The following is a 57,671-nucleotide window of genomic DNA, read 5'->3' as shown; positions in this document are numbered from 1 at the left end:
TCATGGTGGCGTGGCCCTGGCTCCAGCATTCGCCTACATTCGGGCACCCGGCCTCTTCGCAGACGGTGACCAGATTGTTTTCACGCATTATCTTATGGGTGTCGGCATAGCCTTTCCCACCGGGGGCCTTGACCCGGATCCATTTCGGTTTCTTGGGCTGTGCATTGTCCGGGCGATGCGCCTTTTCGGGGTGACGTTGCTCGGGGATTTTCAGATCTCGCACGGGCTGTTTTCCTGACTTTGGGTCAACTTTCTGTTCTCATAACATAAAGCAGTCATAGGTGTTACGCCAGCGACGCATAGCCGCCATGCAAGCCATCCCAATAGTGCAATTTAGTTTAACCTTAAACTACATCTTTGCCATACATTTCAATAGACAAACCCAAACGCGACGCTTTGCGCCCGCAGCATTTCTTGGATTGAAGGCAGTTTAGACCTGTTTTAAATCACGCCCGGATCACATGTGAATCACAGGAGCTTGAACGTGAAAACCGGAACCAAACTGCCGCAGGTTACCTTCCACACCCGCGTCCGCGACGAGGCTGTCGAAGGCCCCAACCCCTATCGCTGGCAGGACATGACAACCGCAGATTACTTTGCGGGCAAGCGGGTCATCCTGTTCTCGCTTCCTGGCGCGTTCACGCCGACCTGCTCGACCTATCAACTGCCCGGTTTCGAAAAAGGTCACGCAGATTTCGTCGCCAAGGGCGTGGACGAGATTTACTGCATGTCGGTCAATGACAGCTTTGTCATGAACAAATGGGCGCAGGATCAGGGCCTGAAAAACGTCAAGGTCATCCCGGACGGATCCGGCGAGTTCACCCGCAAGATGGGCATGCTGGTCGACAAGGACAATCTGGGCTTTGGAATGCGCTCGTGGCGCTATGCTGCGATCATCAATGACGGCGTGGTCGAGGCATGGTTCGAAGAGCCCGGCCTGATGGATAACTGCCCTGAAGATCCCTATGGCGTGTCCTCGCCGGAAAACCTGATGCAGCACCTGCAACAGGTGGCTGAGCCTGAACTGGCCTGAGGCACGATCCGTCTTTATCGGATTGGCCCGCCCCTTCGGCGGGCCTTTTCAGTTTCGGGTGGCGGACACGATGGATTCTCCGACCTCGCGGATAACCTCGGCCAGCCGGTCAGACCAGTCTTCATCCCCGCTGGACGCACGGCGGACCAGACCCACAGTGCGGGCCGGTTGTGGCGCGCCAAAGCGGAGCAGTTTCAGGCCGGGAACCGCCTCACCCTCGGCCCGTGCGGCAAGTTCCGGGATCAGGGTCAGGCCAAACCCTTCGGCCACCAAGCGCGACAGGGTCGCCAGCGAGGATGCGCCCATGTTGATCTGGCCGCTGCCCCGATCCTGACCACATACCTCAAGCGCCTGATCCGTCAGGCAATGACCGTCTTCCAACAGCATCAATTGCGCAGATTGCAGGTCCAGCGGGCGCAGCATGTCCGGGGTTGCGGATACTTTTTCCAACCGCGCGGCGCTGCCTGCCAACAGGAACTGATCCTGAAACAGGGGCGTCTCCCTGAACTCCGACCCCGCGACAGGCAGGGCCAGAACAGCGGCGTCAATCTCTCCGGTACGCAGCAGTGTCAGCAGGTGTTCGGTTCTGGCCTCGCGGATCTGCACCCGCAGCGAGACATCGCCGGCCCTTAACCCGGCCAGAACGCCGGGCAGCAGATACGGCGCAATGGTCGGGATGATCCCGATCGACAGCGACCGATGCCCGCCTGAATGATCGCGCGCAAATTGATCCAAACGGTCTGCGGCACCAAGGATCAGCCGCGCGCGGTCCAGAACATCCCGGCCAAGCGGTGTCAGAAGTATATCGCGCGCCTGCCGTTCGAACAGCACACCGCCCATGGTTTCCTCAAGCGCTTTGATCTGAACGGACAAAGCAGGCTGCGATACGTTACAGACCTGCGCCGCGCGCCCAAAGTTGCGCTGCTCGGCCACGGCCTGAAAATATTGCAGCTGTCTGAGTGTGAAATTCATAACCCCTGCTTATCACCACCCAAGTGATCTGCAAGGGTTATGTATGACTTCTAACCGATCATCCGATCCCGTTCAGCCTGATCTTCATAGTGTCGTTTCAGGCGCTGCAAAGCGATGCGCAGGACGATTTTACCGGACCGCGCCGACCATCCCATACGCTTTTCCGCCAATTCCAGCCCTTCCAGATAGCAGCAACACCGCAAGGCAACATCGCTGAGACCCGGACCCAGATCAGACAAGGCCCGCGCCACCCGGTCGCGCGCATCAGAGGACCCGCGTCCGCCATGCGACTCGCTGCCGAAACTGCCCCGGCCACCGCTTGTAAGAAACCGGTCCCAATTCTGCGCCACCTGAGGGCCGATCTGCGCCAGTTCAAAATCTTCGCGCAGGCGCTCTCCTGCACTGACAAGGGTCTCGTCCAGAAAGGGTTTACCGTCCCGATCCCGACGCCGCGCCAGCGCGATCAGCGGGCTTTCTGCAGCGCTATAGCGGATGCGCCGCGCCCGGTCGCCTTGGTCCGAGGCGGCTTTGGCCTGAAACGGTGTTTGCGCCTCGGCCATACCAAATTCATTGCGCGCGCGGGCTTTGTTTTCGGCCTTGGCCACAAGACGGCTTAGCGCGGTGCGACCTGATGCCGATATCCTATACCGTGAAATCCGCCCGGGATTGTCGCAGGTGATCCAGTCCTGCAAGGCCAGCGCCTGTGCAATCCTGCATTCGACCACGGCGGTTCGGGTCGCACCGGCCTCGCCCGTATCCCGAACGACAACTGCCTTGTCCATATCTTCGGCCACGGCAAGCACCGACCCGGTTTCGCACAAACGGCGCAGAACGCGCATGGCTTCCTGATCGAAAACGTCCTCTTCCCCCTCGTCCGGCAAGGCACGGTGGTTTTCGGAAATCGAAAAATGGGTTTGGGCCAGCGATTGCAGGGCTGCATCCACAAGCGGATCGTCACGGCGCATTTCAATGCGTCTGATCTGCCGAAGAATGGTCGACGCATGGCACCCTGCCGATCGCGCGATATCCCGTATCGATCGGCCGGTCTCGGTATGAGCAAGGTATCTTTGCGCCCCTTCAGGCACCCATGCCGGGATGGTGAAAGCCACGTTGTTTTCCATATTCATTTGCCCTCGTCGACAAAACAGACTGCCACTTTTCGCCCTCGGAATTTGAGTTAACCAAATCTAACTAGAGGTGCTTTCGTTACTCGTTCGTTAACCCCAACGGCCTGGAACCAGATTTGATTCAAAAAGATAAACAGTCGTGAAACCATCGTTCGGGGGGAGCCGAACTAAGGCAACACCCGCTTAGGTTGTGTGACAAACAGGCCGTCAAAGCTCGTACAAGGGAACACGAACATGCAGGACCTGATGACCATGATCACAACGCTTCGCCGCCCCCGACTGCTGGCACGGGCGGCCAAACACGGGGCGCAGGATTACAATCGGGACCGGCACCTGCAACGCATTCTGGGATATGGTTCGCTGCCCGGCACAGGCGCAGCCCTGATGCGGTTGTTAGAGCTTGAGAGAGAGGTAAATGAACAACGAAAAGAAGAAGATGCCGCCTATTCACTGGTCCGGCATCTGGATCTTCTGATTGCCCTGTTGGGCGAGGCGCAGCTGTATCAGGCAAGCCGCGCCTCGTACCCTACTTGATCAGATGAAAGCGTCCGGCATGGAGGCTTTCTTTTCCGCTACATAAGCCTCAAGCGCGGCGGCTTTGTCCGGGTCCATCTGCGGCTGCTGATAGTTTGCCAGCAGATGCTCGACCCGCGCAGTTGCCAGGGCGCGTGTGTCGCGGGCGCCTTCTTCCTGCCAGGTCTCGAACGGCTTGTAGTCCAGCATTTCGGTTTTCCAGAACGCGTCCTTGAAATTGGCCTGCGTATGCGCGCAACCCAGATAGTGACCGCCCGGCCCGACTTCGCGGATCGCGTCCATGGCCAGCGCGTTTTCGTCATAGGTCACGCCTTTGGCCAAGCCGTGCAGAATGCCCAGTTGATCGGCATCCATGACGAATTTCTCGAAATCAGCGACCAGACCGCCTTCAAGCCAGCCGCAGGCATGCAGCATGAAGTTCACACCCGACAGCAGACCCATGTTCAACGAGTTGGCTGTTTCATACGCCGCCTGCGCGTCCGGCAGTTTCGACCCGCAGAACGAGCCGGCCGAACGGTAAGGCAGGTTCAGACGCCGCGCCAATTGGCCCGCGCCATAGGTGATGTGCGAAGCCTCGGGCGTTCCGAATGTCGGCGCGCCCGAGTTCATGTCGATCGAGGTCACCATCGCGCCAAAGATCGCAGGCGCGCCGGGGCGAATGATCTGGCTATAGGCGACACCGGCCAGAACCTCGGCCAGAACCTGCGTCAGCGTCCCGGCAACCGACACCGGGGCCATCGCGCCTCCCACAATGAACGGAGAGATGATGCAGGCCTGATTGTTGCGCGCATAGACCTCGAGCGACCCCATCATCACATCGTCGAAGGTCATCGGCGAGTTGATGTTGGTCAACGAGGTCATCACCGTATTTTCCTGCACGAACTCTTTGCCGAACAGAATCTCGCACATCTCGACCGAATCCTGCGCGCGGCTGGGGTCGGTCACGGATCCCATAAAGGGTTTGTCCGACAGCGTCATATGCGCCAAGAGCATATCCAGGTGACGCTTGTTCACCGGAATATCGGTCGGTTCGCACACTGTCCCGCCCGAGTGGTGCAGCCACTTGGACATATAGGCCAGTTTCACGAATTTGTTGAAGTCATCCATGGTCGCATAGCGGCGACCGCCCTGCGCGTCACGCACGAATGGCGGGCCATAGACCGGGGCAAGCACCAGATTGCGGCCGCCAATTTCGACCGATTTCTCGGGGTCGCGGGCGTGTTGCGTGAATTGGCTGGGGGCGGTCTTGATCAACTCACGCGCCAGACCGCGCGGGATGCGCACACGCTCACCATCGATATCCGCGCCCGCATCGCGCCAGCGTTCCAGCGCCGCCGGGTTGTCGACGAAGTTGACGCCGATCTCTTCCAGCACGGTTTCCGCGTTGTATTCGATGATCTCCAACGCTTCTTCGTTGAGAACTTCGAAATTCGGAATGTTGCGTTCGATATACTTTGCAGTTTCGATGCGAACCGCGGTGCGCTCGGCCCGGCGGGCAGCGCCACCGCCGCCTCTCGCCCTGCGCCGGGTGTTTGCCTCTGCCATGAGAAAATCCCGTCTGAATGGTTAGATTGACCGTTTAGTTACAGGATTGAGCATCATCGAGCATATGGTTTACGGCGCTCTGGGGGGAAAAGCGACATCGGGCCTTATGTTGGCGTAGATCTGCACCGTCGCGTTACGCTTCGGAAACCGTATCCCATTCAATGCTGTCGATGCTCGGCTCAAGCATCAGAGGGGCGACAACCTTGTGCTGCAGCTCCTCGGGGTGATCTTCCATCGAGACCAGAACAGCGATTGTTCGTTTGCCTTCCACCGCATCGCCCTTTTCAAAGCCAACGATTCGAACATCGTTTTGCGCCAATGCCTTGAGAACAGCGACACGCGCATCTGCCTGCGTCTCTTCCGAGCATTGAAGAAGGATTTTGAACTCTTGCGTCAGCGGCACCCCGGCACGCGTGGTGCGCTTGAGCCATTTCACCAACGGCCTAAGCCCGAGATTCACAAAAATCACGAAACCCGTCATCATGACGGCAAACACCCAGGCCCCTGCCCCCGCCATCATTCCGACGGCAGCCGAGCACCACAGGGTAGCGGCCGTATTCAGGCCATGAATGGTGAAGCCATGACGGAAAATGATACCGGCCCCCAGAAAGCCGATGCCCGAAACGACCTGCGCCGCAACGCGCGTCGGGCTCACCTCATCCGGAAACAGCGCCGAGAATACAACAAAAGCAGCAGCACTCAGCGCGACCAGCGCATTTGTCCGCAGCCCGGCCATTCTTTGGCGGACCTGACGCTCGGACCCGATTAGCGCGCCGCAAAACAGCGCCAATGCCAGATTCAGTGCGGCAATCTCGATGGAAATCGGCAATTTCGGTCCCTTGTTCTATTTGTATATACATCGACCCAGCCGAGTTGTCATAATTTCGTTACAAAACTTTTACAATTCCTTTTTTTGAATCGCTGAACCCCTTTGAGAATCAGAGGTTGCTCTTGCGAAACAGGTGCGCTTGGCCTAAGGCGCGGATATGACCCAAGACACCCATGACCGCCTTCTGATCATCGACTTCGGCAGCCAGGTGACGCAGCTGATTGCCCGTCGCCTGCGTGAACTGAACGTCTATTGCGAAATCCACCCCTACCAAAATGTCACGATGGATGTGGTGCGCCGGATGGCGCCGCGCGCCGTGATCTTTTCAGGCGGCCCGGACAGCGTCACGCGCGAGGGATCGCCCCGCGCCCCGCAAGAGATTTTCGACTACGGCGTGCCGATCCTTGGCATTTGCTACGGTCAGCAGGTGATGATGCACCAGCTTGGCGGCAAGGTCGAAAGCGGCCATGGCACTGCCGAATTCGGTCGTGCCTTTGTTACACCGGAAAGCAAGCTAGACATTCTGGACGGCTGGTTCGCTGACGGCGACGAACAGGTCTGGATGAGCCACGGCGACCATGTCAGCGAAATTGCACCGGGTTTTGAGGTCTACGGCACCTCGCCCAACGCGCCCTACGCGATCACAGCAGACCCCGCGCGCCACTTCTATGCGGTGCAATTCCACCCCGAGGTGCACCACACGCCCAAAGGCGCAAAGCTGTACGAAAACTTCGTCAAGCTGGCCGGGTTCAAGGGCGATTGGACCATGGGTGCCTATCGCGAAGAGATGATCCGCAATATCCGTGAACAGGTTGGCGACAAAAAGGTCATCTGCGGTCTGTCCGGCGGCGTCGACAGCTCGGTCGCGGCGATCCTGATTCACGAGGCTATCGGCGACCAGCTGACCTGTGTCTTTGTCGATCACGGCCTGCTGCGCAAGAACGAAGCCGCCGAGGTCGTGGGCATGTTCCGCGACAACTACAACATTCAGCTGATCCACGCGGATGAAAGCGAGCTGTTCCTTGGCGAGTTGGACGGTCAGAGCGACCCGGAAACCAAACGCAAGATCATCGGCAAACTGTTCATCGACGTGTTCCAGAAACACGCCGACACCATCGATGGGGCCGAGTTCCTGGCGCAAGGAACGCTGTACCCCGACGTGATCGAATCCGTCTCGTTCTCGGGCGGGCCCTCGGTGACAATCAAGTCGCACCACAATGTCGGCGGCCTGCCGGAAAAGATGGGCCTGAAACTGGTCGAACCCCTGCGCGAATTGTTCAAGGACGAAGTCCGGGCACTGGGCCGCGAACTGGGCCTGCCAAACAGCTTCATCGGCCGCCACCCCTTCCCCGGACCGGGGCTGGCCATCCGCTGCCCGGGCGAGATCACCCGCGAAAAGCTGGAGATCCTGCGCGATGCCGATGCCATCTACATCGACCAGATCCGCAAACACGGCCTTTACGACGACATCTGGCAGGCCTTCGTTGCCATTCTGCCCGTGCGCACCGTTGGCGTTATGGGTGACGGCCGCACCTATGACTATGCCTGTGCCTTGCGCGCTGTGACCTCGGTCGATGGTATGACCGCCGATTACTATCCGTTCAGCCACGAGTTCCTGGGCGAAACCGCCACGCGAATCATCAACGAGGTCAAGGGCATCAACCGCTGCACCTATGACATCACATCAAAACCCCCCGGAACGATCGAGTGGGAATGACAGAGCATCGCAAAAGCCGGGATTGGTGATCACCATCCCGGCTTTTTTGTTTACTGGCGCTGCTTCTGCGCCGACCTTAGGTTCTTAGGACCCTGCTGAACTCAGGCGTGACCCATTGCGCGATTCAGCGCAGATCCGTCAAAACCGGATTCAGGGTGCCCGATCCGCCCGAATCCGTTTAAGCCCTGTAAGACACAGGAACAAAGCGCGGAGGATGCGGGGTGGAGAAAGGATCGGTCCAGGTCTTCAAGGCCGGTTTCTGGATGATCGGCGCGATCCTGTCGTTTTCCTCGATGGCTGTCGCCGGGCGCGAACTGAGCCTGCATCACGACACGTTCGAAATCATGATGTATCGCAGCATCGTGGGCATCATTGTCGTCGCGACTATGCTAAGCGCAATTCGCGGGTGGCATCAGGTCACCACCGAACGCCTGAGCCTTCATGCGATCCGGAACGCGCTGCATTTCACCGGACAGAATCTGTGGTTCTACGCGGTCGGGGTGATTCCTTTGGCACAGGTCTTCGCGCTGGAGTTCACGCAGCCGCTGTGGGTCATCCTGCTATCGCCGTTGTTTTTGAATGAGCGTCTGACAACACTCAAGGTCACTGCGGCCCTGATCGGTTTTGCAGGTATCCTCATCGTAACGCGTCCCGGCACCGCCCCGCTAAGCCCCGGCTTGATGATGGCTGCCGCCTCGGCGATTTTCTTCGCGTTTACAACGATAACCACCAAAAATCTGACGCGGTTTGCAAGCATCGGATGCATCATGTTCTGGCTTGCCGTTATGCAGGCCGTTCTGGGGGCTGCGGCCGCAGGTCTGGACGGTCAGATCGCCCTTCCCACCCTGCAAACAGCGCCCTACTTGCTGTTGGTCGGGCTGGCCGGATTGCTGGCACATTTCTGTATTACCAACGCGTTAGCCATCGCTCCGGCCACTGTGGTCATCCCCTTTGACTTCGCGCGTCTCCCCACAATCGCCGTGGTCGGAATGCTTCTTTACAACGAGCCCATCGATCATTGGACAATGCTGGGGGCTGCCGTGATCTTCTCGGGGATTTTCCTGAACGTGTGGTCCGAGAATCGTAACAGTTTGGCAACAGTCCGCGACTCTAGTCGTAACTAGTAACGCACGGTCACGACTTGACCTTAAACTAACCGGAAAGAAAGTATCGGGCACATTTTTGCAGGTTGGTACGCAACTCACACTCAACGCGTAGCCGAAAGCACCTGCGAGGGACTGTAAAGGGAGGTTCAAAATGAAAAAAGCGCTACTGACGACATGTGCGCTTTGCTTTGGGGCGACAGTTGGTCATGCAGGTGGCCTGGATCGAAGCGGGCAAGGCATCAACCTGATCTTTGAGGAGGGATCGGTTGTTCAGTTTCGCCTTGGGTACACCAACCCAAGCGTATCGGGAACAATGCCTGCGTTAATCGGGCCAAATGCTGGTCAACCTGTCGATTCGGGCAACGTTGCAAATGACTTTTTTACACCGCATCTGGGGTACAAGACTGCTCTGACTGAGCAGTTGGACTTTGCGATCATGTATGATCAACCTTTCGGCGCGGACATTGAATATGCCGATGATTACCCGCTGTCGATCAACCCAAACCCTGCTGGACGCCAGGATACTCTGAATGCAACCGCAGACACAGATGCTGTGACCGCGCTTTTGCGTTACAAATTTGACAACGGGTTCAGCGCACTGGGTGGCGTACGCGCGCAGCGCGTAAAGGCATCGGTCAGCGTACCACTTGTAGCCGGGTATGAAGTCAATACGGACGCGGACATTTCGTTCGGATATGTTGTCGGAATCGCTTGGGAAAAACCGGAAATTGCTGCTCGTGTCGCACTGACTTACAATTCAAAGATCAGCCATAACCTCTCGCAAACCGAGGCACTTGATTCCACCGGTACACTCAACTCAGGAACCGAGATCGAAACACCGCAATCGGTCAATCTGGATTTTCAGACTGGCGTCGCCCCGAAGACCCTGCTTTTCGGATCTATTCGTTGGGTTGACTGGCCTCAGCTCAACTTTTCGCCGCCGAATTATCCATTTAACCCACTTGTCGACTACGACAACGCCACCTATACCTATTCGCTCGGTCTTGGTTATCAGTTTTCCGACGAATTCTCTGGTGCGGTAACACTTGGCTATGAAACCGACGAGGGTGAACCAGTATCGAACCTTGGTCCGACCGACGGTTTCTGGAGCATCGGTGTCGGTGGAACATATTCGTTGGAAAAAGCCAAAATCTCGGGAGGCATCCGCTATACCGACATCGGCGATGCGACCGTGGACGGCGCAGGCCCCAACGCGCGCGCCGACTTCTCAGGCAACAGCGCCTGGAGTGTTGGTTTCCAGATCACCTACGCTTTGGACTGATCTGACCGATCACGCAAACACAAGGCCCCGCCCATTCGGCGGGGTCTTTTTTGTCGCATGTTTCGGGTCGCTTCGGCGTTCGCGTGGTGACAGGTTGGCCCTATGGAACCTCAGAAACATCTCTCATCCCGCGCCTGGGCCGAACTGTTGCTGCTTGGCCTGATCTGGGGCGCGTCCTTTGTGTCGATTCGCATAGCTCTGGATACGATACCGGTGATGACCTCGGTCCTGCACCGCACGTTCTGGGCCATGGCCGCGCTGTGGCTGGTCGTTTGGATCAAGCGCCTTGAGCTGCCCACGGACCCACGAACCTGGCTGGCCTTCTTGATCATGGGTCTTTTGAACAATGCCGTTCCCTTCTCGCTGATGGCGTGGGGACAGTTGCACATCGACACCGGGCTTGTGGCTATTTTGAATGCGGCAACGGCGATCTTTGGCGTGCTGGTTGCGGCCTTATTCTTCGTGGATGAACGGCTGACAAAATCGCGCCTGACTGGAGTCGTTCTTGGGTTTGCGGGCGTCTCGGTCGCCATCGGCCTTGGCAACTTTGCAGGTTTCAACCTGCAAAGCCTGGCTCAGCTCGCCGTATTGGCGGGCACGGTGTCTTATGCCTTCGCCAGCGTGTGGGGCCGAAAACACCTGTCCGGCATGTCCCCTGTCGTCGCAGCGGCGGGTATGCTGACCGGCGCGACACTCTTGATCCTGCCGATCACGCTGATGGTTGATGGCGTGCCAACCCTGCGCCTTCCGGCGGCAACATGGGCGGCCATTGGATACTATGCCATCGTCGCAACGGCAGGGGCCTATCTTCTGTACTACCGGGTGCTGGCAATGGCCGGTAGCGGCAACCTGATGCTGGTCACCTTGGTCATCCCGCCCGTCGCCATTGTCCTTGGCGCGGGGCTAAGGGACGAAGCGCTGCCGCCCAATGCCTATGTCGGTTTTGCAATCCTTGCCTTTGGGCTGGTAATCCTGAACCGCTCGGGCAAGCGCGATTGACGCGGTCCCCTGCCCGTTCTAGCAAAGGCAAAACTAAGGGACAGCGGAACATGATCTACGGCTCGGCAAAGGATTGGCGCAGCGCTGCGCGGAAGAAAGTGCTGTTTTTCGGCATGTCGGGCCTGGGCAAAACCTATGTGTCGAACATCCTGCGGGATTCGGGCGACTGGTTTCATTACTCGATCGATTACCGGATCGGCACGCGCTACATGGGTGAATACATCACCGACAATGCCAAGGCCGAGGCGATGAAGGTGCCGTTTCTGCGCGATCTGCTTTTGTCGGATTCGATATATATCGGCTCAAACATTTCATTCGAGAACCTGACACCCGTTGCCGCCTATCTGGGCAAGCCCGGCGATCCGGTCAAAGGCGGGCTTGAGATGCCCGAATACCGCCGCCGTCAGGAACAGTTCCGACTGGCCGAGATTCATGCCTTGCTGGATACCGAGTATTTCATCGACCGGGCGCAACGTCTGTATCACTACCCGCATTTCATCTGCGACACCGGCGGGTCGATCTGCGAATGGGTCGATCCCAATGATCCGTCTGATCAAGTAATGACCGAACTGTCCAAGCACACGCTTATGATCTGGCTGAAGGGGGACGAGGATCACACGGCAGAGCTTGTCCGCCGCTTCGACAAAGCTCCGAAACCGATGTCCTATCAGGCCGAATTCCTGACCCGCGTGTGGACCGACTATCTGGACCAGCACGGCTGCGCCGAGGCCGAGGTCGATCCGAATGCCTTCATCCGCTGGACCTATGCGCAGGCGCTGGCCCATCGTCAGCCCAGATATGCGGCCATGGCCAAAAACTGGGGCATCACCATCACCGCCGATGAGATAGGCAAGGTGCGCGACGCGGCCGATTTCGATGAGTTGATCGAACGCGCCCTTGAGACCCAACCCAAGAACGCCTAACTACAAGCTTCTGTAAAAACCCAAAAAAGCCTGAACCGATGCCGATCAAGATCCCCTCAGACCTGCCCGCCTTTGACGTCCTGACCAAGGAAGGCGTCATGGTCATGGCCGAGGATCAGGCAATGCGTCAGGATATCCGCCCCCTGAAGATCGGGTTGCTGAATCTGATGCCCAAGAAGATTCAGACGGAAAATCAGTTCGCACGTCTGATCGGTGCAACGCCGCTGCAAATCGATCTGTCCCTGATCCGCATGACCGAGCATCGGACTAAGAACACCGCAGCCGAACATATGGCCGAGTTCTATCGCCCCTTTCAGGAGGTCAAGGACCAGAAGTTCGATGGCCTGATCATCACCGGCGCTCCGATTGAACATCTGGAATTTCCGGACGTTACCTATTGGGACGAGATCAGCGAAGTTTTCGAGTGGACCCAGACCAACGTGCATTCCACCTTCGGCGTCTGTTGGGGCGGGATGGCGATGATCAACCATTTCCACGGCGTCAAAAAGCACATGCTGGATGCCAAAGCGTTTGGCTGTTTCCGACACCGGAACCTGAACGCGGCGTCTCCGTTCCTGCGCGGCTTCTCGGATGATTGCGTCATTCCGGTCAGCCGCTGGACCGAAATGAAACAGGCCGAGATTGACGGCGCACCGGGGCTGAACACCCTGCTGGGCAGCGACGATGTGGGCCCCTGTCTGGTCGAGGATCCGGGGCATCGTGCGCTCTATATCTTCAACCATTTTGAGTATGACAGCGATACGTTGAAGCAGGAATATGATCGGGACATGGCCAATGGCACGCCGATAAACGTGCCGATGAACTACTACCCCGATGACGACCCGACCCGGACGCCGCAAAACCGCTGGCGCAGCCACGCGCATCTTTTGTACGGCAACTGGATCAACGAGATTTACCAGACCACACCTTTCGACATGGACGAAATTGGCCGTTAAGCTTCTGATATCATTCGCCGTACTCGTTCTTGGCTTTGCCGCATTCACCGCGTGGCGCAGCGCCCAGATCGAAACACGGGCCGAGGCTGCCTTTCCACCGGAAGGTCAGATTTTAGATGTCGATGGGATCGCAGTCCACGCTGTCGTGATGGGCGAAGGCCCCGATGTGGTACTGATCCACGGGTCCAGCGGAAACACGCGCGACATGACCTTTGCGTTGGCGCCAATCCTTGCCCAGACCTACCGTGTCATCGTGTTTGATCGTCCGGGGCTGGGCTATTCCGCCAGTTTCAATCCTGACGGAGAAACCATCACCGAACAGGCTGACATCCTGCAGAAGGCTGCCGCTCAGCTAGGGGCTGATAAACCCATCGTCGCTGGCCAAAGCTATGGCGGATCCGTCTCGCTTGCCTGGGCCGTAACGCGGCCCGACAATATCTCGGCCCTTGTTCTGATCGCCCCCGCCGCCATCCCGTGGGAGACGCCGCTTGATGGGTTCAACCGCCTCGCCTCGACCCCGGTCGGGAACACGCTCGCACTGCCCCTGATCACCTCTTACGTGCCGGGTTGGTATGTCGAACAGGCGATGGACAAGGTCTTCGCCCCGCAGACGGCCCCCGAAGGATATGCCGCGCATTTCGGGCCGGAACTGACGATGCGCCGGGCCTCGATGCACGCCAATGCCAAACAACGCGCCAACCTGCTGGACGAAGTCGCCACGTTGCAACCCCGCTATGCCGAGATTTCGGTGCCGACGGAAATCCTGCACGGCACCGCCGACGACACCGTGGGGCTTGAGTGGCACTCGCACCGCCTGATCGAACAGATACCGGGGGCAGAGCTGATCGAACTGCCCGGCATCGGCCACATGCCGCAGGTCGTGGCTGCCGAGGAAGTGGCCGCCGCAATAGATCGGGCCGCGCAGCGTGCGGGTTTGCGTTAGGCAGGCACCTAATCCATAGTAAGAAATGGATTTTATTGCGAGGTGATGCATGGCCCGGTCCGAAAAAGGCTCCATCGATAACTACTTCCGCAAAGGCGCGCCGAAGGATGTGCGCGACCTGATCAAAAAGGCAAAGAAGGGCGACATCCTGAACCCGACCTACCCCTATGCGGAAAAGATGAAGTCCAAGGAGTATGAGGCGCAGATCGGGGCGTTGCAGATCGAACTGGTCAAGATGCAATCCTGGGTCAAAGAGACCGGTCAGCGGGTTGCAATCATCTTCGAAGGCCGCGACGCGGCGGGCAAAGGCGGCACGATCAAACGCTTTCGCGAAAACCTGAACCCGCGCGGCGCACGCAATGTGGCGCTGGCCAAACCGTCCGACGCCGAACGCAGCCAGTGGTATTTCCAGCGTTATATCCAGCATCTGCCTACGGCTGGGGAAATCGTGTTCTTCGACCGCAGTTGGTACAATCGCGGCGTGGTTGAAAACGTTTTTGGCTTTTGCGAGCCTGAACAACGCGAACGTTTCTTTCGTCAGGTTCTGCCGCTAGAAACCGGGCTGGTGAATGACGGCATCCACCTGTTCAAGTTCTGGCTGAATGTCGGGCGCGCCGAACAGCTGAACCGGTTCCTCGCGCGAGAAACCGACCCGCTGAAGCAATGGAAACTCAGCCCCATTGATGTGGCGGGATTGAACAAATGGGACGAATACACTCAGTCGATCTCGGAGACTTTGACCCGATCCCATACCGAGCATTGCCCCTGGACCATCGTCCGATCAGACGACAAGAAACGCGCCCGCATCGCAGCGATTCAGACGGTTCTTGGCGCGCTGGACTATGATGAAAAAGACAAGGGCGCGGTGGGTAAAATTGACCCAAAAATCTGCGGCGGGCCAGAGATTTGGGACGCGTAGGCACGCAGCACCAAGTGATGGACGCTCAGACACAGGTGGACTATGTCTTTGCTTCCCAAGGAATGAAAACTGACCTGAGGCCAGGATGACGAAACGCGGTTACCACCATGGAAACCTGAAACAAGCCCTGATTGAGGCTGCGTTGTCCCTGATCGAGGAAAAAGGCCCAACGGGGTTCACTCTGTCCGAGGCGGCGAAGACGGCCGGGGTCACGCCAGCGGCTGTTTATCGGCACTACCACGGGCGTGAAGATCTGATTGCAGAAGCTGCCAAGCAAGGCTTCGAGATGTTTGCCGACCTGATGCAGTACGCCTATGACAAAGGCCAGCCCTCGGCCCTTGCCGCGTTCGAGGCGACGGGCCGCGCCTATCTGGCTTTTGCCCGCAAACATCCCGGCCACTATATCGCGATGTTCGAAAGCGGCGTGTCTCTGAACCGCACGCCCGAGCTGTCTCTGGCGGCCAATCGTGCCAAGAACGTGTTGGAAAAGGCCGCAGCCGATCTGTCGCAACATATTCCACCGGAAAAGCGCCCGCCTGCCTCGATGTTCAGCGCACATATCTGGGCGATGAGCCATGGGGTTGTCGAACTCTACGCCCGCAACACGGGCGCAACGTCGCCCTTCCCGCCCGAGGACCTGCTGGAAAGTGGTATCGGTATCTATCTGCGTGGATTGGGGTTGGTGCCGCAGGACGACTGATGTGGTTCAGACCCGCTGACTGTTTTGCGGCACGCTCAGGCCCGAGGTGACATTGATCAGGTTCATCTGTCCCATGCCTTTGATGTCGACAAGACCGATATCCGAGACCTGAAATTCGTCGATCAGGGCGTATTTCATTTCCTCCGGCGCGACGATATTCATCGGGTTTGCAAAGACTTGCAGACGCGCGGCGGTGTTCACCGCGGGGCCAAAGACGTCGTAGACGTATTTCTGAATACCCACGACCGACCCGACCGCAGCCCCCATGCCCAACCCGACACGCGCCTGCCATTTATGGGGGTGGCTTTCGTTTCGGCGTTCCAGATAGCGCAGAAACCGCACGGCACAATGGGCCACGGCGGTTGCATGATCCGGCGTCGCATCGGGCATGCCCGAAACGGCCAGATAGGCGTCACCGATCGTCTTGATCCTCTCGCATCCAAACTGTTCTACGATCCGGTCAAAGGCTGTGAAGATGTCGTTCAACTCGCTCAGCGTCACTGTCGGATCGGTTTTCGCGGCAAAGTCGGTGAAGCCGACAAAATCCAGCATCACGACCGAGACCTGATCGTACAATTGCGGGGTCACAACGCCAAAGGTCTTGAACTCTTCGTACACCGCGCGCGGCATCACGTTCAGCAGCAGACGTTCGACCCGTTCCTTTTCGCGCTCCAACTCTCGGGTGTTGCGCTCCACCATGGTCGAGTAGCTGTCGATCATGCTTTCAAGTTCGCGAATGCGCGTGATGTTCTGGCATTCGATGATCAGAACCTGCTCGGACAGGCCATTGGCCAATGACACTGTGACCGCAAAGATCAAGGTCCGGCGTCTGGGCTTGATCTGCAACTCGACCGAGTAGCGCAGGCCAGATTGTTTGACGTCATCCAACTCTCTCAGATCAAGATCGGGCACCAGATCCAGCAGCGTTTGACCCTCCTCTGGCTTGCCGAACCATTCGGCGAAAGAGCCATTGTGAAAGACAAACTCCAGATCCTCGGCCCGCACCACGGCCACGCCGACGCCAATAGCGCGTAACAATTGCTCGTTGATGGCATGGATGCTCATGCAGCGTCCCGGGCGACGATGATCGACCGTTTTCCTTCAATCGCGCCAAGGGCTGTCTTGATGTCGGGCTCTGACATACCGTGCATTTCCAGCGCCTCGCCGAACAACACGGCCATGGCGTCGAAATCCTCATGGCTGATGTTGAGATGGCGATGAACCGCCTCGATCCTGTCGTCACTGAATGCAGCAGGCCCCCCGATCAGAGAGGAAACGAATTTGGTTTGATGGTCGATCAGGCGCGGCATATCGATATCTTCGAAATAGTCGCCGATCTCGTCGGAATCCAATGCCATTTCGTAGAAGGACATCACCACCCGGCTGATCGTTTTGAAACCACCGTATTTCTCATAAAGCGTCTGTGTCACACCAATACCCGGGCGTTACCAATTGAATAACGCCACAAGACTATAACAAATTCCGATTTTTGTTAACGTTTATCAGACTTAAGGGTCTATTCGCCTGTTGTGGGGCTGTTTTTTGAACCCGGAAAGCGCCGCGAAATATCCAAACTCAATCCGTTCCATGTGTGCGGCTATAGGCCGAAACGGCCGGTGGTTCATGCGCAGCACGGGCTGTTTCACCGGGGTCGTAGACCTCGATCAACAACGGGTAGCAAGCGGCGGTGTCCGAGGAATGCTCGGACGAACAATCCCCGCCCGGGCAGGCCGACAGACCAACGATCAGATCAATCTCGGCGTAAAACTCAAGGTAATCTCCCGGACGCACCGGGCTGGCCTTCATGAAATACTGACCGGTGTCCCGCGTGAATCCGGTGCACATGAAAACGTTCAACACGTCATGCACGTGCATCTCGGCCTCGTGCAGCGGCAGACTGCAATGCCGGGACAAGGCGCGTGTCAAATTGGAATGGCAGCAATAGTGGTAGTCATCACCAGACAACAGACGACCGGTATACGGGTCACAGCGCGTCCCGATAACATCGTGGACCGAGCCGCCGAACTCATCGAATCCATACCAGTCCAGAGTGTCGTCAATGATGGTCGCCATCGGGCGCATGGCAGGGAAACTCGACCACATCCGGTCTCCGGTCGACAGATGCGTGCCATGCAACGCGCGGGTTTTTCCGGAATAGAACCGCTCGGTCAGATCGTGCTTGTTCCACAGGTTCAGATCGCCGACCTGAGACCCCTGCACCGACACAATTCGAAAAAACGCGCCTGCGAGGACGTCGATACACGCCGCATCCCGCGGGGCCGCAGTGACGTCGGCGGATTTGACGGCTGCGTTGCGCAGGGCACGCAGCCCGGTCAGGTCCGGCGGGTCCAGCGTGTCTGGCGGATAGCAGATGACGGGTTCAATGGCCTTGCGCTGAGACGCATCTGCAGGTGGCGTGGAGTTCGGGATTTCAAGTTTCACGGCGCACCTCTTGGCGAAAGACAATCAAATTGACGAACTCTGTAAGGGATAGAGCAAATCAGGCCGAACCGCCAAGGCCCGGAATCACAAATGCGCACCCCTTTCCGACACGCGTCAGCGCGCCATACGCGCGCGCCGCCGGGCGATTGATTGCCGAAAGGCCCAATCGCTGAACACGGTCAACGGGAAAAGAACCCGCTCACCCAGCCCATCGATCACAACAAGCCGACCGCCGCGTTCCTGCGCGCGGACGATGTTTGCGGCCCACAGGTCGCCCACGATGATACGACCGCGCTCCAGATCGTCCAAAAGCTCCAGTAGTTCGGCCTTCAGCTTTTGCTGAACCTCGGGTTTATCCTTTGCCGCCACCATTTCAGCGTGCAGCGAGGGCGCGAGATCTCCGTCCGGCCCGGTCATTTTTTCAACCACAATGGCCGGTCCCCGAGAGGTCGGCGCATAGCCCATGAACCGCGCCAGACGCTCAATCTCGGGACACCCACGATTCAGGGCCGCCAGGTATTCATTCGCCTCACGCGCCCACTGACGCAGATTTCCGTACCGCCATTCGGCATAGCGCGGAATGAGATGGTTGCGCTTTGGCTCATCAACCCGAACCTTCAACAAGGCGTTTTCCAGTTCAGGATGTTGGAATATCTCGTAATTCTGGCTTTTGCGCAGCGGCGCATTACCGTCCAGCTCAATCATTTTGTTTTTTGTCCTGTCTGCCGATATGCAGAATTGTCCGCTTGAGGCGAATATAATCCCGTCATCAATTCGTTACAATGCAAGCAGTTGGCGCACCGGCGCTCACAGCTTGGAAATTGGACGGTGAGTTGGGTGAAAGTGGCGGAAACGAAGGAACTTTGTACGAACCTCACAAGCTCTCATCGTTCCTTGGGAACGACTGCCGCTCAGCGCTTTGATCAGAAGATGGTTGGCCTTTCTCGCGAAAGTCCTGTGGCGGAGAGACAGGGATTCGAACCCTGGAGACGGTTTCCCGCCTACACACTTTCCAGGCGTGCGCCTTCGACCACTCGGCCACCTCTCCGTGACGGCGATATTTGGACCAATGCCGGTGGATTTGCAAGGGCCGAATTCAGGGAAAGTGAACGGTTTCAAACAAATCCGTAACGTCGATATCCGATGCCTTCTATGGACGGATCAAAGCTCATCCCCGGCGTCAGGGTCCAGATCCGCCTCGGTCATTTGGATTGGGGCAGACGTCGCCTTTTTCGGGGCCTCGGGTTCGTTCTCAGGCGGCTCGGACGGGCCTTGGGGCGCCGGGTGCAGAACTTCGGGGTTGCGCAGCCACAGATCACGCTGCGCAAACGGGATCTCGATCCCGGCCTCGGCGAAGCGGCGGTTGATTTCGTGGTTCATGTCGGATTTCACCGACAGCACCCAGTTCACGTCGCGCAGGATGGCCCGGATTTCGAAATCCAGCGAATCCGCGCCAAAGCCCTGGAACACCACGCTGGGCGCAGGGTTCGCCAGAACCATCGGATGGGCGTTTGCGATCTCACCCAGAATCGTTTCGACTTGCTGCGTGTCAGTGCCATAGGCCACGCCTACGGGTACGATCACCCGCCCGATGGTATTGCCCCGCGTATAGTTCGTAACCACGCCGCTAATCAGGTCCGAGTTCGGAACGATCACATCTGTTCGGTCGAAGGTCTCAATCGTCGTGGACCGGACCGAGATATCGCGCACGTAGCCCATCATCCCGTTCACATCGATCCAATCCCCCTTCGAGATCGGACGCTCGACCAGTAGGATAATGCCCGAGACGAAATTCGACACAATGGTCTGCAGGCCAAAACCAATCCCGACAGACAGCGCCCCGGCCACAATCGCAAGCGAGGACAGATCGAACCCGGCCACCATAATCGCGATCAGCGCAGCGATGGTGATCCCGACATAGCCGGACCCGGCCACAATCGCGTTCTGGCCGCCGGGATCAATTTTTGTTTTGGGCAACAAAGAGTTGCGCAACCCGCTTTGAACCAGCCGCGTCACCGTATAGCCGATGGCAAATACGGCCACGAAGGTCAGGAAATTGCTGGGTGAAATCGTGACTCCACCGATGTCGAAGCCCAGAAGAATGCGCGTCCAGACCTCGATCAGATCAGTCTCGCGCGCGCCCCAGTAGATGGCCAGAACGGGCACCGACAGGATCGCAAGCGCAAACCCCAGCAGAACCGAAAATAATGAGTCGCGCGCGGCGTCGCCCTGCCCCGTTATCCAACCATAAACCGTTGTCAGGAAGCGCTGCGCGATCACCAGCGCCGCAATCAGGATCAGCGTCTTGACCGCCGGAAAAACAATGGCCTCGGCTGCATTCGTATAGCCGAACATCGCCAGAACTGGCGTCGCGATGCCAAGCAGGAACAGAACACGGCGCAGCAGCTCGATCAGTTGGCTCAGGCTTGCGCCCCGGGTTGACGCGTTTGGGTCGACCTCGTCCTGTTGAACGTCATTGGTCCGGATATGGCGCACCCGCAGCAGAAGCAACGCGGTCATGACGACAACCGGGAAGCTGACAACAGCCCGCGTCGCGTCCGAGATATTCTCGATCTGATCGAACAGAATGGCCAGTTCGTGCAAAATCAGCATGATGGCCAGCAGATCCAGATAGACCCGCAATTCCTTGATTTTATTTGCCGACAGGCGGCGGAAATTCTGCGCCTCTCCGATCAGATAGATCTGCCGACCGATCCAATCGTAGAAGAAAATGATCGCCGCCCAATACGGAACGCTTTGCAACAGAAACGTGCCGCGCAAGCCCAGCACCCCGGTCAGCGTGATCGCCTGAACGGCGGCCCAGACACCCAACCAGGGCAGAGCAATGCGGAACAGCGAGACGACAAAGGTCCAGACCCCGGTGCCCCCACCACCCAATTTACGCAGGTAGTCCCCGCCTCTTTCCGACCAGTAGCGCCCAAAGATCAGCAAAACCGCCGAGGCAACCATCAACAGAAAAATGCCCAGGCCGCGCTCGCGGATTTGTTCGCGGACGGAATCTGTACGCAGGTTCTTGGCGGTCTCGTTGAACAGGCTGCGGGTGGCTTCGGTCACATCCGCCCAGGCCGGCCGCAAATAGATCGGGTTGATCGGAGACGGGCCACGTTGCAACAGCTCTTTTTTCTGGCGGTCCCGGATGATCCGGTCAATCTCGCTGATCAACCCGTTGGCCCTGCTATAGGCCTCTTCCGAGATGATCCGGGGGACGCGCAGGCTGTTGAGTTGTTCGTCCAGATGCGCGCGCAACATCGCCAGTTGTTCTGGTTCTTCGGCATCACCTTCCGGCTTTGGACCCAGCGCCTTGATCTGGCCTTCCAATGTCTGAATGCGGTCAGTGTTTGCCCCGCGCGCCTGATTAAAGTCCTCGCGGTAATTGTTTATTTCAGAACGTAAATTCTCTAACGCAGCGTTCGAGGCCCTGTTGGCCTCGATCACCGTTTCGGCCCGGTCCGCCGTCTTGATCCAGCCCTGATAGTATTCGCTCTGCCGGTCGGTCAGTTGCGCGGTGGCAGCGCCAACAAACCCGAACAGACATAGGGCAACCAGAACAAGGCACAGGCGGACCTGCTGCAGCATCATACGTCCTCGAACACGCCCGGAATGCTGCGGGGTGCTTCGGTCATCCAATCCGGTACCGGCAGTTCTTTTTCACGCAGGAATTCCGGGTTGAACAGCTTGGACTGATAGCGCGTGCCATAGTCGCACAGGATGGTCACGATAGTATGGCCGGGGCCCAGATCCTTGGCCAGACGCACCGCGCCCGCCATGTTGATCGCGGTTGAACCGCCCATAACCAGACCTTCCTCGCGCAGCAGATCGAAGATCAGGGGCAGCGCCTCATTGTCGGTCATCTGGTACGAAAAGTCCGGCGTGAAGCCTTCCAGGTTCTTGGTGATGCGCACCTGTCCGATGCCTTCGGCGATCGAGCTGCCCTCCATCGCGATCTCACCGGTGGTGTAGTAGGAGTAAAGCCCTGCCCCCATCGGATCGACCAGGCCGATCTTCACACCTTTGGGCTGCAAAGCGTCGGCCACACCGGCCAGCGTTCCGCCTGAACCTACGGCACAGACAAAACCGTCCACCTTTCCATCGGTCTGTTCCCAAATCTCGGGGCCGGTGGTTTCCACATGGGCCTGACGGTTGGCGATATTGTCGAACTGGTTGGCCCAGATCGCGCCATTGGGTTCGGTTTGCGCCAGTTCCTCGGCCAGACGGCGCGAGTAATGCACAAAGTTGTTTGGGTTGCGATACGGCGCCGCCGGAACCTGAACCAGTTGCGCGCCGGCAAGGCGCAGCATGTCTTTCTTTTCTTCCGACTGGGTTTCCGGAATCACGATCACCGTCTTGAAGCCCATTGAGGCACCAACCAGCGCCAAGCCGATCCCGGTATTGCCCGCCGTGCCTTCGACAATGGTGCCACCGGGTTTCAACTGACCCCGCGCGACCGCATCGCGGATGATATAAAGCGCCGCGCGGTCCTTGACCGACTGTCCCGGGTTCATGAACTCGGCCTTGCCGAGGATTTCGCATCCGGTCTCTTCACTGATGCGCTTCAGCCGGATCAGCGGTGTTTTCCCGACTGCGTCGGCAAGGTCTCGTGCAATGCGCATGGCGCCCTCTTGTCGTTTGGTATCAGGGAAGATTTACAGCCGAGCCGCCGCAACCACAAGCGCGATAGTCACTGGCGCAAACGGTCCCGGTGACGGGCCAGCCAATGGGCCAGCGACAGCAAGGGCAAATCCTTGAAGGCATGGCTGTCCACAAGACTGATGAATTCCGAATACGGCAGAATTCGGGTGCGAATATCCTCGCCTTCGCTGTCCAATCCGCCTGCGTCGGTCGTTTCGGTCAAAGCTCCAAGACCGACATACAGATAGACATACTCGGTCGAAGACCCGCTTGAGGAATAGGCCCCACCCGCAAACTCTAGCGCATCGAGCGTGACCTGAGCCTCCTCCAACGCCTCGCGATGGGCCGCCTGTTCCCGTGTTTCGCCAGCGTCGATCATGCCCGCCACCGGCTCCCACATCCAGGGCTCGGGGTCTTCGATCAGGAAGATCGGGGGGCGGAACTGCTCGACCAGCATCACGGTGTCCTGCACCGGGTCATAGGGCAGAACCACAACCGCGCTGCCCTGCATCAGGCTGTTGCGGTTCAGAACAGGACCCATCGAACCGTCGTGCTGGCGGTGCTGTAGCTGGATTTCCTCTATGCCGAAGTAATCGACATAGGCGCGTGTATGACTGTGGACGACAACATCCGTTGCCGTATCGCGCGGATCACCCGAGCGGCGCTGCCGGGCAAACAACTTGGCCTGGGCGCGAGTCTGTATTGCCGGGATGCTGCGGGTCATCTTTTTGGCATCAACCTTGCCGAAATAGGCCATCTCCTCTTCGGCGGCCAGCGCGGTGACCTCGCCCAGTTTCTCGGCCCACCGCTCCAGCGACCAAAGACCCGCAGGCACCCAGGCACCGGGGGCCGGGAAAAACACCTGAGCGGTCGTCGTGCTGCCATCGGGTAAGGCTACGGCCAAGGGCTGCAAATCATAGTCAAACCCGCCTTCGTAATAGGCCAGTCGTGCCAGATCCTGCTTGGTCAGGTCGCGGGCCAAAAGGCCGTCGGCCTCAGCCCCCGGCATTGGCTGGATCATCGGAAAGTCCTCTCCTACCACCGCATGAACTGCATGATCCGGCAGACTGGCAGGGGTCAGCGACACATCCCCAGCGGACCGACCCAGCACGCGTTCCAGCAGTGGAACGTAGCGCAGGGTGCCGTAAAAGAACAAATCAGACACGGGTGAACAGCTTTCCTGTCGGGTTGAGGGTATCAGCGCCAGCGTCGGCTGGCGATTTCCGTGGCCAGACCGGCCAGAACCGACCCGACGGCCAGAGTGATCAGGATTTCCGGAACCAGCAGCAACCGCCCATAGTCGACACCGATCACGAAGATCGCCTTGAGCGCCTCGAACGGGCCGTCATAGCGGTTGCGCATGGCAAGGCGAAACATCTCGTAACAGCCCTGCACAAACAGCGCCCAGAACACCAGCGAGGCCACGCCGGTCAGCCCGTTGTTGATCCCGGCAGTCCAGCCGCGCCCTGCCCGTTTGCCCATGATTTTCCAGCCACATGCGACAGCGATTACAAGGTTCACCACGGTAAAATAGCCGTAATCCTTACCCTCTTCCCCGTTGTTGATAACCATGCTGGAGACCAGAAAGGCCACCACCGCAAGACAAAGGGCGGCAACTAATCGCGCGGCTGTGGGCATTTACGAATTCCGTTCCTTAACTGGGCTTTGCTATGGTGATCTGTGTCACATCGCAATTGCCCGTGTCAAAGGCTGCGCCACATGCGGTCAAATAATAATTCCACATGCGGCGGAAACGCTCATCAAACCCCATGTCAGCGATCTGATCCCACTTGGCGTTGAACGTGTCATACCAGCGGCGCAGCGTCAGGTCGTAGCTTTTGCCAAACTCTTTCGAACGCACCAGATCAAGCCCCGCCAGATCGATCTGTTGGCGCAGGATCGTGGGCGATGGCAACATGCCGCCCGGAAAGATGTATTTCTGAATGAAATCAACGCCGTTCTTGTAAAAATCCCAGCGGTGATCGCCCACGGTTATGATCTGCAACGTGGCCTGAGCGCCGGGCTTCAGACGTTCGCGCACCGTCTCGAAATAGACAGGCCAGTACTTTTGTCCTACAGCCTCGAACATCTCGATCGAGGCGATGCCGTCGTACAATCCGCGCTCGTCCCGATAATCCTGAAGCTTCAGCTCGACCATATCGGAAAGTCCAGCTTTTTCCATACGTTGTCGCGCAAAGTTCAACTGTTCCTGACTAATGGTCAGGCCGGTGACGCGCAAACCACGCTCTTTCGCGGCATATTCGGCAAAGCCGCCCCAGCCGCATCCGATCTCAAGCACATGATCGCCGGGTTTGACGCCCATTTCGTCAATGAGGCTGGCGTATTTGGCCGTCTGCGCCTTTTCCAGGCTCTCCTGTCCGGTCTCGAACAGTGCGCTGGAATAGGTCATCGTGTCGTCAAGCCACAGGCCATAGAAGTCATTGCCCAGATCGTAGTGGTACGAGATGTTCTTCTTGGCCTGTTTCCGATTGTTGCGATGCAGCCAGAACCGCAGCCGTTCATAGGCCTGCACCAGGAACTTGCCGGTGAACCCGTCATAAACCGTTTCCGAACCGAGATGGACAAGATCCATAAAGGATCGCAGGTCGGGCGTGCTCCAATGTCCTTCCAGATAGGCGTCCGAGAACCCAAGCTCTCCTTCCCGGATAAGACGTGCAAAAACATCCGGGTCGTGGATTTCGACCGCTGCAATCGGGCCGGGTTTGGAGCCTTCTGATCGAAACACGCGACCATCCGGCAAAGTGATATCCAGCCGCCCGGACTCCATCTTGCCCAGCATCTTGAAGACTTGCGCGAAATATCTGGGCAGGTCTGTCTGCCCCTCGGTCGACGTCAGGATCATCCGCTCTCCCCTCTGCGGTGTTTGGTTCAGGCTAGGACGGCTTTTTGTTTCTGGCAAGTTTTCAGTTCCTTACTGGGTTTTTCGGCTTTCATACGCAGACAGAGCGCGCTTGCGCCCGTCAGCCAAATCCACGACCGGTGGCGGGTATGGCGTGGACGGGTTCATTCCCCAGGACCTCGGGATCGCGTCGAAATAGGCCAAGGCGGTGGCGCTTGGGTTTGCGTGCCTTTCGGCGATCCAACGCTGCAGATAATGGTTCTTGGGATCGAACTTCTCTTGCTGCGTTTGCGGGTTGAAGATGCGGAAAAACGGGGCCGCATCCGGACCTGATCCCGCCACCCATTGCCAGCCCATCGCGTTCGAGGCCGGGTCCCAGTCGATCAGGCAGTCCTCAAACCAATTCATCCCGACATTCCAATGGGTCATCAGGTGCTTGGTCAGATAGCTTGCGACGATCATCCGGGCACGATTGTGCATCCGGCCGGTCACATACATCTCGCGCAGGCCCGCATCGACTACAGATATGCCGGTTCTGGCCTGTTTCCAGGCCGACACCTCGGGGTGATCCGGGTCGGTATTCCATGGGAAGGCATCCCATTCTGGTCGCCAGTTGCCGTTCAGCAGGTGCGGCGTGTGGTACATCAGGTGATAGGCGAACTCGCGCCAGACCAACTGCCGTAAGAAGCCGTCGGTCCCGGTCGTTCCCATCAACGCGGCCTGTTGCACCCGGTGCCACGCCGCCCGAGGGCCGATCTCGCCCAGCGACAGGTATTCCGAGAGGTTCGAGGTGCCATCGACATCCAGCCGGTCCCGGTCTTCGGAATAGCGCGAAACACGCTCCAAAAAAGCGTTCAGTTGGTCATAGGCCGCGTTTTCACCGGGGCGCACGTGCGGGCGAACGACCCGAGCGCCCCTGTTCATCGACTTTCCCATACTCCAGTCACCCAGCGTCTCTGACACAGGCCAATGGGCGGGCGCGTTCAGGTTGGTTACATTGGGAAATGGCTCGGGCACCTCGCGCCCCTGCACTGCGCGCCACATCGGAGTAAACACGCGGAACGGCTGCCCGGTTTTCGCCGCAACGGTCCAGGGTTCGAACAGCAGATGGCCCGCAAAGGACCTGGCTTGAACACCATCATCGATCAGGGCCGCTTTGACTTTGGTATCCCGCGCAATCGACTCTGGATCATAGGCCCGAGACCAGTAGACCTCGGTCGCGCCGGTCTCGGACACCAGTTTCTGCAACTGGTCCAACGCATCGCCGCGTCGTAGGATCAATTGGCTGCCAGCCTGACCCAGCGATTGTGCGAAGGCTTCAAGCCCCAAACCCAGACGCCATTTGGGTGCAGCGCCAAGTGCCTCGGTCAGTGGATCAAGAATGAACACCGGAATGACGGGCCGACCGGTTTGCGCGGCGGCAAACAGGGCCGGATGGTCCGACAGGCGCAAATCCCGTCGGAACCAGATAATGATTGGGGACTGTGTAGATGACATGACCGCCCTGGTGTTTTCTTCGTATTACGAAACAGGGCTTTGAGTGGATCACAAAACGCGGTCAAGCGCCTCCAACAATTGATCAATTTCCTGTTGCGAGGTGTAGTGCGTGAAGCTGACCCGCAATACGCCCTGCGCCGGATCAACGCCCATGGCTTGTAACGGGCGCACCGCGTAGAAATCACTGCCACCCGCCATGATGCCATATTTGGCCAACTCGGCTGCCACAGGTTCGGCCGGTTTTCCCAAGGCCATAGCGACCGTCGGTGCACGACGCGCCGCATCAGAAGGTCCGATCAGGCGCACGGCATTGCGCGATTTGACCGCATCCAGAACGGGTTGCAGCAACGCCTCTTCATGGGCGCGCATCAGATCATGGACAAAGGCCCCCTGCGCGGCCGCGCCTGTGTCCGGTCCGCCGTGGTGCTGACACAGCAGTTCGATGTAATCCGCCATCCCCGCACTTGCCGCGATCTGCGCGTGGTCGGGACCAGCGGGGGTAAAGCGCTTATACAGAACGTCCCCGTTGAAGTAATGCGCCTGGTTCGGCAGCAGTTCCCCAAGCGTTCGCCGAATGACCATGCAGCCCTGATGCGGGCCGTAGGTCTTGTAGGCCGAGAACAAATAGATATCCGGCCCCAGATCCCCGACATTCGGCAACCCGTGCGGCGCATAAGACACGCCGTCAACGCAGACAAACGCCCCGGCGGCATGAGCAATGGCTGTAATTTCCGTCACCGGATTGATCTCACCCACCACGTTCGAGCAATGCGGAAAGCAGACAAGGCGGGTTTTCTCGTCCAGCAGATTCTCAAGGTCTTGCGGGTTTAGCGCTCCGGTCTGGGGGTCGATCTGCCATTCCCGGATTTCGATCCCCGCATCTGCTAGGCGTCGCCACGGACCGGAATTTGCCTCGTGATCCTGGTTGGTTACGACAATCGCCTCACCCGGCTTTATCCATTGCCGTACCGCTTGCGCCAGAACATAAGTGTTTTGGGTGGTCGAGGGTCCAAAGCTCAGCTCATCGGTGTCGACGCCCAAAATGGCCGCCAGCCGCGCGCGGGCTTCGTCCATTTCAGCCCCTGCAAGCTGGCTTGCCTCAAACGGCGCATAAGGCTGCACCTTGCGCTGGGCGTAGAACCGCGTCAGCCGGTCAATCACCGGCTTGCACGCATAAGACCCGCCCGCATTTTCGAAAAAAGCCTGCCCTTTCAGGCTGGGCTCGGAAAAGGCCGGGAACTGAGCCCGAACGAAATCGATATCCAAAGACGTCATGGCCGGTCCCCTTCCCTAATCGCTTTCAAAAGCGCCGCGTCAGCCCTGAACCTTGGTATAGGTTCCCTCACCCGCCAGAATGCCGCGGAAGCCTCCGGGCTCATCAAGGCCGAACACAATCAGCGGCAGGTTGTTGTCCCGCGCCAGCGCAATGGCCGAGGCGTCCATGACCCGCAGCCGCTTGGCCAGCACATCATCATAAGAGACGGTGTCGTAGCGTACCGCATCGGCGTGCTCTTTCGGGTCCTTGTCATACACGCCATCAACGCCGTTCTTGCCCATGAAGATCGCCTGACAGGCCATTTCGTTGGCGCGCAGGGTCGCGGCGGTATCGGTTGTGAAATACGGGTTGCCGGTACCGGCGGCAAAGATGCAGACCCGCTTTTTCTCCAGATGTCGCACCGCACGGCGGCGGATATAGGGCTCGCACACTTCATCCATGCGAATGGCCGAGATCACGCGGGTGAACACCCCAATCTCTTCCAGTGCCGACTGCATCCCCAGCGCGTTCATCACGGTGGCCAGCATTCCCATATAGTCAGCGGTGGTCCGCTCCATCCCCTGTGCCGATCCGCTGAGGCCGCGAAAGATGTTGCCCCCGCCGATCACCATGCAAATCTCGACCCCCAGATCGTGAACCGATTTCACCTCTTGCGCTATCCGCTGCACGGTTGGCGGGTGCAGACCGAATCCCTGATCCCCCATCAGCGCCTCGCCAGAGATTTTCAGCATGACGCGGTTATACTTGGGTTTCGTTGTTTCGGGTGATGGGGTCAGGCTCATATTGCGCTCCGGGCTGGCACGGGTTTATTTGCGGCGCAAAATGAAGCAAAAGTTCCGCAGGTTCAATGCGGATGCTTAGGAAGAAAGCGACCCTGATGGCGGACCGACCCGCAACACGAATTTGGGACCGGTTGCCGCCTATCGAGGATGGCAAGCCCGTGCTGATCGCAGGCCCGACCGCATCCGGCAAATCGGACCTGGCTTTGCAGATCGCCGAAACCTTTGGTGGGGTCATCGTTAACGCCGATGCCAGTCAGGTTTACGACTGCTGGCAGGTGATCTCGGCCAGACCGTCGCCGCAGGACGAGGCGCGTGCACCGCACAAGCTGTATGGCCATGTCGCCTATGATCATAGCTATTCAACCGGCCACTGGCTGCGTGAGGCTGTGCCTCTGCTGACCGCTGGGGAACGCACGATCATCGTCGGCGGCACCGGGTTGTATTTCACCGCCCTGACCGAAGGGATGGCCGAGATCCCCGCCACCCCCACCGAAGTTCGGCAGATCGCGGATCAGATGTCCCTGCCGGATCTGATCGATGGCGTGGACAGTCAAACGCTGAGCCGATTGGACATAAACAATCGCGCCCGCGTTCAGCGCGCGTGGGAGGTTCAGACCGCGACGGGTCGCAGCCTTCAATCCTGGCAATCGGATACGCCACCGCCTGCATTGAAGCTGGAGGACTGCGTTCCGATCGTCTTTGATGTGGACAAAGCGTGGTTGCAGGATCGGATCTCACGCCGATTTGATCAGATGGTGAGGACAGGTGCCTTGGACGAGGTTGCAGCCATGAGCGACCGCTACGATCCGTCACTGCCCGCCTTCAAGGCCATCGGCGTGCCCGAGCTGATGTCTTATCTGGACGGTGAAATGACACTGGACGAGGCACGTGAACGAGCCACGATTTCGACGCGCCAATTCGCAAAACGTCAGCGCACGTGGTTTCGCGCGCGCATGAAACGCTGGGCAAATGTGGATTTCTCCAAGTAACAACATGGTAAGATTACGACGCGGGCCCCTTCCCTGAAGAAAACTTAATCCTTGTCCATGTTACGCAAGGAATCGATGCGCAATTCCCCAAAAACAGGCGGAAATACTGCGAATTTCGTGACAGACCGGTGCAACCTGTTACCGAAAACATCCCGAACACAAGACCGGCCAATGTCGTTTTTGTGCCTCGAATGACGATTTCGAACATTGACGCGTTCCAAATTCTGGTGCCGAATACGCCCATGGGGATGCAGAGAATCCAAAAAACAAATCCCGTAGATTTACCCGTCGGCGCGAAAAGCGCCGGGTAAGCTGGTTCATCAAATCAAAAAAACTGTTACTCAGGGAGATAGAGTAAATGTCAGATCGAACACCAACCGGAGCATCGGTTCATTGGGCAGCAGAGATGCACGCCCAGGAATGCCGCGACGGTAAACTCAGCCGGCGCGAGTTCATTGCCCGCGCCACGGCGCTGGGCGTTGCAGTGCCCACGGCTTATGGCCTGATCGGCTTGCAAGCACCGGCAGCCGCACAGGAACCGCCGCGTGGCGGCACCATCCGCTATCAGATGGAAGTGCGCGCGCTGAAAGATCCGCGCACCTTCGACTGGACACAGATTGCCACCTTCACCGCAGGCTGGCTGGAATATCTGGTCGAATATAACAATGACGGCTCGTTCAAGCCCATGCTGCTGGAAAGCTGGGAGGCCAATGACGACGCCACCGAATACACTCTGAACGTTCGCAAGGGTGTGAAATGGAACAACGGCGACGATTTCACAGCCGAAGATGTTGCCCGCAATATCACCGGCTGGTGCGACTCGGCGGTCGAAGGCAACTCGATGGCGTCGCGGATGGCGTCCCTGGTTGACGAAAGCACCCAGAAAGCAGCCGACGGTGCGATCACCGTGGTTGACACGCACACCGTAAAGCTGAAGTGCAACGCGCCGGACATCACCATCATTCCGGGCATGGCTGACTATCCGGCGGCCATTGTTCACAGCAGCCACGACCCCGACAACATGTTGGGCAACCCGATCGGAACCGGCTTTATGCTGCCCGAAAGCCACGAAGTCGGCGTCAAAGGCGTTCTGGTGCGCAACGAAGGCTTCGACTGGTGGGGTTATGAAGCCGGAAAAGGCGGCTATATCGACCGGATCGAGTTCATCGACTACGGCACCGACCCTGCCGCCTTCCTGGCTGCATACGAAGCCGAAGAAATCGACATGAACTGGGAATCGGTCGGTGAATTTGTCGACATCTTTGACGGCATCGGCCTGACCCGCTCGGAAATCCCGTCGGGCTTTACCATCGTCATTCGTCCGAACCAACTGGCCGAAGACGCCGATGGCAACAAGATCTACGGCGACAAACGCGTGCGTCAGGCGCTGGCGATGGCCGTGGACAACGAAGTGTGTCTGGAGCTTGGTATGTCCGGCTACGGCATCGCTGCGGACAACTGCCATGTCGGTCCGATGCACCCGGAACATGATTCAGCGGTCACTCGTATTCCCTATGATCCTGCAAAGGCCAAAGCCCTTATGGACGAGGCCGGCATGGGCGACTTCGAGCATGAAGTTCAGTCCATCGACGATGACTGGCGCCGGAACACAACCGCAGCTGTTGTTGCTCAGCTGAATGACGCCGGGATCAAGGCGAAGCACACCGTGTTGCCTGGCTCGACCTTCTGGAACGACTGGACCAAATACGCCTATTCGTCGACCAACTGGAACCATCGTCCGCTGGGAACTCAAATCCTGGCGCTGGCCTATAAGTCAGGCGTGGCATGGAACGAATCCGGTTTCGCGAACGAGGAGTTTGACGCGCTGCTTGCCGAGGCCAACTCGATTGCCGATGTAGACCGCCGTCGCGAAGTGATGGGCAAGCTGCAGGCGATTATGATCGAAGAAGGCGTTGTGATCCAACCCTACTGGCGCACGGCGATGCGTCACCATCGTGAAAACATGGTGGGTGTTGAAAAGCACATCGCGGACCTGCCGCAGATCTACAAATTCGGCATTCTGTCCTAAGCCGAAAAACCCAAGGCCGCGCCGCGCTGGCGCGGCCTTTTCGTCCTGAATGCGGCGACCATAAAAACAGCTAAGCGTGAAGCCAGACGACATTCACGCCAGCCTACCAACAGGGGCTAACATGGGACTATTCATTCTAAGGCGCGTCGGCATCATGCTATTGACAGCATTATGCCTGACGTTCCTGGTTTTCTTTCTGACAAACCTCTACCCGAACCTTGAAAAGCTTGCGAAGACGCAAGGCAACTTCCGCATGTCGGATGAACAGGTCGAGAGTTTCCTGGAAAAGAACGGCTATCTCCAAGCAACGCCGATCAAATACGGCGAATGGCTGGGCGTGTTACCCTCGTACCGGCACACCAATGAGGACGGCACCGTTCAAGGCCGCTGCATTCTGCCCGGTCAACCCGCGGAAGAAGCGCCCAATTTCTGCGGCATCCTGCAGGGATACTGGGGCTATTCGACGGTCTTCAAAGACGAGGTCTCGGCGGTTGTTGGAACCCGTCTGGCGCTGACTGGACGGCTGATGTTCTGGGTCATGCTGCTGATGGTCCCCTCGGCGCTGATCCTTGGCATTCTGGCTGGTATGAAAGAAGGCTCGGCCACGGACCGCACGTTGTCCACCTTTGCCATTACGACGACGGCAACGCCGGAATACGTCTCGGGCGTTATCTTCATCGCGATCTTCACCTCCTCTGCTGTTGGATTGAAATGGTTCAAGGGGACGGCAACTCAGGCGATGGAGAACCCGACGTTTGAGAACTTCTTCCTGCCGGTTCTGACCATTGCGCTATACGGGATGGGCTATATCGCCCGAATGACCCGCGCCTCGATGACCGAGGTGATGACGGCGCAATACATCCGGACCGCGCGCCTGAAAGGTGTCTCATTCCCGAACATCGTCATGAAACACGCGCTGCGCAACGCGCTGATCGCGCCCTTTACCGTCATCATGTTGCAGTTCCCATGGCTGCTGAACGGCGTTGTGATCGTCGAGACCCTGTTCAACTACAAGGGTTTTGGCTGGGCGCTGGTACAGGCGGCGGGCAACAACGACATTCAGCTGTTGCTGGCGATCTCGGTCGTGTCGGTCTTTGTGGTGCTGGTGACGCAGCTGATCTCGGATATCGGCTATGTCTACCTCAACCCGCGCATCCGCATCGCATAAGGAGGGATAGATCATGGAACCACTTACCTGGACCGGCTCTATCGCCTTCCTCAACCCGCTTCTGGCGCTTGCACTGGGGCTGATGTTCCTGTCGATCATTGTCTGGATGCTGGCCAGCATCGTGCTGCCCGAAGACCAGATGACCGTGAACCCGGATGGCACGCTGACCTCAAGCTCGGGACTGCGCAACATGATCCAGGGCGCGCTGCGCTACAGCTTTCTTGCAAGTGTCGGGATTGCCGTCGCCTATATCGTCCTCGGGATCGTGATGGGCACCGGTGCCGGCATCATCGGCGCGATATCGCAACAGTTCCTGCCGGTTTGGCTGTCACTGATCCTGCTTTATGCAATGTCGATCGCGTTCAAACGCAAGCTGGGACTTTATGGCAAGCTATTCGACAGCCCCATCGGCATGATCGGCTTTGGGCTGGTCATGTTCTGGGTGTTCACCGGGATCTTCGGAGCGCTTGATCTGATCGTCACCCATGACCCGCTGGCGCAGGTCTCGGGCATGAAGAACAAGGTGCCGGGAACCCCCCTGCCGGGATCGGAAGAAGGCGCGTATTCCTGGTATCTGCTGGGCGGCGACAACCTGGCCCGCGATGTCTTTAGCCGTATGGTCAAGGGCGCGTGGATCGTGGTTCAGATCGCGCCACTGGCGACGATGTTTGCCTTTATGGTCGGCATTACGCTGGGTCTGCCCGCAGGATATTACGGCGGTCGTCTGGACACGTTCATCTCGTTCCTGGCCAACCTGATCCTGGCCTTCCCCGTGATCCTGCTGTTCTACCTGCTGGTCACACCCGAGATCGTGGCGACCGGGGTTCCGAACTACATGGCTGCCGTGCTGTTCGTGTTCCCGATCCTGTTCCTGGGCGTATTGCTGAACTCGCGCTACTACACGCGCCCCAATTTCCGCACACCGTTGCTGATCGGGGTGTTGGGGGTGACGATCTGGTTGTATCTGTCGCTGATCTCATCCGGCGGCTACATCATCGATACCGATGCCTATCGCATCTGGGGTCTGCCGACCTATCTGGACCTGTTCAATATTCCAGGCGGTATTCTGGTGGTGTTCGTCTCGGTGGTCTTCGTAAACTCACCCACGGTGTTCCGCATCGTGCGCGGGCTGGCGCTGGACATCAAGACACGCGATTATGTGGCGGCGGCGCAGACCCGTGGTGAAGGCCCGTGGTACATCATGCTGTGGGAAATCCTGCCCAACGCGCGCGGCCCGCTGATCGTCGATTTCTGTCTGCGCATTGGCTACACCACCATCCTGCTGGGGACCTTGGGTTTCTTCGGGCTGGGCCTGCCGCCGGAAAGCCCGGATTGGGGGTCGACGATCAACGAGGGGCGTAAGCTTCTGTCGATCTATCTGCACCCGGCCCTGCCGCCCGCGCTGGCGTTGTTGTCGCTGGTTCTTGGGTTGAACCTGCTGGCAGATGGTTTGCGCGAAGAAAGTCTGAAGGACTGATGTGATCTGTTCTGGGGGCGCTGCCCCCAGACCTCCGGGATATTTTTAGCCAGATGAAGGGGATCCCCGGACTCTCGCGAGGAGATACAAGATGAATAAACTGGCGGATTATGACGGTCCAATTCTGGAGATCGACAAGCTTTCGATTTCGTTCTTTACCCGTCTGCGTGAAATTCCTGCCGTGATGGATTTCTCGGTCAGCGTACAGCCCGGTGAGGCTGTGGGGCTGGTTGGTGAATCCGGGTGCGGTAAGTCCACCGTGGCCCTTGGCGTAATGCAAGATCTTGGCAAGAACGGCCGGATTGTCGGCGGCACGATCAAGTTCAAAGGGCGCGACCTGTCCGAGATGACCTCGGATGAATTGCGCGACATTCGCGGCAATGAAATCGCGATGATTTATCAGGAGCCGATGGCATCGCTGAACCCCGCGATGAAGATCGGCAAGCAACTGATGGAAGTGCCGATGATCCACGAGGGCGTCGGTGCCGAAGAGGCCTATGCCCGCGCGCTGGAGGTTGTCACCGACGTACGCCTGCCCGACCCCGAGCGGATGCTGAATTCCTTCCCGCATCAGTTGTCGGGCGGTCAGCAACAGCGGATCGTGATCGCGATGGCGCTGATGTCGAAGCCTGCGCTGCTGATCCTGGACGAGCCGACCACCGCGCTGGACGTGACGGTCGAGGCCGCCGTGGTGGAACTGGTCAAAGATCTGGGCAAGAAATACGGCACCTCGATGCTGTTCATTTCGCACAACCTGGGGCTGGTTCTGGAAACCTGCGACCGGTTGTGCGTGATGTATTCGGGCGAGGCGGTCGAGCGTGGCTCGATCAAGGATGTGTTCGACGAGATGCAGCACCCCTATACGCAGGCGCTGTTCCGCTCGATCCCCCTGCCCGGCGCGGACAAGAACGCACGCCCGCTTGTGGCCATTCCGGGGAACTTCCCCCTGCCACATGAACGCCCGCCGGGCTGTAACTTTGGCCCGCGCTGCGACTATTTCGAAGAGGGTCGCTGTGACGCGCAGAATATTCTGATGGAGGCTGTGCCGGGCAATGATCGCCACCACACGCGCTGTCTGAAGTTCAAGGAAATTGACTGGAATGCGCCCATTACCGTCGGCGAACAGAAAGAAAAGGCCGAGATCGGGCGCACGGTCCTGAAAATGGACAACCTCAAGAAATACTATGAGGTGGCGGCCAACGCCCTGTTCGGGGGCGGTGAAACCAAAGTTGTGAAAGCCAATGAGACGCTGAGCTTTGAGGCGCATGAATCCGAGACCCTCGCCATTGTGGGTGAATCCGGATGCGGCAAGTCCACCTTTGCCAAGGTGTTGATGGGGCTTGAGACGGCAACGGACGGTCAGATCCTTCTGGACAACCGCAATATCGAAGCGGTGCCTATTGAGGAGCGCGATGCCAAGACCGTGGGCGAGGTTCAGATGGTGTTCCAGAACCCGTTTGACACGCTGAACCCGTCGATGACGGTTGGGCGACAGATCATCCGGGCGCTGGAAATCTTCGGTGTCGGCAATTCCGAGGCCGAGCGAAAGCAACGGATGCTGGAACTGCTGGATCTGGTGAAACTGCCGCGTGCCTTCGCCGACCGAATGCCACGGCAATTGTCGGGCGGCCAAAAGCAACGCGTCGGTATCGCACGCGCCTTTGCAGGCGATGCACGGATCGTGGTTGCGGATGAACCCGTATCTGCGCTGGACGTGTCAGTACAGGCCGCAGTGACCGATCTGCTGATGGAGATTCAGCGCGAACACAAGACCACCTTGCTGTTCATCAGCCACGATCTGTCGATTGTCCGATACCTCAGCGACCGGGTGATGGTAATGTATCTGGGCCATGTGGTCGAGTTGGGGACAACCGATCAGGTCTTCTCGCCGCCCTATCACCCCTATACCGAGGCCTTGCTGAGCGCGGTTCCGATTGCGGATACTTCGATCGAGAAAGAGCATATCGTTCTGGAGGGCGATATCCCCTCGGCCATGAACCCGCCGCCGGGTTGCCCGTTCCAGACCCGCTGCCGCTGGAAGTCCGAAGTTCCGGACGGGCGATGCGAGTCGGATGTGCCACCGGTCAAGACACTGGCTGATGGGCATCAGGTGAAGTGCCATCTGGCCGACGAGGTTCTGGCCCGTATGGAACCGGTGATCAAAATCGCAGCGGAATAAACCCTGCAAAACTGGAAAAAAGGGCCGGTTCAAGGACCGGCCCTTTCTTTTGCGCCCTGAGGCGGGGAAACCGTCAGATTACCGGCGCACTTGATTTGCGAGTGGTGGTTCTGCCGGTCCTTGTATCAACCGGTCATTACGTTGTTGCCGAAATGCATGAATTCCTGAGTCATGCCGCCAATCTCTCCGGCCTCAAGCGTCAGGCTCGCGCTGTCGAGCATTTTGTAGCTGGGCTGCGCCTTCACCCAGTCATCTGCCGATTGCAGCGTGGTCAGCGTGTAGGACGTGACCTCGTTCAGATAGTGGGTCGGAATGACAACCTTTGGTTTCAGCTTTGAGACGATGTCGTTGCCCTGCTGGTAGCTGAGGATATGCTCTGACCCATCGACCGGAAGGGTCAGCACGTCCACCTGCCCGATTGCATCCCAGAATTCCTGCGGCGGGTTATGGCGGTTGTCGCCCCAGATCAGCGTGCGGATGCCGCCGGTTTCGACCAGATAGACCACCATATCCATGTGGCCCACGTTGTTGGGCGGACAGGCTTCCACGCCAAACTCGGCCAGCGCATTGGTCCATTCGTACCAACCCGGTGCCACACAGGCGTGTTTGTCTGCAAAGCCGGTGATTTTGACATCGGCAAATTCGAAATGGCCGACCATCCGGTCCAAAACCATGGTCGAGCTTGGGCGCTCGATCGCGTCATGGTCAAAATGGGCGTGGGTCGACAGGGTTATGTCCACAGGGATCTGAGGGAACTCGTTGCGGAACCACAAGCCCCAAGCACCCGACGGATCATCGCGCCACGGGTCGAACAGCACGGTCGCACCGTTGGGCGAGGTGATCTTGATCGCGCAATGCCCGTAATAGTCGATCCCGACCGTGCCTGTACTGGCCTGACCGGTCGAGCCTTGCAGGTCGATAACGTGGTTATTGTTGCCCGGCTGAAGCCAGGCTTGCGATTGCGCCTCGGCCGGTTTGCCGTTCAGCAGCGATGCGCCGACTCCGGCCGCGCCTGCCGCCATAAAGAAAGACCGGCGCGACAGGCCCTTGGCCAATCTGTCTTTCTGTCCGTTCAGGATTGTGGGCTTCAGATCTTTGCGATCCATCTTGTACCTCCTTGTTGGTCAGGCGCGCGTGCGGCGCACCTGATCGGAAGGGTAACAACAGGGGAACAACAGGCTCAGATCAGAAAAATCTGGGGGGAATATGGGGGCATTCCCCATATTCTATGTTCAGGAAATAGAAAGCAGATGACTGCGCAGATTCTGATCGCGCCCATCCAAGCCCAATTTCCGGCGAATGTTGTTGCGATGAAAATCGATGGTCGACGTCTCACGCGACAAGGCCCGCGCAATGTCTTTCGTCGTTTTCCCGGACATCACCAACTGCGCAATTTCGATCTCGGTCGGTGTCATGATCGAGAACGCATCGGACAGTTTGTCCGACAGCATCGAGGTCATATCCCTAAGGTTGCTTTCGGCCAGATCCAGATAAGCATGGGCCGCGCCGCCCTCGGGCAGATGTCCGCGCAGCTTGTCCAGATAGGGCAAGACCATCAGGCGCACCCGCTCGACAATATCCTGGTCATGGTCTTTGCGGTCATCATCGACGCTGGTCAGCAGAACGCGCAGGGCGGTGTTTGTTTCTTGCAATTCACGGGTGCGAGCCTGCACCCGGCTTTCCAGTTGCGCCAATGTTTGATTCAGCTTTTCTTCCAGCGCGCGACGCAGATAAACCTCTTGAATCAAAGCGAGATCGGATTCGACCATACGCGCGAATTGTGCCAGCCCTTCGCGAAACAACAGCGCGCGACGATTGCGGTGCCGGTCCAGAATGCAGATGGTTCCGAACACCGCCCCGTCCGGCCATTTCAGCGGCAATCCGATGTAAAAGGACATGCCGTGTTCCATGTCGTCATTACCGCTCCAGACGGGATCACAGGTGGCGTCCTCGACCACCAACTCGCTGTCCTGTTGCAACACGCCCTGACAATAAAGCTTGGGATTCAACTGAAAGTTCATCCCCACGGGATACGGATTCTGAGGGTGGTCCGAGGTGATCAGGACCGTATGATCCGGCGCATCCGTTTTCATGATCAGGCTGGCAGGCACATCGGCAAGCTTGGCAACAAGGTCCACCAACCTTTGCCAATTGGCCTTTGTTTCAGCGGGGATTTCCGGTCGGTCTTGCAACATCGGCACCTGTTCGGGTCCTGAAAGATCGCCTACAGGTTAGGTCAGCGGTCATTGCCGGATCAAGGATCAGATCATGCCGCCTTGCAGCATCACCCGATCAGCCGCCCCAGATTACCTTCACGTAGTTCTGGGTTTCCTTGTAGGGTGGGATTCCGCCGTGCTTTTCAACCGCTTTCGGGCCAGCGTTATACGCCGCCAGCGCCAAAGGCCAGGATTTGAACTTGCGGTATTGCCAGGACAGATAGCGCGCGCCGCCTTCAAGGTTCTGCTTGGGATCATGCGGGTTCACGCCCAGCAACTTGGCGGTCTGAGGCATCAGCTGCGCCAGCCCCAACGCCCCCTTGTGAGATTTGGCATGCGGGTTCCAGCCGCTTTCCTGCTGCACCAGCCGCAGGAACAGATCTTCGGGGATGCTGTGCAACCGGGCCGCATCGCGCGCGAGGCTCAGGTATTCGCCCCGGTAGCTGCCGGTATAGCGCTTGTTCACCTTGACCCGCTCGGTCTTTGGTTTCAGGCGCTCGGAGCCGCGATACTGCGTTGCCGCCCTGCCATCCAATACTTTGGATTGTTTCAGAAAAATGTCCATCCGGCTTTTCGTGGACAACGTGTCCGCCTGCACAGATCCAGACAGCAACACAACGCCCAGAACCGTTAACCCAACACACACAGAACGCATGAAAGCCTATCCCGCTCGCTCAAAAATCAGTCGGAGTATAGGTATTCCAGTCAAAAATGAAAGCTTGGTAAAGACAGACGCAAGAATTCTTGCCGAACGTTGTCGTGATCAATCATGTTTTAACCAAGACGCAGGCGATATAGGGTCGCAAAGACATCCGGCGCCAGATTCGGCGCACTCAGATCAATACAGAACGGGGAAATACATGGCGGGTTCAGTCAACAAGGTCATTCTGGTCGGCAATCTTGGCCGCGATCCCGAGGTTCGGTCATTTCAGAACGGCGGCAAAGTGTGCAACCTGCGCATCGCCACCTCCGAGAACTGGAAAGACCGCAACACCGGTGAACGCCGGGAACGGACGGAATGGCACTCGGTTGCCATCTTCTCGGAACCGCTGGCCCGCATTGCCGAGCAGTATCTGCGCAAGGGCAGCAAGGTCTATATCGAAGGCCAGTTGGAAACGCGCAAATGGCAGGATCAATCGGGGCAGGATCGCTATTCGACCGAAGTGGTGCTGCGCCCCTATCGCGGTGAACTGACACTGCTGGACAGCCGCGGCGGTGAAGGCGGCGGCGGTGGCGGTTATGGCGGAGGACAGTCGGGCGGCTATGGCGGCGGTCAGGCCGGTGGCGGCTATGGCGACCCCTATGGTGGCCAATCCAGCGCCCCTGCCACTGCATCCGGCGGAATCGACGACGACGAGATTCCGTTCTAAGCGAAACGGAGTAAACACATGACATGGTCCTTCGCCCTCGGCCGGTTCCTCGGGTCCGAACTGAGGGTCCATGTCACCTTCTTCCTTTTGTTGGCCTGGGTCGGCTTTGCCGCCTACTCCAACGGTGGCTGGCCTGCGGTCATCGACAATCTGCTGTTTGTGCTGGCCCTGTTTGCCTGCGTTGTGGCGCATGAGTTCGGTCATGCCCTGATGGCCCGGCGCTTTGGCATCAAAACCCCCGATATAACGCTGTTGCCCATCGGCGGTCTGGCCCGTCTGGAACGGATGCCCGAAAAACCGATGCAAGAGGTCTGGGTGGCGCTGGCCGGGCCTGCGGTGAATATCGTCATTTGGTTGGTGTTGGTTCTGCTGGGCGCGGGCATATCGCCCGGTTCAGTCACTGATCTGGACTCGGCCAGTTTCGGGATCTTGCAACGGTTGGCCTATGTCAATCTGCTGCTGGCGGCCTTCAACATGATCCCGGCTTTCCCCATGGATGGGGGGCGCGTGGTCCGCGCCCTGTTGTGCCTCAGGATGGACCGGGTTCAGGCCACCCGCATTGCCGCATTCAGCGGGCAGATTGTTGCCATTGGATTGGGGTTCTGGGGCCTGAGCTCGGGCAATCCGATCCTTGTTCTGATTGCCGTTTTTGTGTTCATCGCAGCCAATGCCGAAAATCAGGACGTCGCCCTGCGATCCGTCGCGCGCCGTGTGCTGGCGCGGGATGCGATGATTACCGAGTTTCACGCGCTGTCGCCGCAGGACAGTTTGAACACCGCCGCCCAAGCCGTCATTCACACGACGCAGCACGAGTTTCCCGTCTTGGATACCGACGGGGCCTTGCTTGGCTTTGTCACGCGGGATCGTTTGTTTGCCGCGCTGGCGGGGGATCATCCCCGGTCGGACCCTGCGACCTCGATCATGGAGGGCGATATCCCTCAGGTTGGACTGACTACCGGCCTTGAGGCGGTTCTGAAAGGGCTGCACAAGGGTGCCCCGGCGATTGCTGTCACCAGCCGCACGGGTCGTATGATCGGCTATATCACGCGGGAAAACATCGGCGAATTGATGGTGATCCGGGGGCGTTAGAGCGTGCGACCTTGAACCCGAGACACGAAGACCCTGCCACGCCTAAGGCGCTCTTGGGCCATTCGTGTCGCATGGTGCTTCAGGTAAAAGATCGCACGCTCTTGTATCAGGCTGTAGGCAACGCGTCCTGCAGCACCGACATCACCGCATCACGCGGCACATCCGATGTGACAAAGGCCTGACCGATCCCGCGCGCCAGAATAAAGCGCAACTGACCGTCAATGACCTTCTTATCCTGCGCCATCAGATCAACCAAAGCGTCGGCACCCGGAAGCTCTCCGGGAATGTCGGCCAGATCGGTTTTCATGCCCATGGCCTTCAGATGCGCCCGCACGCGGCTTGGGTCCTCCTGCGAACACAGACCCAGACGGGACGATAGCTCAAACGCCAGCGCACAGCCGATGGCGACACCCTCGCCGTGCAGCAGGCGGTCGGAATAGCCCGTCGCGGCCTCCAGCGCGTGACAGAAGGTATGGCCGAGGTTCAGCAGGGCGCGATCGCCCTGCTCGGTCTCATCCCGCGCGACAATGTCGGCCTTCATCTGAACCGACCGGGTGACAGCCCGCACCCGTGCGGCCATATCACCGGATGAAACGTCGGGGCCGTTGGCCTCTAGCCATTCAAAGAACTCCGCGTCGCCCAGCAGACCGTATTTGACTACTTCGCCGTAACCGGACAAGAAATCCCGCTGCGCCATGGTGCCCAGTACCGAGGTATCGGCCAGCACCAGCGAGGGCTGATGAAACGCGCCAATCAGGTTCTTGCCTTGCGGTGCGTTGATCCCGGTTTTGCCGCCCACCGAACTGTCGACCTGCGCCAGCAGCGAGGTCGGGATTTGCACAAACCGCACCCCGCGCCGCAGCACGGAAGCGGCAAAGCCAGCCAGATCGCCGATCACGCCACCGCCCAAGGCAACGACCACATCGCGCCGTTCGACCTTTTCGGCCAACAGCCATTCCACCGCACGTTCGAAATGCGGCCAGCTTTTGGTCGCCTCACCTGCCGGAAGGGCCAGCGCCGACATCTCGATCCCGGCAGCGGCCAGACCGTCACGCAGCGCGTCCAGATGCAGTGCCGCTACGTTTTCATCGGTCAGAACCGCAACCTTCGGACGGTGCAGCAACGGGGCAATCCGCGCACCGGATTGCGCCAGCAGATCGGGGCCAATCTCGACATCATACGAGCGTTCGCCCAGCTCCACATGTACGGTTTGATGCATTTACTTCCGTTCCAAAACATCCGGGCGGGCCAACAGGGCCTCGACCACGCGGTCCACCATATTGTCGATCGAGGTCTCACCATCCGACTCGGCAATCAGATCAGCCTCGGCATAGACCGGCACGCGATCCTCGTACAGGGCCTTGAGCGTCGCATACGGGTCGGAAGTGCGCAGCAGCGGGCGGGTATCCTTATGGCGCACCCGGTTCCACAGCACGTTCAGATCGGCCCGCAACCAGACCGAGGCCCCCCGCTCGCTTATCATCACGCGGTTGCCCTCTGCCATGAACGCGCCGCCGCCGGTGGACAGGATGCCGCGCTCCTCATCCAGCAGACGGCCAATAACCTGCGTTTCCTTCTGGCGAAAAAACGGCTCACCATCCCGTTCGAAGATCTCGGGGATGGTCATGTTGGCCGCCGATTCGATCTCGGCATCGCTGTCGAGAAACGGAACACCCAGCCGCGCGGCCAGGGCACGGCCCACAGCCGTCTTCCCTGCCCCCATCATGCCGACAAGAACCACGGTTTTGTGCAGATCATATCGTGATCCCGTATCCGCCGGATGCGTGTTATGCTTAATTTCGCTCATTTCACCGTGAATGACGTGATCTTGGAAAAAATGCCAGTTATAACTTGGCCAAAATCAAAAATTGAGGCAGCGTGGCGCCATGGGTCGTCTGATCAAGTTCCTGATTTACTTAATTTGCCTGAGTTTCATCGGGCTGGTGGCCTATGCCTATATCGGCCCCTATTTCGGGGCGGATTTCTCGGCCCCGCAAACTGAAATCCGTGAACCGGTCACTCTGGATGTCGACTAAGCACATTGCGGTGGCATTGCTGCTGGCCGGGGCCGCGCAGGCGCAAGAGCCGCTGTCGGCTATCGAATGGCTGACCGAGCCGCCGGAAAACCTGCCCGGAACCGTCCTGCTGGAGCCGCCTGTCACCCAGAACGGGGTGCAGCCTCAGGTCGAGGTCACACCGCTTGAGGCGCTGTCGCAGCCGCTGGGTCTGGTGTCATCCACTGTCACCGGCTTGCCGGTTGATCTATGGCAGGGCAGCGACCCGGAACGTCTGTCCGAACTGATCGCGCGGGTGCCAGTCAAACATAACCCGGCCATGCAGCGGTTGCTGTTCACCCTGCTGCTGTCCGAAGCCCGCGCGCCCGCAGGTTCCGGCGCCGAAGAGGTTTTGCTACTGGCGCGCCTTGATCGGCTGATGCAATTGGGGGCCGCTGATCCGGCGCAATCGCTGGTGCAACTGGCTGGTCCCACGGATTCGCAGGCTCGGTTTCAACGCTGGTTCGATGCTACTCTACTGACCGGGGACGAAGACCGCAGTTGTACTGCCCTGATCGCGCAACCTCATCTGTCGCGTGATTATGCGGCACAGATTTTCTGCAAGGCCCGGCGGGGCGATTGGCCTTCGGCTGCGCTGACGCTGGAGGCCGCGCATGCGCTGAAAATCCTGCCGCAGGATGAGTTGGACGTGCTGGACCGTTTCCTGAGCCCCGAACTTTACGAAGACGCAGCGTATCTGCCGCAGCCCGAAGACCCAACGCCGCTCAGCTTCCGCCTGTTCGAAGCGATCGGGGAACGATTGCCATCTGCCCCGCTGCCCCGCGCCTTTGCCAATGCAGACCTGCGCGATGTGGCCGGGTGGAAAGCCCAGATCGAGGCCGCCGAGCGTCTGACGCGTATCGGGGCCCTGACGCCCAACCAGTTGCTCGGGCTTTATACCGAGCGGGACCCAGCTGCATCCGGCGCGGTTTGGGATCGGGTCGCGGCCATCCAGCAGTTCGAAAGCGCGTTGGATAGCGGCAATGCCGAAGCGATCGGAAAGACCCTGCCCCGCGCATGGGATCAGATGCGCAGTGTCGGGCTCGAGGTGCCATTTGCCGAGCTGTTCGCCGACCGGCTGGCCGACGTGACCCTGCCCGTTCCGGCCACGGACAACCTGCGCTGGCGTATTCTGATGTTGTCCGAGCAATACGAGCGGGCAGCGCTGACAACACCGGACAAATCAACCGAGGCTCAGTTCCTCGTGGCCCTTGCGCAAGGGGACCCCGGTCGCGCCGTATCGCCCTCGCCGCTGGCTGATGCGGTGGCGCAGGGGTTCGAATGGGCCGCGCCTGTTCCATCGGATATCGACGCCCTGCTGGAACAGGGCCAGTTGGGAGAGGCCATTCTGGAGGCCATGCAACTGTTCACCCATGGTGCACGCGGCAATCTGGTCGATCTGACAGCGGCCATTGCGGCCTTTCGGCGCGTGGGACTGGAAGACACCGCCAGACGCGCGGCGCTGAACCATCTGATCCTGCAGGGGTGACGGTCATGGGTGGACCAGCCTCGCAAGAATTGTGGATCTCGACCTTTTTGCAGGCGCAAGCGGCCGAGTTGGGGGCCGCTACCAACACTCTGCTGGCCTATGGGCGAGACCTGAAGGATTTCGCGTCGTGGCTGGAACATCGCAACATCACCTTCGAACAGGCTGATCGCGACCAGATTGAAGGGTATCTCATCGATTGCGATGCACAGGGGTTGTCGAAATCCACTCGGGCGCGGCGGCTTTCGGCGATCAAGCAATTGTATCGGTTCGCATTCGAGGAAGGCTGGCGCGAGGTCAATCCCGCCATTCAGATCAAAGGCCCCGGACGAACCAAGAAACTGCCCAAAACGCTGGACGTGCCCGAGGTCGACCGGCTGCTGGAAGCCGCCCGCAATACCGGGCGCACCGAAGCCGACCGCGTGCGCAATTCCTGTTTGATGGAGTTGCTCTATGCCACCGGCATGCGCGTGACCGAGCTGGTCTCGCTGCCTGTGTCATCGGCGCGGGGTGATCCGCGCATGTTGCTGGTGCTGGGCAAAGGCGGCAAGGAACGCATGGTGCCGTTGTCGCCCCCGGCCCGCGAGGCGCTTTCGGAATGGCTGAGAATGCGGGACGAAGCCGAAGACAAGACGGTCGAAAAAGGCGGGCAGCGATCCAGGTTCCTGTTCCCGTCACGTGGTAAATCCGGCCATCTGACGCGGCACCGGTTCTTCCTGCTGGTCAAGGAACTGGCGGTTCAGGGCGGTGTATCGCCCGAAAAGGTCACGCCCCACACTCTGCGCCACGCCTTTGCCACCCATCTGCTGGCCAACGGGGCCGATCTGCGCTCGATCCAGACGCTGCTGGGCCATGCCGATGTTGCCACGACCGAGATCTACACCCATGTTCTGGACGAAAGACTTGCGGAACTGGTGTTAGAGCATCACCCGCTGGCGAAAGACCCCGGCGACAAGGGCTAAACCCTTGATCCATAGGGGCAGCATCCCCATAACGGATGCAGAAACACGAACAACCAAGGACCGATGGAACCCACATCCTCTCTGATCGACGGCGCATTCTGGTTAACCTCAGGCGCTATCCTGCTTTTGCTTTTCCTGTCTGGCTTTTTCTCCGGCTCTGAAACGGCACTTACAGCGTCATCGCGCGGTAAGTTGCGCGCGCAGGCTGACAAGGGCTCGCGCGGGGCCAAGAAGGCGCTGGAAATCACCGACGATAATGAGCGTCTGATCGGATCGGTCCTGCTGGGCAACAACCTTGTGAACATTCTGGCGGCTTCGCTGGCCACGGCCCTGTTCACGCGCCTGTTTGGGGAAAGCGGCGTGGCGCTGGCGACGCTGGTCATGACCCTGCTGGTTCTGATCTTCGCTGAGGTCTTGCCGAAAACCTACGCCATCACAAACTCGGAAAAAGCGGCCGCAGCCGTTGCCCCGATCATCAGCGTGGTGGTCACGGTGTTTTCCCCCATCGTGGCTGCGGTTCGGCTTTTGGTGCGGGCTGTTCTGCGCCTGTTCGGGGTGCAGATCGACCCCGACAGCAACATCCTTGCCGTGCGCGAGGAAATCGCTGGTGCTTTGCAACTGGGTCACTCCGAAGGTGTCGTCGAAAAGGAAGACCGCGACCGCATTCTGGGCGCGCTGGATCTGGGCGACCGGGTGGTGGAAGAAATCATGCTCCACCGTTCGAACATCGAGATGATCGATGCAGATGCAGCACCCGAGGCGATCCTGAAGCAATGTCTGGAAAGCCCCCATACCCGCCTGCCCGTCTTTCGGGATGAGCCCGAGAATATCGTCGGGGTGGTCCACGCCAAGGACCTGTTCCGCGCCATGTACGCGCAGGTCGGCGGGGCCGAAGGTGACACGGACCGTCTGAAAGCGTTCGACATCTCAAGGGTCGCCAATGACCCGTATTTCGTGCCGGAAACGACCACTCTGGACGACCAGATGCGAGAGTTCCTGCGCATGCACAGCCATTTTGCGCTGGTTGTGGACGAATACGGCTCGCTGCGTGGTCTGATCACGCTTGAGGATATTCTGGAAGAGATCGTCGGCGAGATTGCCGATGAGTTCGACCTTGAAGAAGAGGTTCCGGTCACCCGAACCGATGATGGCCAGTATCTGGTCGAAGGGGCGATGACGATCCGCGACGTGAACCGCGCGTTGGATTGGTCCCTGCCGGACGAAGAGGCCAACACACTGGCCGGGCTTGTCATTCACGAGGCGCAGATGATCCCGGTTGTGGGTCAGGTCTTCTCGTTCCACGGCTTCCGGTTCGAGGTCACGGCCCGTGAGGGCAACCGGGTAACGGGCCTGAAAATCCGCCCGCTGTAACCAGCCGAAAGAAAAACCGGCGCCCGATCACAGGGCGCCGGTTCTGTTTAAGGGGTTATGCAAACCAGGTCCGGCTTGCGACATAACCGTCCATCAGGTCGCCATTGGCATGCGCGGCCCAGCCGGTCACCTTGTCCGAATAGCCGTCGATGAACTGGTTGAACATCGGGTTGATCAGACCGCCTTCTTCCCAAACGATCCGGGCCATCTGACCGTAGATTTCTTTGCGCTTGGTCTCATCCAGTTCGGCACGGGCTTTCAGCAGCAGCGCGTCGAATTCTTCGTTCTTGAAACGGGTGTCGTTCCAGTCGGCAGTCGACAGGTAGCCAACCGACCACATCTGATCCTGCACAGGACGCCCGCCCCAATACGAGGCACAGAACGGCTTGTTGTTCCACACTTCCGACCAGTAACCATCTGCAGGCTCACGCTGGATTTCCAGCGGAATACCGGCCTCTTGCGCCGACAGCTGGAACAGCTGCGCCGCATCGATCGCACCGGCAAAGGCACCGTCCGAGACATGCAGTACGATGGGAGAGCCATCATGGCCCGACGCCTTGTAATGCTCGGCAGCCTTGGCCAAATCGAACTGGCGTTGCTCCATCGTGCCGTCGAACAGCGGATAGGCTTCGTTGATCGGAATGTCATTGCCAACCGAGCCGTAGCCACGCAGCACCTTGTCGACCAGCTCCTCGCGGTTGATCGCGTATTTCAGCGCCAGACGCAGGTCTTTGTTGTCGAACGGCGCGGTGTCGCAATGCATGACAAAGATGTAATGCCCTCGGCCCGAGGTTGCGTTGATGGTCACACCCGGCGCGCGACCGAACAGTTTCGCGGTGCGCGGCGGCACGATGTTGATCGCGTGGACCTGACCGGCCTGCAACGCGGCCGAGCGGGCGGTGTCGTCGTTCAGAACCAGAATCTCGTGGCTGTCGAAATGGCCGACACTGTCGTCCCAATGGTTCGCGAATTTCTCGAACGCGTAGCGAATACCGGGCTCATCCGCGACCACCTTGTAGGCACCGGTCGAGATCCCCTCGGCCGGGTTGTCCATGCCACCGCCCGGCTGCATGATCAGGTGGTAGTCGGACATCAGGTAAGGAAGGTCCGCGTTGGGGGTGGTCAAGCTGATCACGACATTGTCGCCATCGACGCGAATATCCTCGATCCCGCGCATGATCCCCAGCGCACCGGACTGCGACTCTTCGTTTGAATGACGCGCAAGGGTCAGTTGCACGTCTTCGGGTGTCAGGGTCTTGCCGTTGTGGAACTCGACCCCTTTGCGAATGCGGAAGGTCCAGTCTTTGGCGTCTTCAGACGCCTCCCAGCTTTCAGCGATGCTGGGCTCAAGCCCACCATCAGCCGAGACAACGGTCAACATGTTGCCAAAGGCCCGCAGCGCCTTGGCGGTCACATGCGAAGCCGACAGCGCCGGGTCCAGCGTGTTGGTGCTTTCGCCGCCCTTCAGGCCAACACGAAGTGGCCGCCCTTCTTGGGGGTATCCGCCAGACCGGCCTCGGCCCAGATCAGGTTTGCCGCAGCGGCGCTCAGGCCCAATGCGCCTGCTTTTGCCATGAATTCACGGCGGCTCAGCGACAGCGGTTTGAGGTCAAACTTGCTCATCTCATTTTCCTTGTTGAGTGTTTCAGGAGGGATCCAGTCGGCGCGGCAGTTAGCTTGATTCTGTAACAGCCTTGTGACCGCTTTTGTCTGTCTTTGACCGGAATTGAGGATTTCGTCCAGCGACAATTCTTGTCGCATTTGGCGTTGCATCTGCGCGCGCGCAGATCACAGTGGAAACCAAGCAAATCGGAGGCGTTCATGAAACTTCAAACCCGTGTGGCGGTGATAGGCGGCGGCGTTGTCGGGTGTTCCGTGCTGTATCACCTGACCAAGCTTGGATGGTCCGATGTGATGTTGCTGGAACGCTCGGAACTGACCAGCGGTTCGACCTGGCACGCGGCGGGCGGGTTTCATACGCTGAACGGCGACACCAACATGGCGGCGCTGCAAGGCTATACGATCCGACTGTATAAAGAGCTGGAAGAGATCACCGGCATGTCCTGCGGGCTGCACCATGTGGGCGGCGTCACGCTGGCCGACAATCAGGACCGCTTTGACATGCTGCTGGCCGAGCGGGCCAAGCATCGCTTCATGGGGCTTGAGACCGAGATTGTCGGCCCGGACGAGGTCAAAAACATCGCCCCCATCACCAACACCGACGGCATCATCGGCGCGCTTTATGATCCGCTGGACGGGCATCTGGACCCCTCGGGCACGACACACGCCTATGCCAAAGCGGCGCGGATGGGCGGGGCCACGATCGAGACCCATTGCATGGTGCGCGAAACCAACCAACGCGCCGACGGCACATGGGACGTGGTCACCGACAAGGGCACAATCCATGCCGAGCATGTGGTCAACGCAGGCGGCCTCTGGGCGCGCGAGGTGGGCGCGATGGCCGGGGTCTATTTCCCGCTGCACCCGATGGAGCATCAGTATCTGGTGACGGACTCGATCCCTCAGATCGAGGCAATCATCGACGCGGGCGGCGAGCATCCGCATGTGATGGACCCCGCCGGCGAAAGCTATCTGCGGCAGGAAGGGCGTGGCCTGTGCATCGGGTTCTACGAACAGCCTTGCAAGCCGTGGGCCGTGGATGGAACGCCATGGGAGTTCGGGCACGAGCTGCTGCCGGATGACTATGACAAAATCACCGACAGTATCGAGTTTGCCTATAAACGCTTCCCGGTTCTGGCCGAGGCCGGTGTGAAATCGGTGATCCACGGGCCGTTCACCTTTGCGCCGGACGGGAACCCTCTGGTCGGGCCGGTGCCGGGGATGCGCAACTACTGGTCGGCCTGCGGTGTCATGGCCGGGTTCTCTCAGGGCGGCGGCGTTGGTCTGACGCTGGCGCAATGGATGATCGAGGGCGAGCCAGAACGCGACGTCTTTGCCATGGATGTGGCCCGGTTCGGCGATTGGATCAACCCCGGCTATACCCGCCCGAAGGTGATCGAGAACTATCAAAAACGCTTCAGCGTCGCCTACCCGAACGAGGAACTGCCCGCCGCCCGCCCCAACCGCACGACCCCGATGTATGACATCTTCAGCGATCTGGGCGCGGTGTGGGGGCAGCAATACGGGCTTGAGGTGCCGAATTACTTCGCCCAAGGGGATGAACCGGGCTACGAAACGCCGTCCTTTCGCCGCTCGGACGCGTTCGACGCCACGGGTCGCGAGGTGCGCGCGGTGCGCGACGGCGTCGGCATCAACGAGGTCCACAATTTCGGCAAATACCGCGTCACCGGCCCCAATGCGCGCGCGTGGCTGGACCGGATCATGGCCGGACGCATTCCACAGCCGGGACGCGTGTCTCTGACGCCGATGCTGTCGCTCAAGGGCAAGCTGATCGGTGATTTCACCGTTTCCTGCCTGAGCGAGACCGAGTTCCGGTTGACCGCGTCCTACGGCAGTCAGGCATTCCACATGCGCTGGTTCGAACAGAACGCTCGGGATGGTGTGGCGGTTGAAAATATCAGTGACCGTCTGAACGGCTTCCAGATCGCTGGCCCCAAGGCCACCGAAGTTCTGGCGGCCTGCACACGTCAGGATGTGACAAACCTGAGGTTCCTCGACGTTTGCCCGATGACCATCGGCATGACCGACTGCATCGTCCAGCGGGTCAGTTATACCGGCGATCTGGGGTATGAGATCTACTGTGATCCGATGGCCCAAAGGCAGCTGTGGTGGACCTTGTGGCAGGCCGGGCAGCCGCACGGAATAACCCCTTTTGGTATGCGTGCCATGATGTCCCTGCGGCTGGACAAGTTCTTTGGCTCATGGATGCGAGAGTTCTCGCCCGATTACACCGCCGCCGAAACGGGGCTGGACCGCTTTATCTCATTTTCCAAGAACGCGGACTTCATCGGCCGCGCCGCTGCCGAGGCGGAACGTGCCAATGGCACCGCCCGTAAACTGGTCGCTTTTGAGGTCGACGCCGAAGACGCCGATGTAAATGCTTACGAGCCGATCTGGCTGGACGGGTCCGTCGTCGGTTTCTGCACCTCGGGTGGGTTTTCGCATTATGCGCAGAAGTCCGTCGCCATGGGCTTTCTCCCAACAGAACGTGTAAGCGACGGGCTGGTGGTCGAAATCGAAATCCTGGGCCAGATGCGCAAGGCCCGCGTGATCTCGACCCCTCTGTTCGATGCGGGTGGTGCCCGGATGAGGGGATGACTCGGCGTCGCCCGGACGGCATCTTGGCGGAATGACGAAGATTCCCATCATCCTGCTGGCCGCCGGGCAATCGTCGCGGATGGGCGGTGCGGACAAGCTGTTGCAACAGGTGGACGGTGTTCCGCTGCTTAGGCGATCTGCACAAACTGCGCTGGCCGTGGGACCTGTGACGGTCGCCCTGCCCCAAAGGCCTCATCCCCGGTATCAGGCGCTGGACGGTTTTGATGTTCGTCGGGTGCCGATTCCGGACGCTGCGGAAGGAATGAATGCCAGCTTGCGCGGTGCTTTGGCGCACATAGACCCGGACGCAACGGCCGTCATGGTGATGCTGGCCGATTTGCCCGACCTGACATCGAACGATCTGGCGGAGGTTCTGGCAGCACACAACAACAACCCCGACTTCCTGATCTGGCGCGGTGCCACACAAAGCGGCAAGCCGGGTCACCCCGTGGTGTTCGACCAAAGCCTGTTTGCCGCGCTGGCCCAATTGACCGGAGACGAAGGCGCGCAATCCGTCGTGCGCGCAAACAAGGACCGGGTCTTCACAGTTGCCTTGCCGGGATCACATGCATTGCTGGATCTGGACACGCCCGAGGACTGGGCCGCATGGCACCAAAACCAGCCCCCAAAATGATCACGGCCCGGTCGATGACGACCGGGCCGCGTACCCAAACAGGACTACCACTTTTCTTCGATCTCAAAAGCGCGACCAATCTCGCCAAACAGGCTGACTGGGTTTTCCGCCGCTAAACCTAAACAAGACCCCCTCGTTAACATGCCGCTAGCGCTATTTAAGACCGAGATCACCGTTGGCACCCCCTAGTGCCTTCGGCTCCCCCTCACTTGGGCATGTTCATATTCCCCGATCCGATCCGTCGAAACAACGTAAAATTGGACAAAACTGCCCAGTTCAGCAGCAAACGAATGGCTTTTAAGCAACATTCTGCTTTCGCTTACACAACTTCCAAGTGTGCTTAGATTTTAGGGAATTCACAAATAAGGCCGTTATGCACATGCGTAATGCGCTATCTGATAACAATCTCGTGTTGTTAAACCGGTCGGCTCACAGTTTTTGGAACCGGTCCACAACTAAAGGAAGATCACTCTCTTTTTGATATTTCAGGCCACCCGATTGTCCACGAGGGAAACGAAATTCAACAGTTTTGAGTGTTTGACACACGTTTCGGCAACAATCCTCCGATTCGCACAAACAGTTCCCGCGAATCTCTGACCCACATCGCGGCACACCGAACAGGCGGTTTGTGGCAAAATTAAGATTTCTTAACCCTCTCGCCACGTAAGCCAAAGACTGGCGTTCTATCTGCCTGTTCAACGCGCGACAGCAATCGCGCGATATGAACAGGAGACACAAATGAGCATCCGTAAATCCTCGCTTCTTTTGCCGCGAAATTCCAGTTGGATCGGCGTCAGCGCACTGGGCGCTGCATTGCTGGCGACAACCGCCCTGCCCTCGATGGCGGACGAGGCACTGGCCGATCTGGTCGAAACCGTATCCCCGTCGGTGGTGACCATCATCGCCGAGCAGGGCATCGCCACAAGCCCGGCGCAAGGTCAGGAGTTTGACTTCGAAACCCATCCCTTTGGCGAGTTCTTCAAACGCTTCGGTGGCCCCGAAGGTTTCCAAATGCCACAACGCGGCCCGGCGCAGGGTCTGGGATCGGGGTTTGTTCTGGATGAGGCCGGGTTTATCGTGACCAACCACCACGTGGTCGACAACGCCTCATCAGTCACCGTGCGCCTGAACGATGACCGCACGTTTGACGCCGAAGTAATCGGCACCGACCCGCTGACCGATATCGCCGTTCTGAAAATCGACGCAGGCGAAACCCTGCAAGCGGTCGAAATGGGCGACAGCGACGTGATCCGCGTGGGCGAGGACGTGGTGGCCATCGGCAACCCGTTCGGCCTGAGCTCAACCGTTACCACCGGGATCGTCTCGGCCAAGGGCCGCAACATCTCGCAAGGGCCTTATGCCGAGTTCATTCAGACCGATGCGGCCATCAACAAAGGCAACTCGGGCGGTCCGCTGTTCAACATGGAAGGCGAAGTGGTCGGTGTAAACTCGGCCATCTATTCGCCCAGCGGCGGCTCGGTCGGCCTTGGCTTTGCGGTGACATCGAACATCGTGGAACATATCGCAGCCGATCTGCGCGATGACGGTCAGGTCAGCCGTGGTTGGCTGGGCGTGTCGATCCAGAATGTCAGTCCGGAACTGGCAGCGGCGCTTGGTATCGACAGCTCGACCGGTGCTTTGGTTTCGGACGTCGTGGCCGGTAGCCCGGCGGACGGTGTTCTGCAACAGGGCGACGTGATCCTGAGTTTCAATGACGAGACCGTGGATAACAGCAGCGACCTGCCCCTTCTGGTTGGCACCACCAGAGTTGGCACCGAAAGCACCCTGACCGTGCTGCGCGACGGCACCCAACAGGACCTGCAATTGACGATTGGCCAGCACCAGTCGGCCCAGGCCCAAGTGGACGGCCCCGTTGATGCGGAGGCCACTGGTACCCAACTGGGCGTCACAGTTGCGCCGCTGACCGAGGCCGCCCGCGCCGAGATGGGTGTGGCCGAAGGCGTTGACGGCGTGGTTGTGACCGACCTGAAACCTGACAGCCCTGCCGCCAAGGCCGGTCTGCAGCGCGGTGATATCATCGTCAAACTGGGTGGCCAGGACACGCTGACGCCGGACGCACTGAAAGCTGCGCTGGACAGCGAAAAGACCGACCCGGCGCTGGTGCTGATCAATCGCAGCGGCAACCAGATCTTTGTCGCGGTTGAAATCGCCTGACCGAAGACCCGCGCGCGTCACATGATGGGGATATATGACGTGCGCTTCCTGGCGGAATTGATTTGTCCGCAATCCGCCGGGCTTGCCGGGTGCGCGAGGCCGCACCCGGCTCGATCCCTCAGATACGAACCATTCTCAAACCATGTGCTTTATCTGAAAATTGTGTTTAAATCCCGATAGAAAGGAACCCCGATCATGAGCCGACGCCTGCTGATCGTCGAAGATGACGAAGACACACGGGACTTCATCGCCAAAGGTTTCAGCGAGGAAGGCTATGTGGTCGAGGTTGCCGCCGATGGCCGCGAGGGGCTGTATCATGCCACCGATGGCGGCTTTGACGCCATTGTTCTGGATCGGATGCTGCCTGGCTTGGACGGGTTGTCCCTGATCAAATCCATGCGCGCTGCAGGGTTGAAAACCCCCGTTCTGATGCTGACCGCCATGAGCGCGGTGGATGAGCGCGTGAAAGGTCTGCGCTCGGGCGCGGATGATTATCTGGTCAAGCCGTTTTCCTTTCAGGAACTGCACGCAAGGATCGAGGCGCTTTTGCGTCGCCCGCAGGAATCCGAGGAAACGCCGACCCTGACCTGCAAGGATCTTGAGATGGATCTGCTGACCCGCAAGGTCACGCGCGACGGGCATGAGATCACGCTGACCCCGCGTGAGTTCCAGATCCTCGAATTCTTCCTGCGCCGCAAAAATCGCGTCGTATCGCGCACCATGCTGCTGGAAGGCGTTTGGGATTATCACTTCGACCCGAACACCAATGTCGTGGACGTCCATATCTCAAAACTCCGCCGCCAGTTGGACGAAGGCGGCGACGCGCCACTGATTGAAACGGTCCGGGGTGCGGGTTACATGATGTCTGATGGATAACCTGCGGCTTTCCCTGAACAATTCACGCACACGGCTGGTTCTGGCCAGCATGGTACTCAGCACGCTTTTGACGGCGACGGTGCTGGCGTTGGTCTATGTTACGGCCAATCGCAGTATTGAATCCGAAACCCGCTCGGTCGTGTCAGCAGAACTCACAGGGCTGGCCGACGAATATGAACGCCGGGGCCTGATCGGGCTGATCACAGCCATCGAAAGGCGCCTTCCCAGCGCCTCGGAACGGGATGCGCTGTATCTTCTGACGGATCGGTTCGGCAACAAGCTGGTCGGGAACCTCAAGCAATGGCCCGAACATATCACGGCAGGCAGTGGTTGGGTTGAACTGGAACTGCGCCGCGCCGATGACGATCAACTCGTCCCCGTCTCGGCCGCGTCGATCCGCCTGCCCGGCAGGGAGCGCCTTATCGTCGGCCGCGACGCCGTCGCGCGGCAACAATTCGACCGGGTTCTGTTGCGATCCGTGGCGCTGGCCCTTGGCATCGCATTGGCACTCAGCGTGCTGACCGGCTGGTTGTTCACCCGGCTGGTTTTTTCCCGCCTGTCCGACATCGCCAGCACTGCCGAGAACATCGTCTCGGGCGATCTGTCCCGCAGGATGCCGTTGCGCGGCACTGGCGATGAGTTCGATCAGGTGGCCGGAACACTGAACAACATGCTGGATCGGATCGAAGAACTGATCAGCAACCTGCGCACCACGTCCAACTCGATAGCCCATGACCTGCGCTCGCCCCTGTCGCGCCTGAAACAACGGGTCGAGGCGCTTTCAGATCCCGACAAAAGCGACTTGGATCGTGAGGTTGATATTGCCCGCGCCACCGGTGAAATCGACCACGTTTTGCGGGTTTTGGGGCAGTTAACGGAAATCTCACGCGCCGAGGCCGGGCTGGGCCGTGAACAGTTCGAACAGGTGGATTTGCAGCAACTCGCCCGCGACGTTGTTGAACTCTACGAACCTGTCGCCGCTGATCAGAACATCCGGCTAGAGGTTCAGGGACAGGCCGCCCCGATACAGGGCCACCGGCCCCTTCTGTCTCAGGCGCTGTCGAACCTGCTGGAAAACGCTATGCGCTATGCGCCCGAAAACACCGCCATCACAATCTCGATCGGTGAGGATGGTGACACGGCCCACCTGAGTGTGCGTGATCAGGGACCGGGCGTCCCGCCAGAGGACCTGCACCGCCTGCAACTGCCCTTCGTGACGCTTGACCCCGCCCGCACGGAACGCAATGCGGGGTTGGGGTTGGCGCTGGTCGCGGCGATCTCACACATGCATGGCGGGCGGTTCGCGGCACGGAATTGCGAACCCGGCCTGGAAACCACCCTAAATCTGGCGCGCCGGGTTTAGTCAGGCGCGCCGTCGATGGCCATGTTCTTGTTTTTGTAGCGCTTATCCTCGGTCACATCCGCGCCGAACCAAGCGGGCGGCGCAAAACTGTGCGCCTCGTCTTCTGACGAGAACTCAACCTCGACCAGTTGCAGCGGCGCCAAATTGCCCTGAAAAATATCCAGTTCGAATACCCGCCCATCCGGCAAAGCGCCGGTGAACCGTTCTTTTTCAACCCGCCGCCCTTCGGTCTCCGGCCAGAAGGTTTCGAATTGATCGGCCGAGATTTCGGCCTCACGCTCTACCCGAACCAGCCCTCCGCCGCCTTTGAGGGTCAGGATATACCGGTCATTCTTCTGCCGCAACCGCAGCTCGGTCGAATCGTCAGGGGCCGTCAGATAACCCTGCCGGACAACCGCTTTCTGCGCGCCGCTCAGGTCCGGCAGACTGTTGACCAGAAACTTACGCTCGATTTCCTTGCTCATTTGGTCGAAACCACCCCGTTTTCCAATTCCTCATACAGCGCCGTGTAGGCCGCCCCCGCCACGCCGCGCGGGGCGTAGGTGACCACCGGCGCGCGATATTGGCCCATCTTCTCGATATCCGAGGCAAAAGGAATGCAACTTTGCATGAACCGCTTCCGATATGCGTTGCGCATCGTCTCCATCGTCTGCTGATGCAGGGTTTTGCGTTGCTGGACCATCGAAAAGAATGCCTTCAGCTTTTTCTTCGGCAGTTTGTGTTCGTCAAAGAACCCCACCAACTGATCGAAGGTCCGCTCCGACAGGGTGGTTGGGATGACCGGCACGACAATCTCATCAGCGGCCTTGAAGATATTTTCGGACAGGGTCGAAAAATTCGGCGGGCAATCGAGGATGATGACGTCATAGTCACTGCCCGCTGCCATCAGAGCCTTTTTCAGA

The 57,671-nt window shown here is 59.0% G+C and carries 51 protein-coding genes, 1 tRNA gene and 1 pseudogene (2 of these 53 cut by a window edge); 27 read left to right on the top strand and 26 right to left on the bottom strand.

Annotation, left to right across the window (positions count from 1 at the left end; all coding sequences use genetic code 11):
- A protein-coding gene (lipA, locus tag ACR0C9_RS05085; protein WP_170518239.1) for a lipoyl synthase crosses the window boundary here: on the bottom strand, positions 1–223 show its 5' portion. 728 nt of this gene lie to the left of the window's left edge; the window shows 223 of its 951 coding nt (coding positions 1–223); the start codon lies at positions 221–223; its stop codon lies beyond the left edge, outside the window.
- Positions 224–484: 261 nt separating this feature from the next.
- On the opposite strand from lipA, the gene ACR0C9_RS05080 reads away from it, so the two are divergent.
- Entirely contained in the window at positions 485–1,033 is a 549-nt protein-coding gene (locus ACR0C9_RS05080) for a redoxin family protein (RefSeq protein WP_480581420.1), read from the top strand.
- A 48-nt stretch (positions 1,034–1,081) separates the two neighbouring features.
- Here ACR0C9_RS05080 and ACR0C9_RS05075 read toward each other — a convergent pair whose 3' ends face one another.
- A complete protein-coding gene (locus ACR0C9_RS05075) occupies positions 1,082–2,005 on the bottom strand; it encodes a LysR substrate-binding domain-containing protein (RefSeq protein WP_170734635.1) in 924 nt (307 codons plus the stop codon).
- A gap of 50 nt (positions 2,006–2,055) precedes the next feature.
- A complete protein-coding gene (locus ACR0C9_RS05070; protein WP_480780533.1) occupies positions 2,056–3,126 on the bottom strand; it encodes a DUF6456 domain-containing protein in 1,071 nt (356 codons plus the stop codon).
- Positions 3,127–3,366: 240 nt separating this feature from the next.
- On the opposite strand from ACR0C9_RS05070, the gene ACR0C9_RS05065 reads away from it, so the two are divergent.
- A complete protein-coding gene (locus tag ACR0C9_RS05065) occupies positions 3,367–3,666 on the top strand; it encodes a DUF6477 family protein (RefSeq protein WP_170451141.1) in 300 nt (99 codons plus the stop codon).
- Here ACR0C9_RS05065 and ACR0C9_RS05060 read toward each other — a convergent pair whose 3' ends face one another.
- Together ACR0C9_RS05060 and ACR0C9_RS05055 are read right to left on the bottom strand one after the other, a co-directional pair.
- Positions 3,667–5,211: a trimethylamine methyltransferase family protein gene (locus ACR0C9_RS05060; protein ID WP_170518230.1), complete on the bottom strand. Its 1,545-nt coding sequence runs from the start codon at positions 5,209–5,211 to the stop codon at positions 3,667–3,669. It lies immediately after the preceding gene.
- Positions 5,212–5,344: 133 nt separating this feature from the next.
- Positions 5,345–6,040, bottom strand: a complete 696-nt coding sequence (locus tag ACR0C9_RS05055; protein ID WP_170734633.1) for an MgtC/SapB family protein — start codon at positions 6,038–6,040, stop codon at positions 5,345–5,347.
- Between the two features lie 157 nt (positions 6,041–6,197).
- Between ACR0C9_RS05055 and guaA the strand changes: the two genes are divergently transcribed.
- From guaA to ACR0C9_RS05010, 9 genes are all read left to right on the top strand, one after another.
- Positions 6,198–7,757 carry a glutamine-hydrolyzing GMP synthase gene (gene guaA, locus ACR0C9_RS05050; RefSeq protein ID WP_480780518.1) on the top strand — a complete coding sequence of 520 codons (1,560 nt, stop codon included), beginning with the start codon at positions 6,198–6,200 and terminating at the stop codon, positions 7,755–7,757.
- Between the two features lie 263 nt (positions 7,758–8,020).
- Positions 8,021–8,881 carry a DMT family transporter gene (locus tag ACR0C9_RS05045; protein ID WP_480780532.1) on the top strand — a complete coding sequence of 287 codons (861 nt, stop codon included), beginning with the start codon at positions 8,021–8,023 and terminating at the stop codon, positions 8,879–8,881.
- 133 nt (positions 8,882–9,014) lie between these two features.
- Complete coding sequence (locus tag ACR0C9_RS05040) at positions 9,015–10,145, top strand: outer membrane protein transport protein (protein ID WP_170451149.1); 1,131 nt, start codon at positions 9,015–9,017, stop codon at positions 10,143–10,145.
- A 102-nt stretch (positions 10,146–10,247) separates the two neighbouring features.
- Complete coding sequence (locus ACR0C9_RS05035; RefSeq protein ID WP_480780517.1) at positions 10,248–11,144, top strand: DMT family transporter; 897 nt, start codon at positions 10,248–10,250, stop codon at positions 11,142–11,144.
- 50 nt (positions 11,145–11,194) lie between these two features.
- Positions 11,195–12,067, top strand: a complete 873-nt coding sequence (locus tag ACR0C9_RS05030) for an ATPase (RefSeq protein ID WP_480780516.1) — start codon at positions 11,195–11,197, stop codon at positions 12,065–12,067.
- Positions 12,068–12,105: 38 nt separating this feature from the next.
- On the top strand, positions 12,106–13,023 hold the full coding sequence (gene metA, locus ACR0C9_RS05025; RefSeq protein WP_480780515.1) for a homoserine O-acetyltransferase MetA: 918 nt from the start codon (positions 12,106–12,108) through the stop codon (positions 13,021–13,023).
- Positions 13,013–13,966, top strand: a complete 954-nt coding sequence (locus ACR0C9_RS05020) for an alpha/beta fold hydrolase (protein ID WP_480625942.1) — start codon at positions 13,013–13,015, stop codon at positions 13,964–13,966. Before metA ends, ACR0C9_RS05020 begins: the two co-directional genes overlap by 11 nt.
- A gap of 49 nt (positions 13,967–14,015) precedes the next feature.
- Positions 14,016–14,885, top strand: a complete 870-nt coding sequence (gene ppk2 / locus ACR0C9_RS05015; RefSeq protein WP_480625941.1) for a polyphosphate kinase 2 — start codon at positions 14,016–14,018, stop codon at positions 14,883–14,885.
- Between the two features lie 85 nt (positions 14,886–14,970).
- Complete coding sequence (locus ACR0C9_RS05010) at positions 14,971–15,585, top strand: TetR/AcrR family transcriptional regulator (protein ID WP_170451162.1); 615 nt, start codon at positions 14,971–14,973, stop codon at positions 15,583–15,585.
- Between the two features lie 6 nt (positions 15,586–15,591).
- On the opposite strand, the gene ACR0C9_RS05005 is transcribed toward ACR0C9_RS05010, so the two are convergent.
- The 13 genes from ACR0C9_RS05005 to pyrH form a co-directional block, all read right to left on the bottom strand.
- Positions 15,592–16,650, bottom strand: coding sequence for an adenylate/guanylate cyclase domain-containing protein (locus ACR0C9_RS05005; protein WP_170734626.1), 1,059 nt, complete (start codon positions 16,648–16,650; stop codon positions 15,592–15,594).
- Entirely contained in the window at positions 16,647–17,015 is a 369-nt protein-coding gene (locus ACR0C9_RS05000; RefSeq protein ID WP_170451166.1) for a group I truncated hemoglobin, read from the bottom strand. The genes ACR0C9_RS05005 and ACR0C9_RS05000 overlap by 4 nt, the downstream gene beginning before the upstream one ends.
- Positions 17,016–17,160: 145 nt before the next feature.
- A complete protein-coding gene (locus ACR0C9_RS04995) occupies positions 17,161–18,027 on the bottom strand; it encodes an urea carboxylase-associated family protein (protein WP_480780514.1) in 867 nt (288 codons plus the stop codon).
- Between the two features lie 114 nt (positions 18,028–18,141).
- Positions 18,142–18,732 (bottom strand): YrbL family protein, encoded by a 591-nt coding sequence (locus tag ACR0C9_RS04990; protein WP_170621712.1) that lies wholly within the window; start codon positions 18,730–18,732, stop codon positions 18,142–18,144.
- A 253-nt stretch (positions 18,733–18,985) separates the two neighbouring features.
- A tRNA-Ser gene (locus tag ACR0C9_RS04985) sits at positions 18,986–19,075 on the bottom strand.
- A 113-nt stretch (positions 19,076–19,188) separates the two neighbouring features.
- Positions 19,189–21,624: a DUF3772 domain-containing protein gene (locus ACR0C9_RS04980; protein ID WP_480780513.1), complete on the bottom strand. Its 2,436-nt coding sequence runs from the start codon at positions 21,622–21,624 to the stop codon at positions 19,189–19,191.
- Complete coding sequence (locus ACR0C9_RS04975; protein ID WP_480625938.1) at positions 21,624–22,658, bottom strand: cysteine synthase A; 1,035 nt, start codon at positions 22,656–22,658, stop codon at positions 21,624–21,626. Before ACR0C9_RS04975 ends, ACR0C9_RS04980 begins: the two co-directional genes overlap by 1 nt.
- A 68-nt stretch (positions 22,659–22,726) precedes the next feature.
- Positions 22,727–23,842: an NUDIX domain-containing protein gene (locus ACR0C9_RS04970; RefSeq protein ID WP_480780512.1), complete on the bottom strand. Its 1,116-nt coding sequence runs from the start codon at positions 23,840–23,842 to the stop codon at positions 22,727–22,729.
- A gap of 32 nt (positions 23,843–23,874) precedes the next feature.
- Positions 23,875–24,315, bottom strand: coding sequence for a TrgA family protein (locus ACR0C9_RS04965; protein ID WP_170451176.1), 441 nt, complete (start codon positions 24,313–24,315; stop codon positions 23,875–23,877).
- Positions 24,316–24,331: 16 nt separating this feature from the next.
- Positions 24,332–25,540: an SAM-dependent methyltransferase gene (locus ACR0C9_RS04960; protein ID WP_170451178.1), complete on the bottom strand. Its 1,209-nt coding sequence runs from the start codon at positions 25,538–25,540 to the stop codon at positions 24,332–24,334.
- A 69-nt stretch (positions 25,541–25,609) separates the two neighbouring features.
- Positions 25,610–27,034 carry a cryptochrome/photolyase family protein gene (locus tag ACR0C9_RS04955; protein ID WP_480780511.1) on the bottom strand — a complete coding sequence of 475 codons (1,425 nt, stop codon included), beginning with the start codon at positions 27,032–27,034 and terminating at the stop codon, positions 25,610–25,612.
- A gap of 48 nt (positions 27,035–27,082) precedes the next feature.
- The gene (locus tag ACR0C9_RS04950) at positions 27,083–28,309 is read right to left on the bottom strand and encodes an aminotransferase class V-fold PLP-dependent enzyme (protein WP_480780510.1); all 1,227 of its coding nucleotides are present in this window, start codon (positions 28,307–28,309) and stop codon (positions 27,083–27,085) included.
- 39 nt (positions 28,310–28,348) lie between these two features.
- The gene (gene pyrH / locus ACR0C9_RS04945; protein WP_480582223.1) at positions 28,349–29,086 is read right to left on the bottom strand and encodes a UMP kinase; all 738 of its coding nucleotides are present in this window, start codon (positions 29,084–29,086) and stop codon (positions 28,349–28,351) included.
- A gap of 101 nt (positions 29,087–29,187) precedes the next feature.
- Here pyrH and miaA point away from each other — a divergent pair, with 101 nt between their 5' ends.
- From miaA to ACR0C9_RS04920, 5 genes are all read left to right on the top strand, one after another.
- A complete protein-coding gene (miaA, locus tag ACR0C9_RS04940) occupies positions 29,188–30,081 on the top strand; it encodes a tRNA (adenosine(37)-N6)-dimethylallyltransferase MiaA (RefSeq protein ID WP_480780509.1) in 894 nt (297 codons plus the stop codon).
- Between the two features lie 358 nt (positions 30,082–30,439).
- Entirely contained in the window at positions 30,440–32,110 is a 1,671-nt protein-coding gene (locus ACR0C9_RS04935) for an ABC transporter substrate-binding protein (protein ID WP_480581451.1), read from the top strand.
- Between the two features lie 121 nt (positions 32,111–32,231).
- Positions 32,232–33,278: an ABC transporter permease gene (locus tag ACR0C9_RS04930; protein ID WP_170451191.1), complete on the top strand. Its 1,047-nt coding sequence runs from the start codon at positions 32,232–32,234 to the stop codon at positions 33,276–33,278.
- Positions 33,279–33,291: 13 nt separating this feature from the next.
- Positions 33,292–34,755, top strand: coding sequence for an ABC transporter permease (locus ACR0C9_RS04925; protein ID WP_480780508.1), 1,464 nt, complete (start codon positions 33,292–33,294; stop codon positions 34,753–34,755).
- Between the two features lie 91 nt (positions 34,756–34,846).
- Positions 34,847–36,934, top strand: a complete 2,088-nt coding sequence (locus ACR0C9_RS04920) for an ABC transporter ATP-binding protein (protein WP_170451195.1) — start codon at positions 34,847–34,849, stop codon at positions 36,932–36,934.
- Positions 36,935–37,059: 125 nt separating this feature from the next.
- Here ACR0C9_RS04920 and ACR0C9_RS04915 read toward each other — a convergent pair whose 3' ends face one another.
- The 3 genes from ACR0C9_RS04915 to ACR0C9_RS04905 all read right to left on the bottom strand — a co-directional run bounded on the left by ACR0C9_RS04915 (position 37,060) and on the right by ACR0C9_RS04905 (position 39,805).
- Entirely contained in the window at positions 37,060–38,040 is a 981-nt protein-coding gene (locus tag ACR0C9_RS04915) for an MBL fold metallo-hydrolase (RefSeq protein ID WP_170621703.1), read from the bottom strand.
- A 126-nt stretch (positions 38,041–38,166) separates the two neighbouring features.
- Positions 38,167–39,129 carry a LuxR C-terminal-related transcriptional regulator gene (locus tag ACR0C9_RS04910; protein WP_170621702.1) on the bottom strand — a complete coding sequence of 321 codons (963 nt, stop codon included), beginning with the start codon at positions 39,127–39,129 and terminating at the stop codon, positions 38,167–38,169.
- 97 nt (positions 39,130–39,226) lie between these two features.
- Positions 39,227–39,805: a lytic transglycosylase domain-containing protein gene (locus tag ACR0C9_RS04905; protein ID WP_170621701.1), complete on the bottom strand. Its 579-nt coding sequence runs from the start codon at positions 39,803–39,805 to the stop codon at positions 39,227–39,229.
- A 205-nt stretch (positions 39,806–40,010) separates the two neighbouring features.
- Between ACR0C9_RS04905 and ssb the strand changes: the two genes are divergently transcribed.
- A complete protein-coding gene (gene ssb, locus ACR0C9_RS04900; protein ID WP_170734614.1) occupies positions 40,011–40,520 on the top strand; it encodes a single-stranded DNA-binding protein in 510 nt (169 codons plus the stop codon).
- An 18-nt stretch (positions 40,521–40,538) separates the two neighbouring features.
- The gene (locus ACR0C9_RS04895) at positions 40,539–41,609 is read left to right on the top strand and encodes a site-2 protease family protein (RefSeq protein WP_170630170.1); all 1,071 of its coding nucleotides are present in this window, start codon (positions 40,539–40,541) and stop codon (positions 41,607–41,609) included.
- Between the two features lie 106 nt (positions 41,610–41,715).
- Here ACR0C9_RS04895 and aroB read toward each other — a convergent pair whose 3' ends face one another.
- Positions 41,716–42,828, bottom strand: a complete 1,113-nt coding sequence (gene aroB / locus ACR0C9_RS04890) for a 3-dehydroquinate synthase (RefSeq protein WP_480780507.1) — start codon at positions 42,826–42,828, stop codon at positions 41,716–41,718.
- The gene (locus ACR0C9_RS04885; protein WP_170451209.1) at positions 42,829–43,416 is read right to left on the bottom strand and encodes a shikimate kinase; all 588 of its coding nucleotides are present in this window, start codon (positions 43,414–43,416) and stop codon (positions 42,829–42,831) included.
- 79 nt (positions 43,417–43,495) lie between these two features.
- Between ACR0C9_RS04885 and ACR0C9_RS04880 the strand changes: the two genes are divergently transcribed.
- The 4 genes from ACR0C9_RS04880 (at position 43,496) to ACR0C9_RS04865 (ending at position 47,482) form a co-directional block, all read left to right on the top strand.
- A complete protein-coding gene (locus tag ACR0C9_RS04880; RefSeq protein WP_170451211.1) occupies positions 43,496–43,645 on the top strand; it encodes a hypothetical protein in 150 nt (49 codons plus the stop codon).
- Positions 43,635–45,152, top strand: a complete 1,518-nt coding sequence (locus tag ACR0C9_RS04875; RefSeq protein WP_170451213.1) for a hypothetical protein — start codon at positions 43,635–43,637, stop codon at positions 45,150–45,152. The genes ACR0C9_RS04880 and ACR0C9_RS04875 overlap by 11 nt, the downstream gene beginning before the upstream one ends.
- A 5-nt stretch (positions 45,153–45,157) precedes the next feature.
- On the top strand, positions 45,158–46,111 hold the full coding sequence (locus ACR0C9_RS04870) for a site-specific tyrosine recombinase XerD (RefSeq protein WP_170451215.1): 954 nt from the start codon (positions 45,158–45,160) through the stop codon (positions 46,109–46,111).
- Between the two features lie 63 nt (positions 46,112–46,174).
- Positions 46,175–47,482 (top strand): HlyC/CorC family transporter, encoded by a 1,308-nt coding sequence (locus tag ACR0C9_RS04865; protein ID WP_170451217.1) that lies wholly within the window; start codon positions 46,175–46,177, stop codon positions 47,480–47,482.
- Positions 47,483–47,537: 55 nt separating this feature from the next.
- On the opposite strand, the pseudogene ACR0C9_RS04860 reads toward ACR0C9_RS04865, so the two are convergent.
- Positions 47,538–49,105 (bottom strand): annotated as a pseudogene (locus ACR0C9_RS04860) (ABC transporter substrate-binding protein).
- A gap of 198 nt (positions 49,106–49,303) precedes the next feature.
- Between ACR0C9_RS04860 and ACR0C9_RS04855 the strand changes: the two are divergent.
- The 5 genes from ACR0C9_RS04855 to ACR0C9_RS04835 all read left to right on the top strand — a co-directional run bounded on the left by ACR0C9_RS04855 (position 49,304) and on the right by ACR0C9_RS04835 (position 56,769).
- Positions 49,304–51,721 carry a GcvT family protein gene (locus tag ACR0C9_RS04855; RefSeq protein ID WP_480780506.1) on the top strand — a complete coding sequence of 806 codons (2,418 nt, stop codon included), beginning with the start codon at positions 49,304–49,306 and terminating at the stop codon, positions 51,719–51,721.
- Between the two features lie 31 nt (positions 51,722–51,752).
- Complete coding sequence (locus ACR0C9_RS04850; RefSeq protein WP_480780505.1) at positions 51,753–52,355, top strand: nucleotidyltransferase family protein; 603 nt, start codon at positions 51,753–51,755, stop codon at positions 52,353–52,355.
- A 738-nt stretch (positions 52,356–53,093) separates the two neighbouring features.
- Complete coding sequence (locus ACR0C9_RS04845; RefSeq protein WP_480780504.1) at positions 53,094–54,530, top strand: Do family serine endopeptidase; 1,437 nt, start codon at positions 53,094–53,096, stop codon at positions 54,528–54,530.
- A gap of 195 nt (positions 54,531–54,725) precedes the next feature.
- Positions 54,726–55,406, top strand: coding sequence for a response regulator transcription factor (locus ACR0C9_RS04840; RefSeq protein WP_170451226.1), 681 nt, complete (start codon positions 54,726–54,728; stop codon positions 55,404–55,406).
- Complete coding sequence (locus ACR0C9_RS04835) at positions 55,399–56,769, top strand: sensor histidine kinase (protein ID WP_170630180.1); 1,371 nt, start codon at positions 55,399–55,401, stop codon at positions 56,767–56,769. Before ACR0C9_RS04840 ends, ACR0C9_RS04835 begins: the two co-directional genes overlap by 8 nt.
- On the opposite strand, the gene ACR0C9_RS04830 is transcribed toward ACR0C9_RS04835, so the two are convergent.
- Together ACR0C9_RS04830 and ACR0C9_RS04825 are read right to left on the bottom strand one after the other, a co-directional pair.
- The gene (locus ACR0C9_RS04830; RefSeq protein ID WP_480780503.1) at positions 56,766–57,233 is read right to left on the bottom strand and encodes a CYTH domain-containing protein; all 468 of its coding nucleotides are present in this window, start codon (positions 57,231–57,233) and stop codon (positions 56,766–56,768) included. The two genes, ACR0C9_RS04835 and ACR0C9_RS04830, sit on opposite strands and share 4 nt — an antisense overlap.
- Positions 57,230–57,671, bottom strand: partial view of a ParA family protein gene (locus tag ACR0C9_RS04825; RefSeq protein WP_480780502.1) — the 3' portion only. Its footprint extends 314 nt past the window's final position; 442 of the gene's 756 nt are visible here — the last part of the coding sequence; its start codon lies off the right edge, out of view; the stop codon is at positions 57,230–57,232. Before ACR0C9_RS04825 ends, ACR0C9_RS04830 begins: the two co-directional genes overlap by 4 nt.

It is taken from the genome of Ruegeria sp. C12 (assembly GCF_056537745.1).
Note: the sequence above shows the minus strand (reverse complement) of the source record. Positions and strands in the feature narration are given on the sequence as shown.

What these genes read in the sequence shown, in the direction of transcription:
- ACR0C9_RS04830 (WP_480780503.1), bottom strand. Translation starts at nt 57,233, where the DNA reads ATGAGCAAGGAAATCGAGCGTAAGTTTCTGGTCAACAGTCTGCCGGAC.
- ACR0C9_RS05045 (WP_480780532.1), top strand. Translation starts at nt 8,021, where the DNA reads ATGATCGGCGCGATCCTGTCGTTTTCCTCGATGGCTGTCGCCGGGCGC.
- ACR0C9_RS04930 (WP_170451191.1), top strand. Translation starts at nt 32,232, where the DNA reads ATGGGACTATTCATTCTAAGGCGCGTCGGCATCATGCTATTGACAGCA.
- ACR0C9_RS05075 (WP_170734635.1), bottom strand. Translation starts at nt 2,005, where the DNA reads ATGAATTTCACACTCAGACAGCTGCAATATTTTCAGGCCGTGGCCGAG.
- ACR0C9_RS04955 (WP_480780511.1), bottom strand. Translation starts at nt 27,034, where the DNA reads ATGTCATCTACACAGTCCCCAATCATTATCTGGTTCCGACGGGATTTG.
- ACR0C9_RS05005 (WP_170734626.1), bottom strand. Translation starts at nt 16,650, where the DNA reads ATGAGCATCCATGCCATCAACGAGCAATTGTTACGCGCTATTGGCGTC.
- ACR0C9_RS05070 (WP_480780533.1), bottom strand. Translation starts at nt 3,126, where the DNA reads ATGGAAAACAACGTGGCTTTCACCATCCCGGCATGGGTGCCTGAAGGG.
- ACR0C9_RS04865 (WP_170451217.1), top strand. Translation starts at nt 46,175, where the DNA reads ATGGAACCCACATCCTCTCTGATCGACGGCGCATTCTGGTTAACCTCA.
- ACR0C9_RS04875 (WP_170451213.1), top strand. Translation starts at nt 43,635, where the DNA reads ATGTCGACTAAGCACATTGCGGTGGCATTGCTGCTGGCCGGGGCCGCG.
- ACR0C9_RS05060 (WP_170518230.1), bottom strand. Translation starts at nt 5,211, where the DNA reads ATGGCAGAGGCAAACACCCGGCGCAGGGCGAGAGGCGGCGGTGGCGCT.
- ACR0C9_RS04920 (WP_170451195.1), top strand. Translation starts at nt 34,847, where the DNA reads ATGAATAAACTGGCGGATTATGACGGTCCAATTCTGGAGATCGACAAG.
- ACR0C9_RS05035 (WP_480780517.1), top strand. Translation starts at nt 10,248, where the DNA reads ATGGAACCTCAGAAACATCTCTCATCCCGCGCCTGGGCCGAACTGTTG.
- ACR0C9_RS04935 (WP_480581451.1), top strand. Translation starts at nt 30,440, where the DNA reads ATGTCAGATCGAACACCAACCGGAGCATCGGTTCATTGGGCAGCAGAG.
- metA (WP_480780515.1), top strand. Translation starts at nt 12,106, where the DNA reads ATGCCGATCAAGATCCCCTCAGACCTGCCCGCCTTTGACGTCCTGACC.
- ACR0C9_RS04990 (WP_170621712.1), bottom strand. Translation starts at nt 18,732, where the DNA reads ATGATTGAGCTGGACGGTAATGCGCCGCTGCGCAAAAGCCAGAATTAC.
- ACR0C9_RS04880 (WP_170451211.1), top strand. Translation starts at nt 43,496, where the DNA reads ATGGGTCGTCTGATCAAGTTCCTGATTTACTTAATTTGCCTGAGTTTC.
- ACR0C9_RS04840 (WP_170451226.1), top strand. Translation starts at nt 54,726, where the DNA reads ATGAGCCGACGCCTGCTGATCGTCGAAGATGACGAAGACACACGGGAC.
- ACR0C9_RS04950 (WP_480780510.1), bottom strand. Translation starts at nt 28,309, where the DNA reads ATGACGTCTTTGGATATCGATTTCGTTCGGGCTCAGTTCCCGGCCTTT.
- ACR0C9_RS04895 (WP_170630170.1), top strand. Translation starts at nt 40,539, where the DNA reads ATGACATGGTCCTTCGCCCTCGGCCGGTTCCTCGGGTCCGAACTGAGG.
- ACR0C9_RS04910 (WP_170621702.1), bottom strand. Translation starts at nt 39,129, where the DNA reads ATGTTGCAAGACCGACCGGAAATCCCCGCTGAAACAAAGGCCAATTGG.
- ACR0C9_RS04960 (WP_170451178.1), bottom strand. Translation starts at nt 25,540, where the DNA reads ATGATCCTGACGTCGACCGAGGGGCAGACAGACCTGCCCAGATATTTC.
- ACR0C9_RS05065 (WP_170451141.1), top strand. Translation starts at nt 3,367, where the DNA reads ATGCAGGACCTGATGACCATGATCACAACGCTTCGCCGCCCCCGACTG.
- ssb (WP_170734614.1), top strand. Translation starts at nt 40,011, where the DNA reads ATGGCGGGTTCAGTCAACAAGGTCATTCTGGTCGGCAATCTTGGCCGC.
- ACR0C9_RS04905 (WP_170621701.1), bottom strand. Translation starts at nt 39,805, where the DNA reads ATGCGTTCTGTGTGTGTTGGGTTAACGGTTCTGGGCGTTGTGTTGCTG.
- ACR0C9_RS04885 (WP_170451209.1), bottom strand. Translation starts at nt 43,416, where the DNA reads ATGAGCGAAATTAAGCATAACACGCATCCGGCGGATACGGGATCACGA.
- aroB (WP_480780507.1), bottom strand. Translation starts at nt 42,828, where the DNA reads ATGCATCAAACCGTACATGTGGAGCTGGGCGAACGCTCGTATGATGTC.
- ACR0C9_RS05010 (WP_170451162.1), top strand. Translation starts at nt 14,971, where the DNA reads ATGACGAAACGCGGTTACCACCATGGAAACCTGAAACAAGCCCTGATT.
- ACR0C9_RS05040 (WP_170451149.1), top strand. Translation starts at nt 9,015, where the DNA reads ATGAAAAAAGCGCTACTGACGACATGTGCGCTTTGCTTTGGGGCGACA.
- ACR0C9_RS04855 (WP_480780506.1), top strand. Translation starts at nt 49,304, where the DNA reads ATGAAACTTCAAACCCGTGTGGCGGTGATAGGCGGCGGCGTTGTCGGG.
- ACR0C9_RS04965 (WP_170451176.1), bottom strand. Translation starts at nt 24,315, where the DNA reads ATGCCCACAGCCGCGCGATTAGTTGCCGCCCTTTGTCTTGCGGTGGTG.
- ACR0C9_RS04925 (WP_480780508.1), top strand. Translation starts at nt 33,292, where the DNA reads ATGGAACCACTTACCTGGACCGGCTCTATCGCCTTCCTCAACCCGCTT.
- ACR0C9_RS04850 (WP_480780505.1), top strand. Translation starts at nt 51,753, where the DNA reads ATGACGAAGATTCCCATCATCCTGCTGGCCGCCGGGCAATCGTCGCGG.
- ACR0C9_RS04870 (WP_170451215.1), top strand. Translation starts at nt 45,158, where the DNA reads ATGGGTGGACCAGCCTCGCAAGAATTGTGGATCTCGACCTTTTTGCAG.
- miaA (WP_480780509.1), top strand. Translation starts at nt 29,188, where the DNA reads ATGGCGGACCGACCCGCAACACGAATTTGGGACCGGTTGCCGCCTATC.
- ppk2 (WP_480625941.1), top strand. Translation starts at nt 14,016, where the DNA reads ATGGCCCGGTCCGAAAAAGGCTCCATCGATAACTACTTCCGCAAAGGC.
- ACR0C9_RS04845 (WP_480780504.1), top strand. Translation starts at nt 53,094, where the DNA reads ATGAGCATCCGTAAATCCTCGCTTCTTTTGCCGCGAAATTCCAGTTGG.
- ACR0C9_RS04915 (WP_170621703.1), bottom strand. Translation starts at nt 38,040, where the DNA reads ATGGATCGCAAAGATCTGAAGCCCACAATCCTGAACGGACAGAAAGAC.
- ACR0C9_RS04835 (WP_170630180.1), top strand. Translation starts at nt 55,399, where the DNA reads ATGGATAACCTGCGGCTTTCCCTGAACAATTCACGCACACGGCTGGTT.
- guaA (WP_480780518.1), top strand. Translation starts at nt 6,198, where the DNA reads ATGACCCAAGACACCCATGACCGCCTTCTGATCATCGACTTCGGCAGC.
- ACR0C9_RS04975 (WP_480625938.1), bottom strand. Translation starts at nt 22,658, where the DNA reads ATGCGCATTGCACGAGACCTTGCCGACGCAGTCGGGAAAACACCGCTG.
- ACR0C9_RS04980 (WP_480780513.1), bottom strand. Translation starts at nt 21,624, where the DNA reads ATGCTGCAGCAGGTCCGCCTGTGCCTTGTTCTGGTTGCCCTATGTCTG.
- ACR0C9_RS05030 (WP_480780516.1), top strand. Translation starts at nt 11,195, where the DNA reads ATGATCTACGGCTCGGCAAAGGATTGGCGCAGCGCTGCGCGGAAGAAA.